Here is a 57,671-nt window from a genome sequence, read left to right as displayed (position 1 = left end):
CGTTGTGCGATGACTGCTTTCACTAAATCGAGAGAACGGTATTCGTTTAGTTTTGCCGGATGAATCCCCAGTAATTCGTGTAGCAGAAGTTTATTTTCAGCCCGGTATGGAGGCAGAAAGTGGATTTTTCGCCCGGCGTTAATTGCCTTGGTGATTTCGTTGAACAGCTCCTTGAAGGGAGCCGTTTGGGTACAGCCAACTTTAGCGGCATTTTCTTTCAGGCTAACTTGTGGCCCCATCCAGATAATATCCTCAATATCGACATCGTCTCCGAACAGCATATCGTTTCCCCGATTAATGTCGATAAGGCCGGCCAAGCCCTGGAAATCGAGGCCGAAATAATACAAGAAGTTACTGTCTTGTCTGAAATGATAGGTATTGTCGGCATAGTTCATCGGGACATCAGTGTTTCCCAATAGCAGAACCAGTCCGTCCGACAGCAGTTCTTTCAGTTTTTGCCGTCTTGCGCTGTATATTTCTGGTTTAAACATGACTTTGTAATTAAAGTTAAAGGGGCTGAAGATAGGCATTGTTGGGCTGTCATTTTATGACTTTTCACAAAACATCGGGATAATTTTGCTTGCGGGCGCCCATTAATATGCGATCAAACATATAACAGGTTTCAAGGAAAAGGCGTATCTTTTAGAGGAGAAACTAAATAATGTAAATCATGCACAATACCTTGCTAAGCTACATGAATAAACGGCTGGGGGAAGATGCCCAAAAATCAGGCCCTCGATTTAAAACTGCCGGACCGGTGATCACCATTTCCCGCGAGGTGGGCTGTGGCGGCATTTTAGTTGCGAAACAACTCGCGGAGGAATTGAATAAGAGTGTATTTTGCAAACAATGGCAGGTAATTAGTAAAGAAGTGTTGAGCCAAAGTGCCAAAGAGTTAAAGGTGAAACAGGAAAAGGTCGATCGTCTGCTTTCGAGTTCCGAGAAATTTACCTTCGACGAAATTCTTTCTGCTTTTTCCGAGAAATATTACAAGAGTAACCGGGTGATTATGAAGACGGTGCGCGAGGTGATTTACAGTTTTGCTTCGGATGGTTGTTGCATCATTGTTGGGCGGGCCGGTCATTTAATTGCTGACGATATTGACAATGCACTGCACGTGCGGCTGACGGCTCCCACCCGCTGGCGGGTCGATTCTATTGCTGCCCGTAAACAGATGAATAAGTCGGGTGCGCTGAAATATATTCAGGATATTGAAAAGGAACGGATTGTGTTTCGCGATTATTTCCGGAAAAACAAAAACGAGGAAGAGCAGTTTGATGTCACGATTGATGTTTCGCGTTTCGATACCGATCAGGTGATTAAACTTATTATGGCAGCTTTTGAGTTGCGCGGCATTCCGGATCGAATGAAGAAGAATGTTCCTTATTTTTAAGTGTGTAAATTTTGTTGTGGATTTCTATGAATAAACAAATCGCCTTCCTGATTTTCGGGAAGGCGATTTACATTTTAGTATTCAGAATTTGGGCCCCTCATGCCGTTGTATTATCGCTACTTACTTGAGGGTTTCGTCAATCAAGTATTTATTTCGGTCGGTGGAATTTCGTGAGAACAATTCGGCTAAAAAGCCGGCCAAAAATAATTGGGTTCCGATAATCATGGCCGCCAGCGACAGAAAGAAATAGGGGCTTTCGACCACCTTGGGAGCCTGAATGTTGTGCGCAACGGCAACCAGTTTTCTGACGCCCAGATAGGCCGATGCCAGCAAGCCAATAAGAAACATTAAAGTGCCCAGGACGCCGAAAAAGTGCATGGGGCGCTTGCTGAATTTGGCAATAAAATTAACCGACAGCAAATCCAGTGGCCCGCGAATAAAGCGTTCGAAACCGAATTTAGTTTCACCGTATTTGCGTTCCTGGTGCTGAACAACTTTTTCCCCGATTTTTTTAAAGCCTGCCCATTTGGCGATAATGGGGATGTAACGGTGCATTTCGCCATACACTTCAATACTTTTAACCACCTGTTTGCGGTAAGCTTTAAGCCCGCAGTTAAAGTCGTGAATTTTGATGCCCGAACTACGGCGTGCAATCCAGTTATAGAATTTACTGGGAATGTTTTTCGACAATACGGGGTCGTATCGTTTTTTCTTCCAGCCCGAAACCAAATCGTATTGCTGGTCGGTAATCATGCGATACAAGTCGGGTATTTCCTCGGGGCTGTCCTGTAAATCGGCATCCATCGTAATGACAACGTCACCCTGTACTTCGCCAAAACCAACGTGCAAGGCCGCAGATTTGCCGTAGTTTCGTTGAAACTTAATGCCTTTTATAGCTGTGTTTTTCTGATGAAGCTTTTCAATAACTTGCCACGACTTATCGCTGCTACCATCATCAATCAATATAATCTCGTACGAAAAATTATGCGAGTCCATCACCCGCTTAATCCATGCGGTCAGTTCGGGTAACGATTCTTCCTCGTTTAATAATGGAATAACTACAGAAATATCCACCTGTTTTGAATTAGTTGCGTAATTTATGCTATAAAGAAACGAATTATTCTTGGGAATCCAGCTCCGACATTGCTTTCTCGTAACCGCTGTCCGACGTATTTTTCTTAACAATCAGCGAGGTGATTAACGAAATGATCGAGCCTAACAGTACTCCGCTTTTCAATGAATCGGTCAGCGCTTGCAGCGGCGTTTGAACCGTCTGGGTATCAAATTTGACCATCGCTTGGTCGATCTGGTCTTCCGGGACGCCGTTGTTTAGCATGAACTGGTAGGTTTTTTCCTGAATGGCGTTGATCATGCGTTGGGCATAGTCGGGGTCGATGTAGCGGTTTAAAATATATTGAAACAAACCGGTAATGATACTGCTGAAGACAACAATCATTAGTCCGTAAATAAAGGCCTGCCCAAAGGTAATTGTTCCGTTTAGCAGGTTGTCGCGGTATTTTTTAGTGCAGAACAGCAGGAAGAAGATTAAGATCCCGAGGTTGAAAAACATGATGAAAAAAGAGCTGAACAAACCGGTCTTTTCAATAATGGCTGTAGCCCAAATTATCAGTTGCACTGAAATCACAATCAGAGCGTAGTAGATCCCGTTGGTTAAGGCGAGTTTTAAAGGCGAATTTTCCGTCTGCATTTGAGTTGAATTAATGTTTCACACAAAGATATTCGATTTTTTAAATGTACTGAAATTAAATAATAGCAGGTAAAACCGGTATTTCATGTTGTGGTCGCTATGGGGGCAGTTTGTTTTTTGAGCCCTTATGCGCCGGATTTCGGTCGGGGGACGTTGTTTTTTGAAAACGCCTGATGTTTTCACTAAAAGCTCGCCCGGCAGAGCCCGTAGCAGTAGGGGAACAATTTCAGTGCAGCTGCCGACATTCACGAAAAAAAATGAAAAAAATATCGCCGAAATATTGCTTTGAGGACTAATTGTTTAGTCGAAATCGGCGCAAAAAAGCCAGCGTCAATTTGAGATTTCGTTTGCAGTGAATGATAAAATTTCTACTTTTGTCGCCGGGTAAGTCCTGTACGACCAGCTCCCTCTGAATCCCCCCAGGGTCGGAAGGCAGCAAGGGTAGGAGGTTGAGCGGTGCGATACAGGTAGCTTACCCACTTTTTTGCCGAATTAGCTCAGTTGGCCAGAGCACGTGATTTGTAATCTCGGGGTCCACAGTTCGAATCTGTGATTCGGCTCAAAATGAAAGTTGAAATATGAGAAGGGTGAAAAATTGAATGTTTATCCGGACGGTTTCAACCAGAGTTCTGAAAATATTGAAGAATAAAGAAGCCGGTTTTTTGAAGATCTTCTGATCTTCGGAAATTCTAATCTTCTGACATTCTATTTGGGGAGATACCAAAGTGGCCAACTGGGGCGGACTGTAACTCCGCTGACTTTCGTCTTCGTAGGTTCGAATCCTGCTCTCCCCACCACTGTTGAAATTCCAAATCTCACGGCTCAAATTCCAAATTTGGCTTTTGAATCTTGTTCTCTGGATTTTTAACTGATTAGCGGGAGTAGCTCAGCTGATAGAGCATTAGCCTTCCAAGCTAAGGGTCGCGGGTTTGATCCCCGTCTCCCGCTCAATAAAGGGGTTGTCATTTTTTTTGACAGCCCCTTATTTATGGAGGGCCATTCGTTCTTGAAGAACAGCAAGTATTGCTGTGTTTACGTTGGGCGGCCTGTTTCGCGATGCCGAATTAGCTCAGTTGGCCAGAGCACGTGATTTGTAATCTCGGGGTCCACAGTTCGAATCTGTGATTCGGCTCAAAAATGAAAGTTGAAATATTTGAAGGGTAAAGAAATTAAATGTTTACCCGGACGGTTTCAACCAAAGTTCTGAGAAATATTGAAGAATAAAGAAGCGGAGTTTTTGAAGATATTTTGATCGTCTAAAATTCTACTCTTCTGACATTCTATTTGGGGAGATACCAAAGTGGCCAACTGGGGCGGACTGTAACTCCGCTGACTTTCGTCTTCGTAGGTTCGAATCCTGCTCTCCCCACCACTGTTGAAATTCCAAATCTCAAGGCTCAAATTCCAAATCTGGCTTTTGAACTTTGTTTCCCGGATTTTTGACTGATTAGCGGGAGTAGCTCAGCTGATAGAGCATTAGCCTTCCAAGCTAAGGGTCGCGGGTTTGATCCCCGTCTCCCGCTCACTAAAAGAGCGATCTATTTTTGATGTTCCTTCATTTACCGGGGGGCTTCGTTCTAAAGAAACTGCAAGAACAGCGGTGCTTAATTTAAGCAATCGATTTGGTAAAGCCGGATTAGCTCAGTTGGCCAGAGCACGTGATTTGTAATCTCGGGGTCCACAGTTCGAATCTGTGATCCGGCTCAAAAAAGAAGGTTGGAATATTGAAAGGGTAGACAATTTGAATGTTTATCCGGAAGGTGTCCGACGAAGTTCATAAAAAATAGTGAAGAATAACGAAGCCGGGTTTTGAAGATCTCCTGATCTTCTGAAATTCTGCTCTTCTGACATTCTATTTGGGGAGATACCAAAGTGGCCAACTGGGGCGGACTGTAACTCCGCTGACTTTCGTCTTCGTAGGTTCGAATCCTGCTCTCCCCACCATTGTTGAAATTCCAACTTTCAAGGCTGAAATTCCAAATCTGGTTTCCGGACTTTGTTCTTTGGATTTTCGACTGATTAGCGGGAGTAGCTCAGCTGATAGAGCATTAGCCTTCCAAGCTAAGGGTCGCGGGTTTGATCCCCGTCTCCCGCTCAATAAAGAGGTCGCCAATTGGTGGCCTTTTTTCGTATAAAATAATCAGCAATTATGCCATCCCAAGTGCTTTTGTTCGCAGCTCAGGCTTCTGTTAAACTCGTTACTGCAGTATGGCCATTCCGAAAAATGTCCCGACGCTTTGGGGCTGTAGTTTCACCTGTTTTCTTGTTGTCGTTCATTTCTTCATTTGATTTAATCGATCGGATATCGGGATTATTGATTAAATAGGATAGAACTATCTTTTAATCGCAATGTTTTTCCTTTATGTGTCGAGCTTTCTTCGAGCCAGGCAGCACGCCGGTGCGGGACTAAACACGCCTTGAAAAACAAAAATGGAGAATGAGAGCAACAAACCGTTTTAAAAATATCATTAAATCAGAGAAACCCGTTGTGGTTGATTTTTATGCCGATTGGTGTCAACCCTGCAAAGAAATACAGCCCGTATTAAGCGAGCTGAAAAGTAATTTCAAACAGCGTATTCGGGTTTTAAAGGTTAATGTCGATTATAACCCGAATATTGCCAACCTGTATCGGGTTAAATCGATCCCGACGGTGATGGTTTTCAAGTCAGGCGACCTGCAGTGGAGCAAGGAGGGCCTGGTTTTACTTCCCGAGTTGAGCGGTGTGCTCAGCCAGTATTTAGTTGATGAAGTCTGAATATTCACTTTTCTTTTTATCTTGCAGCTGCTTGAATTGAACTAAGCTTTTGTGTGGAATGGAAAAACGTGCGAATCCTTTAGGCGATAAGCTGCCTGAAGACAGTCTTCTGTTTGTTAAAGAGCTCTTGTCGGCAACTTCATCTATCGTCTGTATTTTAAATCAAAACAATGAGCTGGTCTTGGCCAACTCGAGCTTGATGGAACGCTTTGGCATTGAGCTCGATCAGGATCTTGCAAGCCTGCGTTTCGGCGAGGTTGCCGGATGTGTAAATGTTACGGTTCATAACAACACCTGCGGAGGTGGCGAGCGTTGCCAGTACTGCGGGGCTAATTATGCCTTTCAGGATTTTTGGAAAAGCAGCAAAACCGTGATTAACGAATGTCGGCTGGTGCGAAACAATAACGGGCTGACCGAACAGTTGGATCTGGAGATTACCGCCAGCCCCTTCAATTGCGGGGAACCTTTCATGCTGGTTTCGCTGGTGGATGTCACGGACAAAAAACGGCGCGAAATTCTGGAGCGGATCTTTTTTCACGATATCATTAATATTGCCGGCAGTCTTAAAGGGGTTTTTGATTTGATAAGCTTAAACCCGCAGGAGGTTGATCCGGAGATGCTGAGCATTGGTTCTTCTTTGGGAACACAGATTCTGGAAGAAATTAAAGCACAACAGCAGTTGATTAAAGCGGAAAAGGGAGAGCTCAATTTACAGATTGAACCGATTGCCATGGGCGATTTTCTGGAGGAGCTCAAACACAAAGTTCAATTTAGCGATGCCGCCTTTGACCGGACGATTGAGGTGCAGGATTTGTCCGGAAATCAGCAGTTCTCAACCGACAGAACCTTGCTGACCCGGGTTGTGTTCAACATGGTAAAAAATGCGCTGGAGGCCGTTAACCGGGGCGAGCATGTGAAAATAACAGCTCGAAAGGCCGGCGAGCTTATTCGCATTGACGTGCACAACGACAGCTACATTCATCCCGACGTGCAGGCCCAGTTGTTCCAACGATCTTTTTCAACCAAGGGAGCCAATCGGGGCTTGGGCACTTACAGCATGAAAATGCTGGGCGAGCGTTATTTAAAAGGACAGGTTGATTTTGAAACATCCAGCGAAAACGGAACGACATTCTATATTCAAATTCCGCCTTCGCTGGTTTAATTCTATTCCGTTTCCGAAACGATCTCTTTGATGCGTTCCAACTGATTTTTCGGATATTGTTCGCCCGGACGTAAATTTACAGCCTGGTTATAGTAAAATCGGGCAACGCTGTAGTTCTTATTTTCAAAGGCTTTGTCGGCTTCGCTGATTGCTTTTTGATATTCGCTTTCGGTCTCGGCAGCCTGAATTTTCTGCATTTCTTCCCGAATCTCCTGGAGCTTAATACCCGGGTAAGGCTCATCTTTCTTCAGGGCCTGTGCTCGTTGGTAGAACGAGCGGGCAATCGCAAAGTCTTTATTCACAAAGGCCTCGTCGGCGGTATTAATCCAATTCAGGTAGTCCTGTTCTTCGCGCTGCGACAGCAGTGAATTGGTTAATTTTCCAATCTCTTTGATCTGATCTTTGGGATATTGTTCCCACGACTTTATTTCCAGCGCTTTGTTGTAATGGAAGCGCGCCAGTGTGTATCCTTTTCGGTTAAATTCCAGGTCGGCTTTGGCAATCGCATCGTTGTAGGCCTTGAGTTGCTCGGCGGTGAGCGACTGATCAATAAGCCGGCTGATCTCGCTCAGCCGCTGCTGCGGATACGGGTTTTGCGGTTGCAGTCCCAAGGCTTTCTGGTAGTAGAAGCGTGCTACCGGATAATCTTGTTTGTCGAAATTCTCGTCCGCAATTTTAATTGCTTCATTATAGGCTTCGTTGGCTTTTTCGGCAGCTCTTGCTTGCTCGGCCAACAGTTCCGCTTCTTTGATCTTCAGATCGATAATTTCAATTTGTTGTTTGGGGTACGATTCATCCGGCTTCAGTGTTAAAGCCTTCTGATAACTGATTTTGGCATCGCTCCAGGCTTCATCGCCGAACAATTGGTCTGCTTCGCGGATCGCCGCCTGATAATCGGCTTCAATTTTCGCCAACCTTGCAATTAAGGCGTTTAGTTCGTCAATTTTGGGTTGAACGAAGGCTGTTTTTTCCGGAAGAATGACAATCGCATCCTGGTAGCTGCTTACGGCATTTTCTAATTCTTGCGCATCGATATAGGCTTCAGCTTCTTTAATTTTTGCATTGAAGGCCATCAGCTTTGCCCCCGCAATGGAATCTTCCCGGGCTTTTTGCCGGCGTTCGGCTTCAGCCTGGGCCAGTTGTTGCAAAAGGCGGTCAATTTCGGCGAGCTGATCTTTCGGATATTGCTCGTTAGGAAGAATAAGAAGGGCTTTGTTGTAGGCTTCGCTTGCCGCTTCATAAGCTTGTTGGGCCATCGCTGTGTCGCCCAGCTTGATGGCCGCCTCATATTGTGCACGAGCGGCTTTTTCGGCAGCCAAACGTTGTGCCTCCGCTTCGGCGGCCAAACGTGCTTCTTCGGCCCGTTGCGCCATGATTTGCCTGATTTCGGCCATGCGCTGGGGGGGCTCGGGCTCGCCGGGTTTCAGCGTGGCGGCCTGTTGGTACAAATTGAGGGCTTCATCCAGTAGGTCCTGGTCAAAGGCTGATTTAGCCGATGCCATGGCGCTGGTGTATTGCGCGTCCAGTTCGGCTTGTCGGGCAAGGTCGGCCAGGATGCGGTCAATTTTTTCGATCTGACTAGCCGGATAAGCCTCATTGGCTTTTAAGGCCAGGGCATCCTGATAAAGCGGTTTGGCGCCGGTATAGTTTTCCACGCTGAAAGCCTGATCAGCAGCGGCGATCTTGGCCGCATAAGCAGCCTCCAGCTTTTGGCGCTCTGCTTCGGCCAGTGCAGCTTCCTGCAGCTTTTGATCAATGATGGCGATCTGGCTGGTTGCGTATTCGTCGTTCGCCTTTATGGACAAGGCATTTTGGTATTCCGGTTTAGCCAAGGCATATTCCGTTTGGTTGAAAAGGCCGTCTGCTGTGGTAATGGCTTTTTGGTAGGCCTGTTCGATGGCGGCGGCCTGTAATCGCTTAATTTCGGACAACTGATTGACCGGGTATTCTTCCTCCGTTTTTAAAAGATGGGCCTCGTTGTAGGCATCGGTAGCCTCGTTATAGTCACGAATTTTGAAGGCCGCATCGCCGCGGGTTATCGCCGCCTGATAGGCGCGGTTGACTTCCGCCAGTACTTCTTGCTGATGTTTCTGTTCCGCCAGTATGACATCAATTTCGGCAATCTTTTCCTTCGGATAGACCTGTTCCGGTTTCAAACGGCTGGCATCCGTGTAACTGTCGCGCGAAGGCAGATAGCTTTCCATGGCAAATAACGAATCGCCTTTGGCGATGTAGGCCCTGTACGAGCGCTCCAGTTGTTCTGCCCGCAGCAGGTCGGCCTGCAGTTGTTTGACTTTTTCAATTTGGTCGGCCGGGTATTTCTCTTGCGGTTTCAGTTTTAATGCCTGTTCGTACTGGTCGATGGCACCGTCGTATTCCCGACTTGCTACCAATTGGTCGCCCTGCTGAATGGCTTGCTGGTAATCGGCGTCCAGTTGCGCCAGGCGGGCCAGCTCGGCATCAATTTTTTGAATTTGCTCTTTTGGATACGCTTCGTCCGGCTTCAGATTTAGCGCTTGCACATAGTTGTTGCGCGCAGGCTCCAGTTGTTGGGCCGAATAGGCTTGATCGGCCATGGCGATCAGGTCGCCATATTGTTTGTCTAAATCTTGTTGCGCCAGAATCCGGTCAATCTCTGCGATTCGGTTTTGTGCCTTTTCGCTGGTTGGCACAAGGGCGAGTGCTTGCTGATAGATCGGTTTGGCGGAAGTGTATTGCTTGCGGTCAAAGGCTGCATCGGCGCGCGTCATCAGTTCTTCAAATTGCGCCTCCAGTGCTAACTGATCGTCAATCTTACGAATTTGCGCTTTGGGGTAGCTTTCGTCCGGCAACAGCTGCAGCGCATTTTGGTACAGGCCTTTTGCCTGGGGCAGCTGTGAGGCGTTAAAAGCCTGGTCGGCCTGGGTAATCAAAGCATCGTATTGACTGCGTGTTTGTTGTTGCGCCAGTCGTTTTTGGCTTTCGGCCAAACGGTTGGTCGCCTCCGGATCGTTGGGTTTAATGCTCAAGGCTCCCTGGTATGCGTTAATGGCCGTGTTGTAATCCGGAAGGTCGAAAGCGGCATTCCCTTGCTGCATAAACGCCAGATATTGTTCTTCGGCAGCAGCCTGATCGGCCAGCTTTTGCAGGGCTGCATCAATCCGGACAATCTGATCCTGCGGGTATTTTTCGGCAGGCTTTAGGCCCAGTGCCTTTTGGTAGTCGCCTTTTGCTGCAATATATTCCCGGGCATTAAAAGCCTCATCGGCCGAAGCGATAGCCGCGGCATACTGCTCGTCCAGCGCTTGGTTGGCCAGGATCTGGTCAATCTCGGCAATTCTTTTTTTCGACAGTTCATGCTCGGCCTGAAGCGATAATACCTGTTGGTATTTCGATTTGGCGTTCACATATTCCTTTTGGTTGAAGCTGGCATTTGCCTCGGCCAGTAGTTGATCGAGCTGTTGGTTCAACTGCATGCGCCGGTCGATCTCAGCAATCCGATCCTTCGGATATTGCTCGGCGGGCTTTAGGTTTGAGGCCTGCTGGTAGCTGCTTCGTGCTGTTGGCAGCAGCTCTTTGCTGTACTGCTCGTCGGCCTGTGTAATCAGCTCCTCGTATTTTGCATTGTTGGCCAAGCGTTGCATGGCGGCCTGGGTAGCCCGGATGCGTTCTTGGGCGGGTTCGTCGCCCGGTTTTAAGCTTAAAGCCTCGTTAAAGGCCGAGAGGGCGTCCGGATAGGCTGCCTTATTAAAGGAAAGATCGCCCCGGCTCATGGCGGCAGCATACTGCTCGTCGATTGCTTTTTGTTCGGCCAGCCGAGCCAGCTCCAGATCGATTTTCTTGATTTGATCGCGGGCGTATTGGGAGTCGCGTGGCCGCATATCCACAGCTTGCTGGTACAATCCTTTGGCCTGAAGATAGACTTGCGTGTTAAAGGCCTGGTCGGCGCGGGCAATAAGCTCGTCGTATTGCATATTCCGAAGCTTGTCGGCCAGTAATTTGCGTGATTCTTCAATCCGGCTGGTGGCATATTTATCCTTGGCTTTATACTCCAGTGCTTTTTGATACGAGGCAATGGCCTCGTTGTATTGGGTGCCCTCGAACTGTTGGTCGCCGGCACGGATTGCTGCCAGGTAGTTTTGTTCGGTTTCTTCGGCCATTTGCAGGGCGGCCAGCAGATCCTGAATCTCAGCAATCCGATCCTTGGGATAGGCACGGTCGCTAAAAATCATCAGGGCATCGCGAAATCGGCCAATGGCTCCTTCATATTGTTTTTTGTGATACAGGGCATCGGCTTCAGCAATGGCTTTGTCGTATTGCCGCTCAAGGGCCGCCATTTCCTGTTCGCTGGCACGGCCAATGCTGCGGCGCTCGCTGGCCAGAGCATCGCGCTCGGCCTCGGCAGCCTGAATTTGTTCGCGCAGCATGGCATCGGAGAGGTAAATCTCCGCATCAAAATTGTCGATTTGTGAATTGTAGAAGACCCGAGCTACCGGTTTCACGGTAAACGAGCGGTCGATGGCGTCGGTTTCTTCAAAAAAGTTCAGCTCGAAAGGGTAGGGCGGAAATTTATTATTACGCTGTAAAACCTCCGTGGGAACGTAAGTTGAAATGATGATGATCTTCTGAAAAAATCCTTCCCGTTTAAAGACCAGCCGATACTCGTGGTTGTATTCAAATTCGTATTGGAAACGACCACCGCGGGGCGGGTTGGTTTGTTCCACTTGATGTTCGTCTTTGAAGAGCGTTATGGTTGCTCCTTCAATTTTACCGTCATCGGACGTTACCCGGCCTTCGACCATAAATTTGACTTCGTCCTGCTGGGCAAAAAGCAGGAAAACCACAACAATGGTCAGGATGGCTAAAAAGACTTTTTTCAGGGACATATCAGGTTTTGTTTGCGAAATATCAGTACTGCGCATCAAGCAATGGTGCTCCATACACAAGTATAATAACTCATAAAGCATAGATATTATTTTTTCAGCCCAAAAACAAGTTTTTATTTTTCTGCTTTTTCGCAACTCGCTAATTATTGCGTTCTTTGCTGTTTCTGTAGGTGAAGTGGTAATCGTGAGGTGTTTGTTTGGGAATTGCATGCGTTCCTCCTTGCTGCTGTATGCAGAAGTATTGAATGACCATCTTTTTTTTATTGCATGAAACGAGAACCCTTATTTCTGGAGGCCCTGTTGCCCATCCTGCTGTTGATTGTTTTACTGACCTTAAACGTTATCTTTTTCGATGACACACTGGCCGGCGCCAATCAGGTGGCGCTGTTGCTGGCCGCAACGATTGGCGGTATTATTGTGCGACGTAATGGCCAAAAGTGGGACGACACCATGGACAATGTGGTTAAAACCATTGGATCGGCCATGCCATCGATGTTGATTTTGTTGTTGATTGGTTCGCTGGCCGGCACCTGGATGCTTTCCGGCATTGTGCCTACGCTCATCTATTACGGGCTCGATATTATTAATCCGCAGGTGTTTTTGGTGACAGCCGTGGTGGTTAGTGCCATTGTCTCGGTGGCTACCGGCAGCTCGTGGTCGACCATTGCAACCATTGGTGTGGCGCTGATCGGCATCGGGAAAGCCATTGGCATTAACGAGGCCATTGTGGCGGGAGCAATTATCTCGGGAGCGTATTTTGGCGATAAGATTTCGCCGCTGAGCGATACCACCAATCTGGCGCCTGCCATGGCCGGAACCGACCTGTTTACGCATATCCGCTACATGTTTTATACCACCACGCCGAGTTTTATCCTGACACTGCTGATTTTTTTGATGATTGGCCTGAACTACGATTTTTGTGGTGCAGTGGTGGATGTAGCCAATGTGAAGTCGGCCATTGACGGGGCTTTTAATACCAGTCCGTGGCTGTTTTTGGTGCCTGTGGTGTTGTTTGTGATTATCGTGAAGAAGGTGCCGCCGGTTCCCTCGCTGATGATCGGAACCTTGCTGGGCGCTTTGTTTGCAATCATCTTTCAACCCCACATTATTCAGGAGTTGGCGGGAAATGTTTCCAGTTATGTCGAGGCTTCGTACATCAGCGGGATGCAGGCCATGTTTGGCGATATTGCCATTCAAACGCCCGATGCCGATGTGAATGAACTGCTGCAAACCTCCGGAATGGGGGGAATGCTCGATACAATATGGTTGATTTTGTCGGCCATGGTCTTTGGCGGAATCATGGAGTCGGGGGGCTTGCTGGCTAGTATTACCCGACCGATTATTCGCTGGGCCAACTCCACCGGATCGCTGGTGGCCTCAACAGTGGTCACCTGTATCTTTTTTAACGCGACGGCTTCCGACCAGTATATTTCGATTGTGGTGCCGGGGCGCATGTACCGCAAAACATTTCGCGATAAAGGCTTAAAGCCCGAAGTGCTGAGCCGTACGCTGGAAGATTCGGGGACGATGACCTCGGTGCTGATTCCCTGGAATACTTGCGGGGCAACCCAGTCGCGGGTGTTGGGGGTGGGAACGTTCGACTATCTGCCCTACGCGTTTTTTAACCTGATTAGTCCGCTGATGTCCATCTTGTTTGCCTATCTGAATTTAAAAATCCGCCGCTACAAAGTGGAGGAGGTGCCCGTAGCAGACGAGTAGTGGCGACCCGGGAACAAGCCCCCTTTTTGCATGAAAAATTGAACTATTTTTGGCAAGCTGAATTTTTCGATTTCGGGTATACTGCCCCAAAGGACTGAAGTAATGAGTGTGATACTGCTGTTAATTGTTTTCTATTTGTGTTTTCCGGCGGCCATCGTCTATGCCACGCATCAATCCACGGTGCTGAATAAGATCGGCGCGGTGGTGCTGGCCTATATCGTTGGGGTGGTTGTGGGCAATGTGGGCTTGCTGCCGGCCATGTCGGAGCAGATGCGCAGTTTGCTCGGTGGACAAGCTTTCTTGCCCGATGCGCAAATGACCGAATACCTGCAACAGGGGAGGCTGACAGCTGCCGACTTGGTGCCCAACCAGATTGCACGCTTGCAGGAAATCCTGATGACCATCACCATTCCGCTGGCCATTCCTTTGCTGTTATTTTCGCTCGATGTAAAGCGTTGGCTAAAACTGGCCCGGCGAGCCATGATCTCGATGGTACTGGGCATTGTTTCGCTCACCATCGTGATTGTCATTGGTTTTTTCAGCCTGAAAAACCTGATCCCCGAGGCCTGGAAAATTGCCGGCATGCTCGTGGGCATCTATACCGGTGGAACACCCAACCTGGCGGCCATTGCAACCGCCCTGGAGGTCGATCCGAACATCTTCATCCTGGTGAATACCTACGAAATTGTGGCCGGATTTTTCTTTTTGGTTCTGATCATGACCGTTGCACAATCCTTGCTCAATCGCTTTATGCACCCGTTTCAGTCGGCATTAACCGAAGAACATCTGGAGCCGGTGCAGGCGGCCAACGAGGAGTTCGAGGGCATGTTAACCCGCAGCGGTATCCTCGAAATGGCCAAGTCGTTCGGCTTGTCGCTGCTCATTTTTGCCTTTGCCGGCGGCCTGAGCTTGCTTGTGCCCAAGTCGGCACAAATGGTTACTGTCATCCTGGGCATAACCACCCTGGGCGTTGCCGGTAGTTTGTTGCCCGCCATTAACCGGCTCAAACAATCGTTCTCGCTGGGTATGTACCTGATTCTGATTTTCTCGTTACTCGTCGCCAGCATGGCCGATCTGACGGCCTTGTTCAATATCGACTTCTTCTACTTGTTTCTGTTTGTGGCACTGGGCGTGTTTGGCACCATGCTCATCCATGTATTTTTGTCGTGGCTGTTTAAAATTGACACGGATACCACCATCATTACCATTTCGGCCTTATCGTTTTCGCCTCCTTTTGTGCCGGTTGTTGTATCGGCACTAAAAAACAAAGAGGTGCTGATCTCGGGCCTGGCTGTTGGTACGCTGGGCTACATCTTCGGAACTTATCTGGGGGTAACACTGGCTTATTTCCTGAACGCTTTTATGTAGACCACCGTTGCCATTTAATAATGGCCTCCCGAAAAATTGTTGCCGTTATTAAATAATGAAGGGCTCCCCGGTCGTTGGGGAACGCGTTATTAAATGATGAAGGGCTCCCCAGCCGTTGGCGACGCCGTCATTAAATAATGATAGCTCCACCGGCCGTTGGGGACGCCGTTATTAAATAATGATAGCTCGACCAGTTGTCGGTGAGCGCGTTATTAAATGATGAAGGGCTCACCAGCCGTTGGGGAACGCATTATTAAATGATGGTGTGTCGGATTCGGTGGCGGCGCAATTTTAAGGAGGACCAACAACCCGAAATCGGCAAGCTCCGTAGATAAAAATAGTGTTGTTGATATTCCGAAACTTAAAAGTAGCATGTTATGGCAAAAGTAAAATTAACACCCGAAGAGCTGGAAACGCTGGAGATTATTAAAGAAGAGCAGGAAATGGAGAAACGACAAATCCTGAAAATTCTGGTGGGCGAGAATTATTGTGAGGATGAAAATGTGTTGCGATTTCTGAAGGATAACTGGTACAGCGAGCTCGAGAAATACTACCAGCACAAAGCTGCCGGTAGCATCAACTACCAAAAGAAGTTCGAAAAGCTCATCAACAAAATGGATAAGCTGATTCAGAAACACAAAATTGAAGATGCCTACTAAGCCGGCGTGGGTTTTGTCACAGAATGGCTCGTTCGAATAGGTCGGGAACGGCGCTTAAAACAGGTAATTCAACTTGATATACAGGCCGGCATCGCCATCGCGCTTGTCGGTTGTACGGCCGTAGTCGCACGATACGATGAAGTTCTCGTTCATCCCGGCTTTCAGGCCCAGCCCATAGCTGGTGTGCCAGCTTTCGGCGCCGTAGTCCAGGTAATTTTTGGTGTCGATGGCTGCAAAACTCGGGTAGAAGTTGAGGGCGCGTTTGCCGGTCACCTTGCCGGTATCCACAAAGCCATTCAAGCCCACAAAAAAGTTATTGTTTTTATATTGAAAGTTGTGGATGCGGCTGCGCAGCTCAAAATTCGCGAAAGCTACATCGTCGCCAATCACGCGGTTGCGCAAAATGCCACGCATTGTGCGGGCTCCCCCCAAACCTTCCATGCTGTTTCCTTTAGCCCCGTCAACAACCCGTTTGGTGAGGTAGTAGAACGGAAGATGGCCCGAAAGTGTGGCTTCGTAGCTGAGGCGGTACGCCAAAACCAGGCGGCGGGGAATTAACCGGAAATACTGCCGGTGCGTCAGTCCCATGCGGGTGAAATGGTCTTCCGATCCCAGGATCTTCGGCACATATTCCAGCACCGCTTCCGACCAGATTCCGCTTTCCGGATTAGCGCGGAAGTTGCGGCTGTCGTAAATCAGGCCGCCGCGCAAAGCCGGGATTGTCCCGCCATCGGCTTCCCGGGGGCCGATAAGTCCCCAGTTGCAGTACCGCTGGTACAGCCCTTCAACATCCGGAAGTTTGTCGGCTTCCTTTTCACCTTTATTCAGCTTGTCGATGTTCACCTTGCCCACCGTAAAACGCTGTAGGTTGATGCCGGCTTCCCATTTCCAGTTTGTGCCGGCTAAAGGGCCCTGAAAATCGAGCTTCAAGCGAAACAACTTCCGGTCGTAGTTGTAGAATAGTCGCGTTTTGTAATCCGCCTGATCGTCGTCGGTCCAATCTTCCAGATAAACAGCATCGTAACCGTTAAAACCATAAAAATGATACGCCTGATCGGTCAGATAGCTCAGGTCGGCAATGGTCTGTATGCCCCGCAGCAAGCGATCCGAGTCGTATTGAAACTGGTAAATTGCACTTCCTTTGGTGAAGCGCGAAACTTCGAGATACAACGAATGATCGTACTCCGGATAACGGCTTCCGTCGCCGTATTGGTAAAGGTTGACCAGCCCGCCGTACTGAAATCCCAGGTCCGAGTCGAAGGTGATGGCCGGCAAGGCGCCAAAGTTCCATCCTTGTTTAACGATTGTTGCTTTGTCGGCCTTTTGCGCCATTGCCGTTCCGCTAATGAGCAGAAGAAGGAAGAGCAGCTTTATTTTCATGAAGTCATGTTTCGGGAAAAACGAATATAGCAGAATTTTCGCTCATCAAGGCGTGACTGCTATTAAACCCGATGGCTTTTGTCGGTTTCGGGGCAACTTAATCTGCTGAACGTTCGATTTTTTTGTATTTTCGGGTCGTTAAAAACGGACTATTTATGGTTACCATCGAAACAAAATATTTGGGCGATTTGCGGACGGAAAACATTCATCTGCAATCGGGGGCTAAAATCATCACCGATGCGCCCTGCGACAATCGCGGAAAGGGCCAGTCCTTTTCGCCAACCGACCTGCTGGCAACAGCACTGGGTAATTGCATCATGACCATTATGGGAATCAAGGCGATGGACAACGGGATCGACATTGTGGGTACCCGTTTGGAAATTACCAAGATTATGGCCTCCGATCCGCGCCGGGTTGCCGAGGTGGTTGTGGCTTTTTTCTTCCCGGCGGATAAAGCGTACACCGAGGAAGAAAAGCAATTAATTGAAAGTGTTGCCGGAATCAGCCCGGTGCCTTTTAGCCTTCACCCCGAATTGAAACAAACCATCCGGTTTAACTGGTAATCGGCCCACATTTATTGAACCACTAAGAAAAGCCTGCCAATAGCGGGATCTGCAATTATGGAGACGACAAAAAAAGAACGCGAAATTATATTACTGAATATTTCAGGGCCCGATCAACCGGGCCAAACAGCATCGCTGACCGCCATTTTAGCTGAATATGATGTGGCTATCCTGGATATCGGCCAGGCGGTTATTCACGAAAACCTGGGACTGGGAATTTTGATCGAGATTTCGGAGAAGGCCGACTCGGCACCCATCCTGAAAGATGTTCTTTTCCGGGCGCACGAGCTGGGCTTGCGGGTGAAGTTTACGCCAATTCCCGAAGCTCGTTACGACGAGTGGGTCTCGCATCAGGGGAAAGACCGTTTTATCATTACGTTGTTGGCCCGTCAGCTAAAAGCCTGCCATCTGGCGCGGGTGACCAAGGTGATTTCCGAACAAGGATTGAATATTGACATCATCTCGCGCTTGTCGGGGCGTATTCCGCTGAACGATCGCGACCGCAAGACCAAGAGCGTTGTGGAATTTTCGGTGCGGGGAACGCCCAGAGACGGAGAGGCCCTGAAACGTGAGTTCATCGGGATTAGCAAAGAAACAGGCGTCGACATTGCCTTTCAGGTCGATAATATGTATCGCCGCAACCGCCGTTTGGTTTGTTTCGATATGGACTCAACGCTCATTCAGGCTGAAGTGATTGACGAATTAGCCCGCAAAGCCGGTGTTTATGACGAAGTAAGCTCGATTACCGAAGCAGCCATGCGCGGCGAGCTGGATTTTCAGGAAAGTTTCAAAAAGCGCATCAGCTTGCTCAAAGGGTTGGATGTATCGGTGATGCAGCAAATCGCCGAAGAGCTTCCCCTAACCGAAGGGGCCGAGCGCCTGTTCCGCACCCTGAAGAAATTTGGCTACAAAACCGCCATTCTTTCCGGTGGTTTCAACTACTTCGGAAACTTTCTGAAATCGAAGTTGGGCGTTGATTATGTTTTTGCCAACGAGCTGGAGGTCGAAAACGGCAAGCTTACCGGTCGCCATGTTGGCGAAATTGTCGACGGTGCCAAAAAAGCTGAGATGTTGAAGCTGCTGGCGTTTAAAGAAGACTTGCACCTGGAGCAGGTGATTGCCGTTGGCGACGGATCGAATGATCTGCCCATGATTCAGCTGGCCGGTTTGGGCATTGCTTTTCATGCCAAGCCCAAGGTGAAGGCCTCGGCTAAGAACTCCATCAGCGAGATCGGCCTGGATGCCATTCTTTATCTGATTGGCTTCCGCGATCGCGAGATTAATGACTAACAATCGGACAACGATAGATATCGAACGAAGGGCTTCAGTTTATTTTGACGCCCTTCGTTGTTGACAGGGGCTGCAATGTGCTGTGATCCCGCTTCAATTATTATTACCTTTCGCTTTCCTTTTTCCAACGAACGACGGCCGCGAAGTGAATATCAGTTATGACATTCCTGCTGGCTGGCGTTTTCTGCGCTTATGGCGAAAACTTCCGTGTCCTTCGCGGTTAAAAACAACAATAAAATGAACAACTTCAAGCCCAACCGACGACATTTTTTAAAGCTGGCAACGATAGCGGGTGTTGGTACTGCCGGACTGGCCACAGCCTGCGCCAACTCAAGCCGAAAACCGGAGAAACCCGAGCGTGAAAACCTGACTTTTCTGTTCCAGGGCGATTCCATCACGGATGGCAACCGTGGACGAACCGACGATCCCAACCACATTCTGGGCCATGGTTATTGCTTTGCGGTATCGAGCCGTATTGGCGCCGATTTTCCGGAAGCCGGTTTTCAGTTTATTAATCGTGGTATTAGCGGCAACACGGTGACCGATCTTTCGAACCGCTGGCAAGCCGATGCCCTCGACCTGAAGCCCGACGTGCTGAGCCTGCTGGTTGGCATTAACGATGTGAATGCGCTGGTTGAAGGCAGTGAGGCGGCAATCGATCTGGAGACTTTTGAAGCAACGTACCGCGCGCTTTTATCGCAATGCCGAGCACAAAATCCTGAGCTTTTGATCGTGTTGGGACTGCCGTTTTTCTTCGCTTCGGGCTGGCGAAAGGATTTTTACGAGCAGTGGCATCCGCTCACCTTGCAACGTGCCGAAGTGGTGAAGCGTATCGCGGCTGATTTTGATGCGGTGCTCGTGGACTACCCCCGCGTATTTGACGAGGCACAACAGCGCGCTCCCATCGATTATTGGATTTGGGATGGCGTGCATCCGACCGTGTTTGGGCACGAACTGATGGCTCGCGAGTGGATCAAACAGGTGAGCGAGAGACTGCAGTTTTTGAACGTGTACAAGCAATAATAGCTTAGGATAATATGCGATATAAGCGACTTCATTCGCGAATTAAGGGCTCATCAAACGATTTCGAGCAGATGGCCAGTGCCTTCGAAGCAGAAGGACAGGCATTGATGCATTCGTTTGCGCCGCAGATCAATCAGCCAACTTCGGATTATGCAGGGGAAATTGAGCGCATCCGGCAGATTGACGAAAAGCTGGGGCGCACCTTTCAGCGCCTGAACCGCCACCAGCGGCACGCGGTTTTTCACCCGGCACAGCGGGCTATTCTTTCGGCCATGGTGGGCAGCGGCAAAACCACGGTGCTGATTGCCAAAATTTTCTACTTGCATTTTGTCGCGCACATCCCGTTTGAGCAAATGGTGGTGCTGACCTTCACTAATAAGGCCGCGCGTGAAATCAAGGAGCGGATCGGTAATTTTCTGGGCGAGCCGGATGCTGCCCGAAACAAGCAATTGCGCTACTTCGGAACCTTCCACGCCATTGCCCGGCAGTTGTTGAACGAACATCCATCGTTGGGCGAACTGGGCTTCAAACCCGATTTTCTGATCATGGATGAGGAGGAAAAGCAGGACTTTCTCGGTCGCCTGGTTACTCAGGAAAACCTCACCATTAAATACCAGAATCAGCTGGCCCGGCGATGGCGCAACTACCGGCACAACGGCGAGACGCTGATGGGGAACATGAAGTCGGAAGATGATTTTGTTCGCCTGGTGGAACTGGCCGAAGCGGAAAAGCGCCGCAGCAATGTCCTGGATTTTGACGACCTGATCACGCTTTGCAATCGGCTGTTGGGAAAAGAAGTTCCAAGGTCTCCGAAGTGGATTATTGTGGACGAGTTTCAGGATTGCAGCGAGGAGCAGTTGCAGCTGATTGAACACCTGCGCGGCACCGACACCCGCCTGTTTGTGGTGGGCGACCAGAACCAGAGTATTTACGGTTGGCGGGGAAGCAAGGAACGTTTGTTCCAGGAAATTCAAGCTGAATGGCAGGCCGATTGGCTGGAGTTGCCGCAGAATTATCGCAGTACGGAGACGATTCTTTCCGCAGCGGGAAACTTGCTGAACGAGCAGCAGGCCTCGCTGGTGGCCACCCGCCAAAGTGGCAAGCCGATTGCGTTGGTCCGCCATTTCGACGACCAGCAGGAAGCTTATTACCTGCGCGAACAAATGCTGAGCCTGCAAAAAGAAGGTCAGTCGCTCGATTCGGTTGCGATTTTGTTCCGGAAGCATCAGCAAATTAAGTTGGTGGAGACGGTGTTCTCGCAGGCCGAAATTCCGTTCCAGTTGGTGGCCCGCAAAGAGCTGCGCGAAAACCCGGCGCAAGCCTTTTTTCTGCGTGTGTTGAAGTTGTGCGCCAACCCCAACGATTTGGATGCCTGCCTGGCCCTGGTTTGTGATGCCACTTTTGGCGCGCTGACCAAAAGCCGGACTTTGATTCAAATACTGCACGAGCGCGCACCGGGCGAAACAGTTTTGCAGGCTTGCGAAACTTATCTGGAACAACGCAAAAAGCAAAGTCCGCACTTGCAGCAACTCATCCGGCAACTTGGACGATTTGAAACGGACTTGCTGCGGAAAGCGGATGCTTCGGCTGACGAATTGCTTGACTTGTTAGCCCTGCGCCCGGTACTGAAACCGACTTCAATTCATCATGCAGACTATTTGGAATCCATCGCCGATGCCTGGGCTCAGCTACAGCGGTATATGAACGAAAAAGGCTGGGGCGACCGCAGTTCCATTTTTCGGGTGGCGCTGGACCAGGTGGTGCTGGAGGGTACTTTCCAGATCAACGAACGGATAAAAGAACAAGGGCAGGGCGTTCATCTGTTGACCATCCACGCTTCCAAGGGGCTGGAGTTCGACCGGGTGTACATTGCCGGCGCCAATACGGGCATCATTCCGCTGGCGCAACACAACAACGGCAGTTTGAATGTGAAAGAAGAAAAGCGCCTGCTGTTTGTGGCCATGACCCGTGGCAAAAATGTGGTGGAAATCGGCTGGCACGCCCAGCCCACTTTGCGCAATGCCGAGCCCAAACCCTCGTATTTCCTGAATGCCATTCCCGATGCCTTACTGGATCGACGCGAATCTGCTGCGGCAGTTGTGGCCGAAGTACCCGAACAAGCTACCGACGAATGGCCGATTGGTTGCCGGGTGAGTCACAAGAAATACGGTTTGGGTGAAATTGTGGCCGTCGATGAAAAAGAACTCCTCTGCCGCTTCGACTCGGTTGGCGAAAAATCCTTCTCAAAAGCCTTTGCCAAAGCGTTGCTGAAAAAGGAAAGCTAAGAGCCTTGCTCGTTCGTCACCCTGAACTTGTTTCAGGGCCTTTGGTCGGTAAGTTGCTGCTCCCGCGATAAAGAGATTATTCGAGCAAAAGCTGGAGGGGACTCTCGTTTGCCAATCGATGAAAATGAGGCAATCCCGATGCTTCAGGATGTCAAAACGAACCCTCGACCGGGCGATTTGACGGCCTGCCCACCGGACTATTTATCCCACTCGTTGCGCTGCGTTATTTTTTATTCTGACCAGTAGTTCCTGTTTACTCTCTCGCTCTTCCTCAATATCGTAGTCATCTTGTAAGCCAAGCCAAAATTTGGCAGTGGTTCCAAAGTAGGAGGCCAATCTCAGAGCGGTATCAGCAGTAATTCTTCTTTTCCCTTTAATTATCTGAGAAATTCGATTTTGTGGAATATCAGTATCTTTTGATAATCTGTATGCAGATATCTTAAGTGGTTTTAGAAATTCTTCCAATAAAATTTCTCCGGGGTGAATATTTGCAAGCTTATCCATCGTTTTTCCTCCAACCTTTAATGATAATCAATTATCTCAACATCGTGTGCATTATTGTCCTTCCAGCGAAATACGATTCGCCATTGGTCATTGATCCGGATGCTGTGAAATTCAGAACCTTGTAATTTTTCAAGGCGATTTGACGGCGGAACTCTTAAATCAGACCAGTTCTGTGAATTGTTAATCATTCTCATTTTTCGTCGTCCGGTTTGTTGAATTTCAATCGGAATATTTTTAACCCGATCGCCATGCCAAATCTTTTCGGTATTCTTAGAGCCAAACGAAACAATCATGTCGTCAACTTAGATTACTGACGTTAAAGGTAAGTGTTTTGTTTCGATTTGAAAAATCCAGAGAAAGGAGAGCTAATCCAATGTAATTCGTTCGTCATCCTGAGTTTATTCCAGGATCTCATGATCAGAACGGCGCAGACCTTGAAACACCCCGAATAATCGGGGCAGGATGACACTTCATTCCGCCTTCGCTTCTTTTCTCACGACTCATTACTCATTACTCACGTCTCACGTCTTCTCCTCTCCATCTTTGCCTCCCATCATCCGGCGAATCTTCAGTTCTTTGCGATGGTCGGTTTCATCGCCGGCGCGGAGCGAAAGGGTGAAAACCTCGGGCGTTTCCAGCAAATGCCCCAGTTCGGCTTTCAGGCCTTTGATGACGGTGTCGTTGTTGGCAATTTTGAGGATGCCCGAAGGAAGGTAGAGCGCCAACAGTTCGGCGGTTTGCTCCACGCGAAGCACTTCTTTCAGGAACTTCGAGCCAAAGCGGTCTTCCTTTTCAAAGCGCTGGAGTAGTTCTTCCCAGTTTGTTTTCACTTCATTCCATTTCAATTTTGGCAGGGCCGATTCTTTGGGGCGATTGACTTGTTCGCCTACGACGCCCGAAAGCGGGGAGGGCAGTTCTTTGTAGAAATTCCGAAGCGCCCAAAGGATCAAACTCTTGTCAATGCGGGCATCGCCCACACAAACCGGACAGCCCCGTTTGCAGGAGCACTCCTTCACCAAAGTGCCCGCATTCTGGATGATTTGACCGATAAAGTCGTACACTTTTTCCGAGAAGCCCAGCCCGCCGGGATAGCCGTCGTACAAAACCACGGCATATTTGGTGCGCTTGCTCTCCACATCCACAAAGGAGAATATGTCGCCGCCCAGGTCGCTGTCGGTGGCCATCACCAGCATCGAGGCAGCCGCTTTCAGGCAGTGCACCAGTCCTTCGCTGTAATCGTAGCGCGGAATTTTGCCATCGGGTGTGTTGGGCTCCAAAGCGGGGGCTTTCCCGGTAGCGACAAAGGTGCGCACCACAATATCCGGGATTTCAATCCAGCAGGCTTCCGTTTCCATCTGCGTTTTCAGGATTTCCGAAAGTTCGGTGTAGCCCAGGTTTTGGTGGGTGCTGAACTCTACCATTTTGAAGCCGGTCACGTTCACCGACACGCGCACATCGCCAAAAAAGCGGTTGATGCGGTGCTCCTTCGCATTTTCGTGCTCCATCAAAATGGCAATGTTGCCGGGCTTGTGCGGCTCGGTGTAATAGTTCGAATTGACTTCCTTCACCAAAGCCGTCTTGCTTTCCAAATCCAGTTGAAGCGATTTGTACTGAACGCTGTCGTGCAGGTAAATGGCGCCGGGGTAAAATTCCTTTTTCGCCTGAATGAGGTCGACCACCGTAATGGTCTCGTGTTTTTCGGTGTCCACCACCTTAATGGTGTCGCCGGTCAGGTTGCGCAGGCTGATTTCGTGCGCCGGCGATAGGTCGCCGCTCCACTGGTAGCTGTTGTTTTGCTCCACCAGCTCGCCCTCTTTTTGCAGCAGGGGAATAATTTCACCCAAATCGGGGAAGCTGGCAATATCGTCAATCGTTAAAGGTAGTTCGGCCGATGCCGCCCGAATGTGTGAGAGTTGAATGTAGAGGTTGTCGCGGTCGATGATGGCATTCTCCGAGTCGGTATTCAGCAGCCAGTCGGGATGGTTACCGACGTAATGGTCCAGCGGCTTTTCCTTCAGCATGACGATGGCATGCGCTTCCGAGCCGTTTCGGCCGGCGCGTCCCAGCTGTTGCCAAAAGCTGGCGCGTGTTCCCGGAAACCCGCCCATGACAACCGCGTCCAAACTGCCAATGTCAATCCCCAGTTCCAGCGCATTGGTGGAGACCACGCCCAGCAAAGCGCCGTCAACCAAATCCTGTTCAATTTTGGCCCGTTCGGCAGGCGAGTAGCCACCGCGATAGGCCGATATTTTGTCCGACATATCGATGCCGTATTCCATGGGGTCGGAGGCCAGCACGTCGCGGGTTTCCTTGGTCACAATCTCGGTTTCGCGCCGCGACTGGCAAAAGGTGATCGAGCGCACACCCGACAAAATCAGTTCGGGAAGGATGCCGCGCAGCTCCTCGGTGACGGCTTTTTTGCGCTTCGCCTTTTCCAAATATTCGGGTTGAAAGAAATGAATGTGCTTGGCCGGTGCCGGCGAACCGTCGCGTTCAACCAAATCGAAGGGCGTGTGGCAAATATTTTCAGCCAGTTCCAGCGGGTTGGCAATGGTGGCCGAGCTGCACAAAAAGCGGGGCCGGTTGCCGTGGTAGTCGCAAATGCGCAGCAGGCGGCGGAACACATTCGATACGTGCGAGCCAAAGGCGCCACGATAAGCGTGCAGCTCGTCAATCACAATGGTGTCGAGGTTGGCAAACAGGTGCGGAAAACCATATTTGTTGTGGTTGGGCAGAAAGCTGGCATTCAGCATATCCGGATTGGTCAGGATGATGTTGGCCTGTTCGCGGATGCGGCTGCGCTCGTTGGGCGAAGTGTCGCCATCGTAAATGCCCGCCTGAATGCGGTTCTCGCCAAAGAAAGCCACAAACTCGCGGATATTCCGGAACTGGTCTTTTGTGAGCGCCTTGGTGGGGTAGATGAACAGCACCCGCCGCGAGGGATTTTCCAGGATGCGCTGCACCACGGGCAGGTAAAACGAGAGCGATTTACCGCTGGCTGTGCCGGTGGTGATGACCACGCTTTTGCCGGCGTAGGCTTTCTCGAACATCTCGGCCTGGTGCGAGTAGAGTTTGCTGTAGCCCTGTTGTTGCATCCATTTTTGCAGTTCGGGGTGCAGCTTTGCCGGCGGCTCAACAAAAACGGCCGGCCGGGCGGGCAGGCTGCGGGTTGCGACAAGGCGTTCATCGTGTTTCAATAGGATACGGGATACGGCGTTATTCATGGCTCACTTTTTTTGGGACTAGCAAAGATAAACTTTTAAGTTGCGATCGGTATAAATTAGAAACACCCGGAAACAGGATCGATCCTGTGCCGGGTGTCGCTCGTTATGGACAACGGGCTGTTATTCTTTCACCGGTTTTTCCGGTGCCCGTTCATATTGGCAACAGCTGTGTAGTTTGTTGTAGGCTTCGTCGCTGGCTTTGTGCATGTCGGTATCATAACCTGCTTTAGCAATGGCCGCATGAACTTTGTGCACATCGGTTTTCGAGTCGTCAAAAGTCACCTCCATTTGTTTGGTTTCCTTGTTCCAATCGGCGGCGCTCACATCTTCAACCGAAAGGGCTGCTTTTTCAATTGTTTGTTCGCACATGCCGCAGTTTCCGTACACTTTAAATTTTTCCGTTTTGCTCGCTGCAAAAACGCTTGCTGTTCCCAGCAGGAACACCGTAATTAAGCTTAATACTTTTGTTTTCATCTTGTTGAATTTTAAATGGTTTACAAATATGTTGTGTTAGAGCACCAGAGTGCAATGTTCAAAAGTCCATAAGGGTGTTTGAATACTCAATACTTATTACTCAATACTCAATATTACTTTACCTATACAAACAGCATCCGGGCAATTCGTTGTACACCGAATCCGGGGCTTGGTATTTCTCGGTATCGTGTCCAACGGCGGAAATCGCTTTTTGAACGGCTTCATCCGAGGTTTTTTTCGGGTCGAAGTTGAGGTGCATCATTTGCTTGTCAGCATCCCATTTGGCAGAAAGAACGCCGTCAATACTTTGGGCGGCGGTTTCAATCCGGTCTTTACACATCTCGCAGTTGCCCGAAACTCTGAACATCGCATGTTCGGTGTTGTGGGTTTCACTTGGAGTGAAGCCATCAGTTTTTGCCACTGATTCGATCTGTGGCTGATTCATCATGCTGGGCAGCCCTTGCAGCTGTGCGGCCGCATCAATTTTGAACACGCCGTTTACGGCAACTTCTTCGCCTTCGTTCAGTCCGCTGGCTACCACGTAGTAGTTTCCGGTTTCCGGTCCCAGTTCAATTTCGCGGAAGCTGAAGGTTGGGTTTTCGGTGTCCGGAACTTTCACGTAGACCACCGATCGTTTGCCGGTCCAGAGCACCGCCGACTTGGGAATCAGCAGCTCGCTGCTTTTTTCGGCTTTCGCAGATTCCGCGATGCCGTTGACAAACATCTCCGGTTTCAGCGTTTGTTGCGGGTTGCTGACAACCACACGAACTTTGGCAACGCGGCTGGTGCCACTCAGAAATGGATCGATGTAGCTGATTTTGCCTTTGAAATCCTTGCCCGGCAGCGCCTGAACGGTGAAGTTGACCGGATCGCCAACTTTCAGCCAGGGAAGATCGCTTTCGTAAGCGTCGAACAAAACCCAAACCTGCGAGAGGTTGATGAGTTGAAACAGTTGCTGGCCGGTTTTCACATAGTCGCCAACGGCAATATTGCGGTTCATCACGGTGCCGGATATGGTCGCAAGAATATCGAAGTACGTTTGTGGCTTACCGCCGTTTTCAATGGCCGAGATTTGCTCATCGGTTAAATCCCAAAGTTTCAGCTTTTCGCGGGAAGCGCGGTAAAGCGATGGGCGAGAGTCTTTCATTTTGACAGCTTCCAGCAGTTCCCGTTGGGCAGTGACCAGTTCCGGCGAATAGATGGTTGCCAGCTTTTCGCCCTTACGAACCTGCTGCCCGGTAAAGTTCACAAAAAGCTTCTCAATCCGTCCGCCAAAGCGTGCGGTCATTTCTGCAATATTGCGTTCGTCGGCTTGTACTTTGCCCTGCAGGTAGATTTGCTTTTCAGCAGCGCCTTTACTTACCGCCATGGTTTGGATGGCTGCCAGTTTCGCAGCCGACTCGGTCATCACGATGTCATTCGGATTCGCGGTTTCCTCGTCCGACTGCATGGAACTGAGCGGGATTAGATCCATGGAGCATATTGGGCATTTCCCTTCGTGATCCATTCGGATTTGCGGGTGCATAGAGCAGGTCCAGATTTCGGCTTCGCTTTCGTGATCGTGATCTTCGTGAACTGCTGTTTCACTTGTCGTCGGAGCACTATCTGAAGGGCTAATGATCCAACCCAGCAGCAAGCCCACAGTCAAAACGACGATCACCAATCCGTAGTTTTCTTTTATTTTTTGAATGAGATTCTTCATTTTCTTTCGATTCTAATATTCAAGATTCTAATCTTCCCTTATTTGCCCATCAAATAATTGATGAACGATACCGCAGCCTGCTTGTCGGAGCGGGCTTTCTCGAGTTCCAGTCGGTACATTAGCAGTTTGCGCTCCATCCGGAGGATTTCTTCGAAGTTCTTGCCCGAGTTGCTGTACTCTGTCTCCAGTAAGTCGATGGACATTCGTGCCAGCTTGGCTTGATTCTGATTGAGCGTGATCCGTCGGTCGGCATCCTGAAAATCTTTCCAGCCGCCTTCGAATACCGTTTCCAGAACATTTGATTTATTGAGCTTCTCGTTTGCCTTCGCTGTTTGCTGGTACACCACTTCGTTGATCATCGATCGGTATTTGTTGCGGTAAAGCGGAATGGTGATACCAACCTGGGGTAATACCAGCGCATCTTTGCCCGACATGTTGTTGGCACCTTTGCCAATGATCGTGTAGTCGAGACCAAGCATAATTTTCGGCATTCCTTCTTTGCGGGCAGCTTCCTGTTTATATTGAAGGGCTTCCTGCTGCATGTCGAGGCTGAGCAACTGGTGGTTTTGAGTCAAAATACTGTCGCGGATAGTTGCTTTGGTGTAGGGCAATCCTTCGTCCCAAAGGGTGTCGGGAAGACTAATCTGCTCTTGACCGCCACGATTCAGCAGTTTGTTGAACATCACTTGTTGGGCGAGCAATTTATCGCGCAACAAGGCCAGCTGGTTCTCCAAATCACCGATTTCCATTTCAATGCGGTATTCGTCAACCAAAGAGCTCATCCCTGCTTCAACCTTGATGAGCGCCAGCCTTTGCAACGACGATAATAGCTCGAGGTTGTCGGTGGTAACGGCAATGGCCGCATTTGTGAAATACAGGTTGAAATAAGTGCTTCGAACTTCGTTAAAGAGTTTGGCTTTCGACTCCAAAAACATCTCGTATTTCGCTTTGGCTGCTTCTGTTGCTACATCGCCTTTGGCCCGCAGGGTGCCAAACCAGGGGAACATTTGCGAAGCCGCAATTTTGAAGTTCATTGGCCCGTTTCTGGTTTCCACGGGGTTGATGAAATAGCCAAACATGACCTGCGGATCGGGCAAACTGCGAACTTGTGGCACGGTTTCCAGGGCCGCCATGTACTCGTTGAATGAGGCTTTCAGCCCAGGATTGTTCTCGGCCGCAACCTGCATGTATTTGTCCAAATCATGCTGAGCGGAAGCCGGAAGCGGAGAAAAAGAGACAAATAGCAATAGCATCCCTTTTAACAGGATGCTCCCCATCCCCTTAATGAGGGCGATGCTTTTGAATGATTTTATATTGATGCGGCAATTAGATTTCATGATCTTTTGTTTTTGAGATGGATGAATCGTCTCCGGATTCCCGTCCGTCGGAGGGCTTAGGGGAGGCTTTTAGTTTTCGTTCCTGCCACATACAAAACAACACCGGAACGACGAACATGGTCATCACCTGGATGATCATTCCACCGAAAGAAGGAATGGCCATCGGAACCATGATGTCGGAACCTTTACCGGTTGAGGTGAGTACCGGAATCAACGCAATGATAGTGGTTGCCGCTGTCATCATGGCCGGGCGTACCCGTTGCGAGCCAGCCTCCAGAACCGATTGGCGGATTTCGGCAACTGTTCCGGGTTTGTTCCGTCCGAACACTTGTTTCAGGTAAGTACCCATAATCACACCATCATCGGTAGCGACGCCAAACAGCGCAATGAAACCGACCCAAACGGCGACGCTCAGGTTAATGGTTCCCATCTGGAACATGTCGCGTATATTTATGCCTCCCAGATCGAAATTCATAAACCAGTCTTGCCCGTAGAGCCAGAGCATGAGGAAGCCGCCGGAGAAGGCAACCAGTATTCCGGAGAAGGTCATGGCCGACATGGTGACTGATTTAAACTGGAAGTAAAGGATTAGGAAGATCACAACCAGCGAAATTGGTACCACAATCAGCAGTCGTTTGGTGGCGCGGATCTGATTCTCATAGTTCCCGGTGAAGACATATTTTACGCCGGAAGGGATGGTGATCTCACCGCTGTCGATCTTTTCCTGTAAATATTGCTGGGCGTTTTCCACCACATCCACTTCGGCAAAGCCTGGTTTTTTGTCGAAAATGACATAGCCAACCAGAAAGGTATCTTCACTTTTAATCATCTGCGGTCCACGGGTATATTGAATGTCGACCAGCTCGCCCAGCGGAACCTGAACGCCGGCAGGGGTGGGGATGAGGACTTTCTTCAGATCATCCGGATTATCGCGAAACTCGCGGGCATAGCGCACCCTGACGGGATAGCGTTCGCGCCCCTCTACGGTGGTTGTATTTTGCATACCGCCAACAGCACTTCCAATTACCGACTGCATCCCCTGAATGGTTAAGCCATAGCGGGCAATCGCCTCCCGGTTTATTTTCAGCTCAATATAGGGCTTGCCCACAACCCGGTCGGCAAAAACTGACATTGGCTCCACACCATCAACCTGTTTCAGCTCATTCTCCAGTTCGTAACCTACTTTTTCAATGGTCTCCAAATCGGGACCGAAAACTTTAATGCCCATTGGCGCGCGCATACCGGTTTGCAACATCACCAAACGTGTTTGGATGGGCTGTAACTTCGGAGCAGATGTCAGTCCGGGAATGGTGGCTTGTTTGATGATCTCCTGCCAGATATCGTCCGGCGAGTGAATATTATCGCGCCATTGGCGGAAGTACTCGCCGTTTTTGTCTTCAACCAGCGTGGCTTTATCAATCAGGCGGAATCCGTCGTTTTTCGGATTGTAAACGGAGCCGTCCTTCAACAGAAATGCATTGTCTTTATTCACTTTAAAACGCATGCGGTGCCCGTCTTCGTTGAGGATGTATTCCGGTTTATAGTTAATGATATTTTCGTACATGGAAACAGGCGCGGGATCCAGTGCCGAATTTACACGTCCCCATTTGCCGACGACATTTTCAACTTCCGGAATGGCATTCACTTTTTTATCCAGCATGGCAATCACATCCAGGTTTTCCTGAATGCCGGAGTGGGGCATCGTTGTTGGCATCAAAAGGAACGAGCCTTCATCGAGCGTTGGCATGAACTCTTTTCCGATTCCCGGGAAGCGCTCGTTCGCAGCCTGCCAGGTCTTCGTGTTTTTGACCAAGTCGGGCATGAAACCAAAGGTCTTGTTGAATCCCTGCCAGATGACAATCCCCAGGATGACGACAAAAATGGGGATGCTCAGGAAAGTCCATTTGTTTGCCAGGCACCATTTCAAAATGGATGCATAAAAATGGACGATGGTCATCAGTGAACCCAAAACCACCCCGATAACAGCAATGGCAAACAGGAAGTTGGCGAGTAGGGAGTTTTGGGCTCCCATGGGCATCCAGGCTTTGGTCATGAAAAATACCACAACGGTGAGTGTAATGCCCACGTTGATAGAATTGGTGAATTGCCGGCGGTTTTCCGGCCAACGGTATTCCAACAGGTTGTTGACGCCAATGGCAATTAATGCCAGGGCAATCCAGTTGCCCGATAGAACGGGGAGCACGATGCCGGCACCAATCAGGATGCTGTTGAAGACAATCTTCAGTTTACGCTTATCGAACCGGATGGAGAAAACCACATTGGCGAAAGCAGGAATGAAGACCAATCCGATGAACAAGGCCGAAAGCATGGCAAATGTTTTAGTGAAGGCCAATGGCTTGAACAATTTCCCTTCGGCCGCTTCCATGGCAAAAACCGGCAAGAAGCTAATGACAGTGGTTGCCAGGGCTGTGATTACAGCTCCCGCCACTTCAATGGTTGCATCGTAGATTACGGTCAGCAGTTTTTTGCCTTTGGCTCCCAGGTTGTCGGGCATATCCAGGTGCCGGATGATATTTTCGGTGAAGACGACCCCGACATCCACCATCACCCCAATGGCAATGGCAATACCCGATAGGGCTACAATGTTGGCATCTACGCCAAAGCGCCGCATGAAGATGAAGGTCATCAATACACCAATGGGAAGCAAACTGGAGATGAGGAACGAAGCGCGTAAATTCAACACCAGCACAATGACGACGATGATGCTGATCAGGATTTCCAGCGAAAGCGCTTCTTCCAAAGTTCCCAGTGTTTCCTTAATCAGGCCGGTGCGATCGTAAAATGGTACGATGGTGACTTTCGAAACGGTGCCGTCGGCTAATGTTTTGGACGGTAGTCCGGGAGCAATCTCTGCAATTTTGGCTTTCAGGTTTTCGATGGTTTGCATCGGGTTGGCTCCATAGCGCGCCACTACAACACCTCCCACTGCTTCAGCCCCGCCTTTGTCGAGCCCTCCGCGACGGGTGGCAGGACCGAAATTCACCTTGGCCACATCTTTAATGCGGATCGGCACATTGTTGTTTACAGCCACAACGCTTTCCTCCAAATCCTGGATGGTTTCAATGTAGCCCAACGCACGAATCAGGTATTCAGCCCGGTTGTATTCCAGCGTACGGGCACCAATGTCGAGGTTGCTGTTTTTTACAGCATTCATAATTTGCATCACATTGACTCCGGCAGCTTTCATGGCATTCGGGTCGATGTCGACCTGGTATTCTTTCACAAACCCTCCGATGGAAGCCACTTCGGCAACTCCCGGGGCCGAAGTCAGCCCGTAGCGTACGTAGTAATCCTGTACGGAGCGTAGTTCCTGCGGATCCCAGCCGCCGGCCGGCTTGCCTTCCTTATCGCGCCCTTCGAGTGTGTACCAGTAAATTTGGCCGAGTGCAGTTGCATCGGGCCCCAGCGAGGGGCTTACGTCCTCCGGTAGTGTGCCGGCGGGTAATGAGTTTAGTTTCTCGAGTATCCGGGTGCGGCTCCAGTAAAATTCCACATTTTCATCAAAAATGATGTAGATGCTGGATAAGCCGAAGATGGAGTTGCTCCGGATGGTTTTCACGCCGGGGATTCCCAGAAGTGAAGTGGTGAGCGGGTACGAAATCTGATCCTCAATGTCCTGCGGACTGCGTCCCGGCCACTCGGTGTAGACAATTTGCTGGTTCTCGCCAATGTCGGGAATGGCATCCACCGGAACCGGGTCGGAGGGCAAAACTCCCGTATTCCACCCGAACGGTGAATTGACAACACCCCAACTGATCAAAACAATCAGAATGAGAAAGGTAACCAGCTTGTTTTCTAAAAAGAAACGAATTATTCTGTTGAGCATGGTTTTAGAATTTATAATTTTTGAATGTCGATTGATTAGTGGTAATAATCAATTGATCCAGTGCTACGTAAAAGCATAGGACGTCCGTGTAATCAGAGGATTCTGAAAACAGAACGATTCAAAAAATCATAAACGATAAACCTGTATGTCGGAGAGTCGCTCGCCCACGAGCTTGGGCGGCGGAGATTCCGCGTAAGCAATTTTTGTAATTTCTTCTGCCAACAGGCTTTCATGGAGCAATTCCAGTGCAAAAGTCGCCAATTCAATGGGGAAGAACGTAATATGATCCAGAACCAATGGAGACGTGTAATCTTCGTCTAACTGGTAAACCTGGTTTTCGTTGTGGCAGCATCCGTCGGCATCGCAGGCCCCCTCATCAGCTGCACAACCATCTGCTGTGCCTGTCATTACAGCTACATCAACCAGTTGTTCTCCGCAAAAATGCTTGGATACAGTGATCCCCGTTGTTAGGATTAACAACAGAAAAATGATCGTGATATGACTGATTTTGCGAACCATGAATTGCGATGTACCTGCAATTATAAACGATAATGCGGAGAATGAGTTCAGTAATCCGTGAAAATTTTGTGGACGTTCAACATTATTAACAAACGCCGAGCGGTTAAAATGGGGTGATTTATCGGCCCGGGGAATTGAAAGACATTGCTTTGCTGTTGGGGCAGGAACTGAACATCACCGTTCATGTCCCGGTCGATTTCTACCTGATGTTTTTAAACAAGATAAAATATCCGGATTCGGATATTAAACAGTTGCCAATTTTAAAAGTATTTTCCACCTTTGTTTTTCAAAGAACAAAATCAACATAAAACGAAATAACTTAATTCATCACTTATGAGAAGACTTCCTCTCTTTGTATTAGCGCTGGCTTTTGCATCCTGTCAACAGCCGGCAAAGAAAGAGCTCATGCCTTATACCAAGGCTGACTTTGAAACGACCGTTGACGGTAAACAAACCGGTTTGTATATTTTGGAGAATACCAACGGCATGAAAGTCGCGATAACCAACTATGGCGGTAAGATTGTTTCAATTTTTGCACCCGATCGCGACGGAAATCTGGCAGATGTTAATTTAGGCTGGAAATCGATTCAGGAATACCTGGATGTAGATAACGAATACGGTGCTATTATCGGGCCGTACGCCAACCGGATTGGCAACGCAACATTCACCATTGATACAGCAACTTACCAGCTGCCGGCCAACGATCATGGCAACTGTTTGCACAATGGACCGATCGGGTTTAAACATCGTGTTTTTGATGCCGAAGAAAAACTGACCGACGAAGGACAGGCCGTAGTGATGAGCATTGCTAGTCCTGACGGCGAGTTTGGTTTCCCCGGGAATAAGCAGGTGAGTGTAACTTACACCTTAACCGACAACAACGAGTTGAAAATCGATTACGAAGCAACAACCGATAAAGCTTGTCCGTTCAACCTGACCAACCACGCGTATTTTAACCTGAAGGGGGAAGGTAACGGCGATATTTTGAGCCATGTCATGTATCTGGATGCCGACTCAACAACGGTGATTGACGAGGAGTTGATTCCAACAGGAGAGATCGCTTCGATTAAGGGCACCGATTTGGATTTCACCAGCCCGACAGTTATTGGCGAGCGGATCAATTCGGATTATGAACCCATGAAACTTGGTTTGGGCTACGATCACAATTATATTCTGAACAAGGATCAGAATGCCGGAGAGATGACTTTGGCCGGTAGCCTTTATGAGCCGGAGTCGGGGCGTTATATGGAGGTTTTCACCACTGAGCCGGCTATTCAGTTTTATTCGGGTAACTTTCAGGATGGTTCGTTAACCGGGAAGTATGGTAAAACATTTGACCACAGAACGGGTTTGTGTCTGGAAACTCAACACTATCCGGATTCACCTAATCACCCGAACTTCCCGAATACAATCCTGATGCCGGGAGATACCTTGCACACCACAACGATTTACAAGTTTTCGGCTAAATAAGATGAGCTAGAAGGCAAATGTTAAAAAAATAAAGTCAAAAGAATAAAGTCAAAAGTCAAAAGTCAAAAGTCAAAAGACCAAAGACGAAAGTAAAAAGGCAAAAGAATACGAGTTCTCTTGCCTTTTTTCGTTATAGCTGTTTCATGCGAAAATGGCTGAATGGTCAGGCATTGTTAACGCTTGGTTGAACGATTTTTGTTCTTTTGCCTTGCCTTTCTTTTTGCCTTTATTCGATGACTTGGATTTCACCATCCGGGGTGTTACAAATCACCCGGGTGGCCATATTGGCGAATAAGCCATTTTCAACCACTCCCGGAATCTGATTGAGTTTGATGGTTAATGTTGCAGGATCTTCAATTTTCTCGAACTTACAATCGATGATGTAGTTCTGATTGTCGGTGATGAAGGGGGTTCCATTGACCGTGCGTAGCACCGGAGTGCATCCCAGCTTGGAGAGCAGGTATGCGGTCAGTTCGCTGGCAAAGGGGGTCACTTCAACAGGCAGGGGGTAGCTGCCCAGCACCGGGGAGCTTTTGCTCAGGTCGGCAATGCAGATAAATTCTTTACTGATTGAGGCTACAATTTTTTCGCGCAGCAAAGCCCCGCCGCCACCTTTAATTAAATTTTTCTGAGGGTCAAATTCATCGGCTCCGTCAATAGCCAGGTCGATGGAGCGAACCTGATCGATATCGAGCAAAGGGATGTTCAGCTCACGGGCTAACTGTTCGGTGGCTTTCGAGGTGGGGACAGCTTGAATTTTCAGGCCATCTTTGACCAGTTGTCCGATCTTTTGAATGGCATAGACGGCTGTCGATCCGGTTCCCAGTCCTACGATCATTCCATCTTTGATGTACTCGGTTGCTTTTTCGCCAACCAGCTGTTTTGGATTCATTTTACTTAAGCTTATTTCTGAATTTATAATTTTTGGATTTCGATATTCCGGAAGTCAATTGGGTAGCCTTCGTATTGCAATAGGATTCGCCCTTTGGTCACGGAAGGATAGCGTCCTTCATTCACCAGTTTGCCGTTTAGCAATTGTTTGATTTCGCCGTTTTCAACGCGGATTTCAATTTGGTTCCATTGGCCGGCTTCTTTTTCAGCATCGTCCGTTCGTTTAACGACTACGCTTGGCCCGGGTTGGTTACGTGTTCCGTTTTGTTCGAGTGTTACATGCTGCAGGAGGATAAAATCGCCGGTTGCTCCTTCTTTAATTTGAAATTGAATGCCCTGTGGCCAAAGGGTGTCTTTTGCCGATTTGGGTACCAGATACATCAGTCCACTGTTTTTCTTTGAGCTTTTGCGGGAGAAGGTGGTGTCGGTATTCCAGCGGAATTCAGCTTTCAGCACAAATTCGCGAAACGATTTTTGGCTCATCAGGTAGCCTGCCTTAGGGCCGTAAAGGTGAATCATCTGGTCCGACACCCGGAACAGATCTTCCGCGTGTTCGAGTTTTCCGTCTTCTTTGGAAAAGGCATACCATCCGGATAAATTTTCCTGGTTAAAAAGAGCTTTGCTTTTTTGTGCTGACAGTGTTCCCAAGCATAGCATAATCAAGCCCGGAATGAAGGCGTATCTTAACATGGTGAATATTTTCGGGTTCGGGCTACAAAAATAGCTAAAACTGGGTGGAACTAGACACAATATACGCATGATTATAGCGCCGGATTGCAAAAAAGGCAGTCTTTCCCAATTTCGGGTAAGGCTGCCTTTTTCTTGCTAATTATTATTGTTAATTGCTGTTTATGGCACTTAAGTCAGTAATGTTGCGCTCGGGTTTAGCGGCTTGTGGCAACTTGTTTTTTTTTATCTCGCGGTTGAGCAGATCAAAGATGGTTTGCACCCAGCGGTCATCGGCATTCAGGCTTTCGGTATAGTTGAAGCGTTGTCCGCCTTTTTCGAGGAAAAGATCCCGGTATTGCTCGCCGATTTCGAGTGTGGTCTCCAAACAGTCGGCAACAAACGAAGGAGATACGACCAATAGGTTTTTTGTTCCCTTTTGAGCCAGTTGTTCCACCGTTGCATCGGTGTATGGCTTAATCCAGGGGTCTTTACCCAGTCGACTCTGAAACGAGGTGGTGTAGCCGTCCGCTGACAGATGCAGCTTTTCAGCAATTAGGCGCGATGTTTCGAAACAGGCCGCGCGATAACAGTAACGCTTTTTGTTGCCTTTATCGCAGTTGTTGGCCGGGCATCGCGAACAAAGCTCCAGCCCGTTTTCATTCATATTGTCCAGCTGTCTTTCGGGTATGCCGTGATAGCTGAACAGAATGTGTTCCGGCTTGTGAGTTTGAATGTCAGCTTTTATTTTATCGGCAAAATTGGCAATGTATTGGTCGTCGTCGTGATAACTGGTGATGACTTTGATGGTGGGAATGACATTCCATTTGGAGACCAGCTCCATGACTTTTTCAGCGACCGACCCCGTTGTTGCCGAGGCATATTGCGGAAATAGCGGGAAGACAATGATCTCTTCAACATTGGCCTGGCGTAATTTTTCGAGGCCTGATTGAATTGAGGGATTCTGGTAACGCATAGCCAGCTCAACCACAACTGAATCGTCGAATTTGCCGTTGAGCTTATCAACCAGCTGCCTCCCGTAAACCATTAGGGGTGAGCCTTCCTTTAGCCATAGCTTTTGGTATTCCCGGGCAACTTTAGGTGCCCGAAAAGGAACGATAATTAAATTGACGAGCATCCAGCGTTTCCAATGGGCAATGTCGATCACACGGCCATCCATTAGAAATTCACGCAGGTAAACAGCGACATCTTTTTTGTTGAAGCTATTGGGCGTTCCCAGGTTAACAACTAATACTCCTGTTTTTTTCATAGCAGCTATTGTAACGAACTTAATAAGATTGTTGCGACTTTGGTTTTTTATAGAACTGGCTTCTCTGCGGAAATCAGCTTGTTGTGTTTGTTTAACAAGTTGGGCACTGTTTAGGTTGACCAATTGTTCAAATTCGTTTGTTTCTTACTTCTCATGAAAAATAGTGCAATTCGCAACAAATACCTAATTCTTATAATTGCGAATACGGCAACCATCCACGAATTGTTTGGGCATCATGCGGGATTAGCACAGAATGCTTTCTGTCGGGATTTCTATTAAACCGGCAACAATGGGATAAAAGAAAAGAATCGTTTTAAGTTCCCGATGTTTTCGTTTTAATGGCAAAATTAGTAGTTTGTGCTGGCTATGAAAATTCGCAGCCAGCGGACTTAACAGTACTGTTTGAATTTGAAAAATACAAATAATTAATCTCCAAAAGTGATGAAACGATTTTTATTGATGGTCGTGTTTGCGGCCCTGGCCACGGGCCTGTGGGCTCAGGAAACGTATAAATATGTGATTATTCCAACAACAATACCGGACATCGGCAAGGGGCTTAACCCTTATGGGGTTAGCTCGGCAATTCAGCAGTCGCTGGCGCAAAAGTCCATTCAATGTATGTTCGAAACGGCCGAGCGTCCAGCCGACTATTGCGACGCGCTGATTGTTTCGGTTGAAAAGGTGAACTCCTTGTTGCGCAATAAGCTATTGCTTCGGTTTAAAGACTGCACGAATCGTGAGGTTTGGGCAGTTGAGGGAACCGGGATGTCGAAAGATTTTCGCCAGGGGTATGCTGAAGCGGTTAAAGATGCCTTGAAAGATCTGGATCATCTGCCGCGAATGAAATATACCTATGCTGCCGTAGCTGCTCAGGCTGCCACTCCAGTACCACAAGCGACTGAAAAGCCGGTCGTGGCGGTGGCTCCAACCAAACCCGAGGTTCAAAAAACGGAAAGTTCATCGGCTTATCAACCCACGAATATTTATTTCAATGAGAAATATTTGGTTGATTACCGTACCGGGGAAGGCGGTGTCGGAAGCCTCATCATCCTGAATGGACAAGGATTAGGTTATGAAAAGCTACAAGAGATTGCTCAGATTAAAGCTTCGGATATCGCCGGTATTTATTCGGTTACATGGACGCAGCCCGATGGTGTCGTTTGGAATGGCGTCGCTCAGCAAAGCGGAACGGAATTGAAAATATCAGTTTCCTCCGGAGACCAGAAAGAAGTGATTAATCTTCAAAAACAATAAACGAAAAGCTACCGCACCGGTAGCTTTTTTTTAGTCCTTTTAATGATGCTTCAGAGCATTTCTTTCGCCTTGAAAATGTGTTTTTAGCGATGGCTTAGCCATCCAATACCGATTCTATTTCAGTGGGTAAGATAGCCTGTAAGACGGTAGAATTTGGGTAGCACATGTGTCAACATAAAGATTCTCCCGTCCCGTACGGGACGGAATTTTACCCACGGAAATGCCAAAGCTACCCAAATTGTATCCCTCCGGGATTGCAGAAAGCTTTCCGTTTGATTCCGGTCTCTTAAGAAACATCACTCTGTTTCTTTTCTTTATAGCATTTTCGAATGTGAACACTTGATAAAACCAGGCCAACCGGTTTCCAACGTTTTGGCATTGATCGAAACGCCTTCTTTCTTGTTGATGGCGTTTTAGGCCGACAACCCGACAACTTGTGACAACAACGACAACGGGAAACCAAGACAACCCGACAACTTGTGACAACCGGAACAACAGCATATTCAAAATCGTCAACTTTCACGATTCTTGCAGATTCTCCGGAACCATGAGATTTTTGATCGGTTGAATCGATCGGAAGGCTATTCAAAACGCGAATACAACCACGATTGCAGCAGCATGGTTCCCAGTTCGTTGTTCACATAAAATACATTGGCCGAGAACTCTTTGTCGCCAAACAGACGGCTATACATATACGAATTGAGCGTAACCCCGTTTGGCAGGGTCATTTTGAGAACAAATTTTTCAAAATCGAGGGTTCCGACCAGTTGGTTACTGCTGGCGGTGTCAATTTGCGCTTCCGGAAATTGATCGGCAAAGGTTTGGTAAAGCTGGTTTGCCACCGATTGGCAATGATCCTGATAATCTCCACGTTCCAATTTGTCGTAATGTTGCCAGTTCGACTCAAAGTAGTTATAGTCGGCGCTTTTGAAAGCCAGAATTGTTTTGGGGTAGCCATGGTCAAGGCTGTCGGTCAGCAGACTGTCGGGTACTCCCTTTTGCAGATCCCAAACAGCAGCTTCAATTTGTTCGAAGCCCGGAGGAAGGTCGATGTGCCAGTTAAATTCGGCACTGTAAAATGTTGAAGTCTCGGTTTCGGTCTGCGCAAAGCTGGCGGTTGCAACAAAAATAGCGGCAAAAAGTAAACTTAGTTTTTTCATGGGCGATTTTCAACTTGGCCGGCAAGGTACAAATTATAGTGGCAGGCGAGTCTTAAAAATGCGGAGCGAACTATAAAGAATGTGAAAATGGCGGTGAGAATCCACCGCCATTTTCACCAGAGCTACAGTTTTTTGTGCGATCCGTCGCAAAATGGTGGATTGTCGGTTTGCTTACACCGGCACCACCAGACTTGTTTCTTTTCTTCAATTTTCACTTCCATCGGGCTAAAGTCGGTGTCTTTGTGCGAGCCGTCACAGAATGGTTGGTTGGCACTTAATCCACATTTGCACCAGTAATAAGTTCCTGGTTCCATTTCGAGCATGACCGGGCTTTTTTCAGCGATTTTTCCTTTTTTCATTTTCGTTTAGTTTTATTCGTGTTTTATTTGATAAGCAACAAGTTGGTTGTCGAAGAAAGTAGGCACCAACAGCAGTTTCAACGCTGTGGCATACCAAATATCGGCCGTGTTGATTTGATTGGCGGTGGAGTCCCACAGTTTGGTTTGTTGGCCATTATGCAGATAAAAGATCCGCCCCGGCCAATTTGAGAACACAAAGTTGCCGAGTTCATCTTTAGCCAGGCCATCGATGCCCTGGCAGTTGTTTTGGATAATCTCAACAGCTTTGGTTTGAATGTCAATGGCTTTCAGCTGCTCCGAACCGGCATACAGGATTCCGTTTTCGATGAACAAGCCATTGGTTTGGATAAAATCATCGCCTTCCAGCCAAATCGAGAACATACCGTTCTTTAATTGGTGGATGCGCCCGGCGCGGTTGTCCGAAACGAAGATCGTTCCGTCCTGACTGGCTGCGACATCGTTCAGGAAGATGGCTCCCGGAGCGGGGTAACGCGCAATTATTTGGGCTTTGCTGATCTCAATCTCGATCAGCTGGTCGATGTCGGATACATAGAGTTTGCCGTTCGAAACAGCCATTCCCTTGGGGGCATTGAGACCCGTTACCCATTGTTTTTGGACAATGGTTCCGTCAGGCTTTAAGAGCGAAATAAATCCGTTTCCGTCTTTGTCGGTGGGATTTCCGTTGATGTTGGCAACGTAGATGTTACCGCTTGTGGCATCGTAAAGCACCGATTCCGGCGTGCTCAGAACTGGGCCGGTGCGCCAAATTTCTACTAAATGTTGGCAACAGGCGTCGACCGAAAGCATCGACGAAAGGATGAGAAGTAAAAAAAGTGTTTTTTTCATACGGCTTTCAGCTTAAGTTTATATTTTAACAAGTTACAAAAAGTCTGGTAAACTATTGGTCTTCGGGTGTGGCAACAGTCGCCCCGCACGATCGCTCCGGGATACCAATTAATCGTTGCTAAAATCTGTTTTTATGAAATTCTATTCGCTGTTGATCAGCGCTTTGTTGATCTTGTTTGTTGCGTGTACACCCGAGAAGAAGATGCTTACGCTTTACGTGGGAACCTATTCGGTTGAAAATAGTGAAGGGATCTATGCGTATTCGTTTGATCCGGAAAACGGTGATTTGCGTTATCAAAGCGTGACATCGAATCGCGAAAATCCGTCGTTTATTTGCCTTTCGCCTGATCGGAAAAAACTGTATGCCGTTGGAGAAACGGACAATTTCGAGAATCAGGACAGCGGTTCGGTTACGGCTTATAAAATTGAAAAGGACGGAACACTTAGCCGGTTAAACCAGCTTGCAACACAGGGGAATCATCCTTGTCATGTTTGCCTTTCGCCGGATGGAGCAACGCTGGTGGCTTCAAACTATACCAGCGGCAGCATCAGCATTTATTCGGTGAATCGAGACGGAAGTCTGGCGGAGATGTCGCAACTGATTCAGCACGAAGGCTCAGGGCCCGATACCATTCGTCAACAAGGGCCACATGCCCACTCATCGCAGTTTTCGGCCGATGGAAGGCTGTTGATGACTGCTGATTTGGGTTTGGATAAATTGTTTTTTTACCGCTCCCTGCCGGACTCCATGACTTACGTTCCAGCCTCCCCGGCTTCCGTACAGATGGAGCCGGGTGCCGGTCCGCGGCATTTTGCCTATACCCGCGATATGCAGTACATCTATGTTATGAATGAGATGGCATCGACGGTTAGTGTGCTGAAAAAGGGGGATGAAGGCTATGAACTCGTCAGCTCGGTATCGAGTTTGCCTGCTGATTTTGAAGGCACCAAAGCCGGGGCCGACATTCATCTGAGTGGTGACGAGCGCTTTGTTTACTGTTCGAACCGAGGGCAGAATACGCTTTCCGTTTTTGCGCGAAACACGGATGATGGATCTCTGTCGATCATTCAAAATGAACCGGTGCAGGGAAACTGGCCGCGTAATTTTGTGTTGTCGCCCGATGGAAAGTTTGTGCTGGTCGCCAATCAGTACAGTAACAATATTGCCGTATTTGCCCGCGATGAGCAAAGCGGTCGGTTGACCTTCACCGGAAAAAATTACCAAATTCCGAGTCCGGTTTGTCTGAAGTTTCGGGAGCAGTAGAAATGAACAGGTTCGTCGGCTAACATTTTTGCCTATTGCTTGTTAGGATTTAAAAATCCTATCGCATGATGAAAAAACGATTTTCCTTTTTGGGAATCCTGTTGGCGACGATGTTCTTGTTTGCCTGTACGGGCGGAAACGGACAGATTAGCGCACAGGAACAGGCCTTAGCTGCAAAGAATTATCAACAGTACTGCGCCGGCTGTCACGGCACGAATCTCGAAAAATTTGAACATAAAGACTGGATGTATGGCGACGACATCGACAATGTTGTCCGGAGCATCCGGTTGGGGCGCGAAGAAATGGGCATGCCCGCTTTCGGGGTCACTTTTTCGGAGGACGAGATCCGAGCTTTGGCCGCTTATGTGAAAGCCGGGGTGTCGGAAAATCCGGATAAGCTGAAGCCTGCCCTTTCCGAAGGTGATTTGGTTGAGTCGGAACAGCAAACGTTTTTGGTCGATACCGTTGTCAGCGGGCTGCACGTCCCCTGGGGGCTGGAGTTTTTGCCCAGCGGCGATTTGTTGATCTCCGAGCGGGCGGGGGAGTTGTTGCGCTTTACCGGTGGCGAATTACAGAAGATTACAGGTCTTCCCGAGATCATGGCTAAAGGACAGGGGGGCTTGCTGGATCTGGAACTTCACCCGGATTATGTCAACAACGGATGGCTGTATTTGGCCTATTCGGCTTTGTCGGATGATGATCCGAGGCAGGGATGCACAAATATTATGCGTGCCCGGCTGGATGGAAATCGACTCGTTGATCAGCAAATCATTTTTCAGGGAACACCATCTTCTGCCAAAGGACATCACTGGGGCTGCAAGCTGGAGTTCGATCGCGAAGGCTATCTCTATTTTGGCGTGGGTGACCGGGGAAACCGCGATGAAAATCCGCAGAGTTTATCGAACCATGCCGGCAAAATACACCGGATTGAGGATGACGGCTCTATTCCTGCCGACAATCCTTTTGTGGGTACGCCGGGAGCGATGGCCTCGATTTATTCTTATGGACACCGCAACCCGCAGGGCACCTGTATGAATCCGGAAACAGGTGAGATTTTTGAATCCGAACATGGTCCGATGGGAGGCGACGAGCTAAATCTGATTCGTCCGGGGCTTAACTATGGATGGCCGGTTATTTCGTATGGCATCAACTATAATGGAACAAAATTTACCGACCTGACAGCGAAAGAAGGCATGGAGCAGCCACTGACCTATTGGGTGCCATCGATCGCGCCCTGCGGGATGACCTTCGTGAAAGGAAACCGCTATCCGAACTGGAAGAATAATATTTTGATCGGGTCGCTGCGGTTTCAATATCTCGAGCGGCTTGTCCTGGATGGATATGAGGTGATTCATCACGAAAAGTTATTGGAAGGGATTGGCCGTGTGCGCAATGTTGAAATGAGTCCCGACGGTTATGTGTATGTGGCCATTGAAAATCCCGGGAAAATATTGCGGCTTATACCCTACGATTCTTCCGGCTTGAAATAGTCAAATCATTCTCTCCTCAGTACCGTATTCAGCAGCTTGCCAGCGTTGAACAGGCTGGTAGGCGCCATGGACTAAGGCGGTGCGTGAATGGCGCTCACAGCCGTCGGGTGTGCACCCATTGGCTGACTAAGCCGGGTGCTCAGCCCGCTGCTTTAGCCGGAGGTAAGCGGGCAGAGCACCGTTTACGATTTGCCAGCCGATGGTTTTTTGACTTGTTTGCGCTTGTGTTCCGGTTTTATAAAGGCCATTGGATTATAGAAAATCCGGTCGCGTAATTGAGCCTGTCTTGTCAACTTCCAGCGGTTCACATAGCTAATCACTTTGCGCAACACATCAAAATAGAGCGAGATCGCCAGAATTGCGGTGAGCAGCCAAAGAAACAATACATTGAATAGTACCGTCGGTATTTTTAGCGAACCGATAAACTTGTAGGGGGCATAAAAATGAGCCCGGCCGTTTCTTTCAAACGGAATCCGGTAAATGGGCTCGTCGCCTTGGTGATAATGGTCATTGGAAATATAGATCTTGTTGGGCGAATATTTATCGCGCACCAGTAGCTCCATCTTCTTGTTGGTGTACTGGCTTTTAAATTCCTGAAGTTTGGCCGCATCACCATCAAAACGGGCCAGCAGTTCATTGTATTTCGTGTTTAGGCGATCGTTAGCTTGATGGTAGTATTCTTCAAAGGACTTTTTGGCTGTTGCCAGGTAATTTTTGAGCAGCTGATAATCGATTGACTCGTTTTGCGTTTCCCTTAGGCGCTGCAGATTCGCCAAAACAGAGTCGTTCGCCGGAACACCGTTTTGGGCAATATCTTCGAACGAGTTCAAAAGCAAGGGGGTAATTAGCTGGGCCTCCTCTGGCTCATTATTGTGCACCAAACGTTCGTGTGCCTGTGTGAGTTTATTCAGCTCCGGCACCAGATAATAGCTGTTGAAACCCCATCGGTTTTTCTCCAGCTCTTCATCGAATAAAAGCTTGCGGTACGAGTTGTTGGTGTATTGGTTCACCGACAATGCTTCGTACGACCAACGGGAGGCCATCAGGTCGCCGATAATGGGGGTGTGGTCGTGGCTGGCAATTGAGTTGTGCATCTTGTTGAAGTCGACGATGACACCACTAAGCAACAGTTGCGGTACCAACAGCAGCGGGATCATCACATAGATGGCGACCGCTGAGTCGAGGCCGGCCGATAAGTTCAGACCCAGTAAGTTGGCAAAGCAGGCTGTGGTAAATAAGATTGCCCAGTTCTCGAAGGTTAAGCTGTGTATCTCGAGCAGGTAGTTTCCAATCAAAACAAACGAAAGCACCTGAATGGCCGAAATGATGAAAAGGATTGTAATTTTTGAAACAAAATAGGCTCCTTTGCTCAGGTTCAGAAACTCTTCGCGTGTTCGGATTTTTCGGTCCTTAAATATCTCTTCGGCGCTGATGCTTAGGCCGATGAATAGTGCAACGACTACGCTCATAAACAGGTAGGCGGGGATGTTGTCGTTTTCGGCAAAAATATATTTCCCCTGGTAGAAAAATTTGGTGAAATAGCCCAGAATGAGTGCCAGTATTGGTGCTTCGAGCAAGGCTATGGCCAGGTATTGTTTATTGGATCGTTTGGATTCAAAATCGCGTTGCAGGAAAAGCTTGAACTGTTGTCCCCAACGAGGTGTCTTAAACAGGTTTTCGGGGAACTTAATTTTTTTTACCGGGTTGGAGTGCATAAAGTCGACTACCCGGGGTTCCACTTTCTCGCGGTAGTTCTGGTACCATTCCTCGGGCGACACTTTCCGGCGGCGGATGCTCTTGCCGAAGGGATCCACCATCCGGGCCTCGATGATCTGCAGGGGTTGTTCGGTTTTCACATTACCGCAGCTCATGCATTCGCTCTCATCGGGGTTTACATAGTTGGCCTGATTTTTAAAGTAGGTGATCGCCTCCATGGGGTTGCCAAAAAATACAACCCGCCCACCTTTATCCATGATGATGATGCGGTCGAAAAGCTTGTAAATTTCGCTCGATGGCTGGTGAATGTTGGCAAACACCAACTTGCCTTTCAGGCATTGCCGTTTCAGCAGGTACATGACCTTCTCGGAGTCCGCGGAACTTAAGCCGGAGGTGGGCTCGTCGACAAACAAAATGGAGGGTTCGCGCATTAGTTCCAGGGCAATGTTGAGGCGTTTACGCTGTCCGCCGCTGAGGATTTTTTTCAGCGGGTTGCCAACAACCAGGTCGCGGGCTTCCACCAAATCAAAATCGGTGAGGGTTTGCTCAATGATGTCGTCGATCTTGTCGTCATCCAGATTGCTGAAACAAAAACGAGCATTGAAGCGAAGGTTTTGATACACCGTTAGTTCTTCGATTAGCAGATCATCTTGCGGCACGTAGCCGATTACACCGTTTAAATAGTCGGCATTCGCGGGTTCGTGCAGGTTGTAACCGTTGATGGTAATTTTGCCGCCACTGGGTTTTAGTTTGCCATTCAGAACATTCAGCAGGGTTGTTTTGCCCACACCACTTCCCCCGATAATGCCCACCAGATCGCCCGAGCGTTCCTGGAAGCTAAAGCCGTGCAGGCCAAGCACGCGGCGGTTAAAGCGGTATTCAATATTTTCGGCATTGAACACAATCATCGGCTTGCCTTTGGCCTGGATAAAGCGCGACATGACACTGCTGTAATAAATCGGGATAATCCGCGATGTTTTCAGCACGCCGCCCGGGGTGAAAATGTAAATGCGCTGTTGGGTGAGGCGGTGTCCGTTCAGGTAAAGGTTTCGGGGGCCGCTGTATTTGAAAAACAGGGTGTTGATACTCGGGATACGAATAAATTCGATGGTTACCTGCTGGTTTTCCCGATAAAGATGCTTAATCTCTTCGTCGGCGTATTTTTCGTCGCCGTTAATCACAAAGAGCCAGCTTTTTTCTTTCACTTTCTGAAATGAATACAGGGCGAAGCGGTAAAAGTGATTGTACTCTTTGGCATCAATGTTAAGCCCCATGGCCACCACATGCACCATCTTCAAATCATCAATATTCAGCCCGGTGGTTTTATTGATGAAGTTGAACAGTTGCGTGACAATCAGAAAGCGGATGTTCAGATCGTAGTTGTAGGCGATGTCGCTGCAAATCTGGTTGAGGTACTTCTTGTTAATAAAGCGCTTGTCCATGTCCTGGCCGGTGTAGAAGAACTCCCGGTGGTTGATGTGGTAGTACCCGACAAAGCTTTGGTACATGTTCAGGTATTTATCGACCAATTCCCGGTTGAAATTCTCTTTCAGGTACGATTCAACCAGGTTCATGTTTTCCGAAGATAACCGTTTGTCGTAGTTGGTTATAATGGCAAACAGCTTGACTAAGGTTTCGATAATGCCTTCGTGCATGGGGTAGGTTATGAAAATAGGGTTTTTGTAACCGACGTTGGCGGATACAAGAACCCTATCAGTTTATTGCTGAGAACTAATTACTGAACGTATGCCGCTCTGATGTCGGTTACGGTTTGGGTCAACTGCTTCACCTGCGTTTCGCTCATGGCAGTTGTTCCTTCTTCCAACGCGTAAATGGCGTTAATGCTCTTAATGGCCTCATAGGCTTCTTTTACGGTTGCCGAATCTTTGTAAGGTTCCATCATCTTTTCCATTTCGGCAATGGCATCTTTTTGGAACAGAATAGCTTTGATGATTTCCGGATTCTGGAAGGTATTTTCCGAGATGTGTGTGGTCAGGTACAGCCCTTCAACCACCGAACCGGTTAACACCAGGTACGACAACTCGGTGCGCCCTTGCTTATTGAGGTACGAATAAGCATTTTGGAACATATTGGTTACAATGTCCACCAGCTGATCTTTATTATCCAGGTTTTCTTCAATCTGATCGGGCAGATTTTCTTCAAAAGCCGAGGTAAAATCAAGGTCTCTGATCAGTCGCTCGCAAGCGGTAAAGTAGGACTGGATCTCTGCTTTTTGATTATAAGTTGTAGCATAAGCCAGGTCAACGGTATAGATTCCCAGGTTTACCGCTCTTGTTTTTTCTTCGAAATAGCTTTCTGCCTTGGTCGGATCGTTCGAGATGTCGATGATGTAGCTTGCCTCGATGGAGTTCAGCATGTTGGTCACTTCGAAAGCAGAGGGAAGCGGATAGGTATATTCTTCGATTTCTTTCGCGATGACATTTTCAGCAACATCTGCTGTTTCTTTTTTGGGTGACTTACCCGTGCAGGATTGCAAGGCGGGGCTTAAAATTCCCGCTAAAAGTGCTAAAGCCAATAATTTGTTTGTCTTCTTCATATCCATTGGTGATAGTTTAAAATCGTTAACTGTGAATTGGTTCCCGGATTTGGGGCAGGGAGATGATTTTCGGGGTCAGTCTATCCGCCGTGTGATCCGGATTTGGAGCTAAAAATAATATAAAAATCGGCCTTTAGAAAAATGAAGTTGATTTTTTATGCAAGATGGAAGGCGATGACAGCACAATCGGATCGCGATTGGGGCATTTCGCTTTCTGAAAGAGCCGAGATGTGGAGCCAGGTGTTGATATTGAGTTGATTGCGTATGGAAGCTACCGAGGCGATGCGAAGCTCCCTGTGTTGATGGAATGTTAACTGTACATCGGCGCATTTTGTTGCCGGAATCGACGGCGAATAAAAACTACATGATTCCGGGGAATCACCAACAGGGAGGAAGGTCAGGGATTTTTTCAACGATGCTGTTGTCTCAAGTTGTCGGGTTGTCGTGGTTGTCATGGGTTCCCGTTGTCGTGGTTGTCTCAGGTTGTCGGGTTGTCATCCAACAGATAGCATCAGAGGCTATTGAACAACCAGCAGCGTGGAGTTCTGGCATTCTTGGATTTCACTGAATAGACCAGTATTTCGCAGTAACTCTCCCCTGAATTGAACCAATCCTGGCGGATTAATTTAATTCTGTCCCCTCTCTGCGCAAAGCGCGGGGGAACCCCGAAGTAGCTGATAGATTGCAAAGAATGCATCAACGCATAAGAATAACGTTCGATCTAAAAGAAAGATTTGGGGACCGGTTGGCCTATTTTTAAGAGGCCGGAATCAAACGAAAAGCTTGCTGCAATCCCGGAGGGAGGCCATTTGGGTAGCTTAACGACGACAGTGGAAATTCCGTCCCGTACGGGACGGGAGAATCTTCGTGTTGCCTTGCGTACTACCCAAATTATACCGTTTTGAAGGCTAATTTATGCGCTGAAATAGGACAGTATAATGCCGATAGACTGAAAAAGGAGCATTGGAACGAAGTGATAGGATGCGACACTTTTGAAGCTAATCGGTATATAATGGCTAAAGCCATTGCTGAAAAATGAAAACCCGTCCGGTAGGACAAAAGATCCTTTCAGAAAAAAGTGCCGGAAATTAGTGTTTTCCGGCATTGTATGCTGTCGGTTTATTTCGAACTAATCAAACGGATGAACTCATCGCGGGTGGCCACGCGTTCAAAGGCTCCGGTAAAATCGGAGGTTGTTGTCACCGAATGTTGTTTCTGAACCCCTCGCATTTGCATGCACAGGTGTTGCGCTTCGATGACGACAGCCACACCAAGCGGGTTCAGGGTTTTCTGGATACAGTCTTTTATTTGGCTGGTCAGGCGTTCCTGCACTTGCAGGCGGCGGGCAAAAGCATCCACCACGCGGGCAATTTTGCTGAGGCCGGTAATGTAGCCATCGGGGATGTAAGCCACATGAGCCTTGCCGATAAAGGGGAGCATGTGGTGCTCGCACATCGAGTAAATCTCGATGTCTTTTACAATAACCATCTGGCTGTAGTCTTCGCGAAACATCGCTCCCCGGAGCATCTCTTCGGGGTTTTGATCGTAGCCTTGCAGCAAAAACTGCATAGCCTTGGCTACGCGGAGTGGTGTTTTTTGCAGCCCTTCGCGGTTCACATCTTCACCCACCAGTTTCAGAATGCGGGAATAGTGTTCGCCAAGTTCGGCTGTGGTTTTTTCGTCAAAGCGGTCAATACGTTGATAGCCGCTCAAATCTCCGTTAAATGAATCTTCCATGTGTATTAATGTCAGTCCTGAAATTCAGGTTTGAACCCGCAAAGATAAAAGTTTCTCGCAACACGAGCCCATTGATGGTCATTCCGTTGTCATTAAGTCGTCATTGGGGGAAATTTCAATCCGGCTAAAATTTCATTAACAGCCATTTATTTAATGGCTATATTCTCGAATAGTACGTCTGGTGTTTGTATTTATTTGTATGATAATGCTTTGTGTCTTTTTATTGTGTGGTATTGCCAATACACGCAAAACGAAGGTATCACAACTATCTGATAATTTAACGATCTATTGGTTGACTGTCAATGACTAATTAACCGCTTCCCTACAAATCGCGGGTGAAAACCCATTTGTTGCCACTGGACAAGTCGTTGTTGAAATAATAACCGCCCAGGTCGAAAGCTTTCAGGTTTTCGGGTTCGGTGATCTTGTTTTCAATTATAAACCGACACATCAACCCCCGGGCCTTTTTGGCATAAAACGAAATAATTTTATACTTCCCTTCTTTGTTGTCCTTAAATTCGGGGGTGATGATAGTGCCCTTTAGTTTTTTAGTATCGATGGCTTTGAAATATTCTGCCGACGCCAGATTGATCAATACCCCGCCGGCAGCCGCCAGCTGCTTGTTTAACTCGTTGGTAAGTGTTGGTTTCCAAAACTGGTATAAGTCTTTTTGGCCATCTACGGCCATTTTGGAACCCATTTCCAATCGGTAGGGCTGTATCAGGTCCAGAGGGTTGAGCAGGCCGTATAAGCCGGATAAAATGCGGAGGTGATCCTGGGCAAAATCAATTTGGTCGGGGCTAAAATTTTCAGCCTGCATCCCTTCGTACACATCGCCGTTAAAGGCATAGATAGCCTGCTTGGCATTTTCGGGGCTAAAGGGCGGCGACCAGCTTTGGTTGCGCTCCAGGTTCAGTGTGGCCAGCTTAGCCGAAATTCCCATCAGCTTAATCAGATCTTTCTCGGTGAGCTGTTTTAACTGGTGGTTTATGCGGCCGGCTTCGTTTAGAAAAGCCGGTTGGCTGTATTTTTGAGTTGGCGGTTGACTTTCAAAGTCCAGTGATTTTGCCGGTGAAATAATCGCGATCATGATGTTGAATATTAATCCTTACTTATGGAACAAACAATCGATAAATTTATACGGTTCAGTTGTTTTTTCGAATAAGTTGTACAACATTCTCAACGTGGTGGGTGTGGGGGAACATATCCACCGGTTGTATTTTACTTACCCGATAGTGCTCGTCCATCAGCGCTAGGTCGCGGGCTTGTGTTGCCGGGTTGCAGCTAACATATACAACGCGCTGGGGCGCTGCATCGAGGATGGTTTTCACCACATCTTCGTGCATCCCGGCACGGGGCGGGTCGGTGATGATCACGTCGGGTTTCCCGTGTTGGCGGATGAAATCGGCGTTCAGCACATCTTTCATATCGCCCGCAAAAAACAGGGTGTTCTCTATTTTGTTGATTGCTGAATTCACCTTGGCATCTTCAATGGCTTCGGGAACATACTCTACGCCAACCACTTTCTGTGCCTTCGCAGCAACAAAGTTGGCAATGGTGCCGGTTCCGGTGTACAGGTCGTAAACCACCTCGTTGCCAGTAAGCTCGGCAAACTCGCGGGCAACTTTATACAGCTCGTAGGCCTGTTTCGAGTTGGTTTGGTAGAAGCTCTTCGGGCCGATCTTAAACTTCAGCCCTTCCATTTCTTCAAAAATATGATCCGGTCCTTTGAAGGCGATGATGTCCTGGTCGCCAATAGTGTCGTTGGCCTTGCTGTTAATTACATACATAATTGAGCTGAGCTCGGGAAACTGATCGGCGATGGCCTGGAGCAAAGCGGTGCGGGCATCAACATCTTCGTGATAGAATGCAACAATCAGCATGTTTTCGCCGGTCGATGAGGTGCGCACAATCATATTGCGCAAAAATCCTTCCTGTTGGCGAATATCGAAGAAGCTCAGATCGTTTTCAAGGGCATACTCGCGAGTGAAGTTACGCAGTTGGTTCGATGGATTGGGTTGCAGCCAGCACTTGTCGATGTTGATGATCTTGTCGAACAATCCCGGAATGTGGAAACCCAGTGCATTCATTTGCTTGGGCGCAAGCTCGGCATCCATCTCCTCGAAGGTCAGCCAACGCTTGTTCGAAAAGCTGAACTCGAGTTTATTGCGGTAAAAGGTGTTTTCGGCCGATCCCAGGATTGGCGATACTTCCGGAAGCTCAATTTTGCCGAGTCGCCGAAGTTGATCGTCAACTTGTTTTTGTTTGTAAAACAGTTGTTTTTCGTAGGGGAGAAACTGCCACTTACAGCCTCCGCAGGTTCCGAAATGTTCGCAGAAGGCTTCCTGGCGGTCTTCCGACTTTTGGTGAATCTGCGTAACACGCGCTTCCATATACTTTTTGCGCTTTTTGGTCACTTGTAAGTCCACAATATCGCCCGGAACAACATGAGTGGTAAACACAACAACGTCGTTCACTCGTGCAATAGCTTTTCCTTCGGCACCGATGTCGGTGATTTCTACCTGCTCAAAAAAAGGTTTGTTTTTTCTGCTTCTTCCCATCTGTTCAAAAAATTTTTGCAAAAATAGCTAAATCAGCGAAATCCGAAACTTCAAAACGACAATATGCACAAAAGCGATGGCCTGTTCTTCGTTGTTGAAAATTTGTTCTGTTCGCAGTGGGAAGTTAGCTCTACTCCGGTTACTTTTGCTACTGTGTTTATCTGCACTAAATAAAATTGTTAAGCCTTTTTAGTTTATGAAGAAACGATACTACGTAGCCGGTGGACTGTTGTTGATTGTTGCAGCCCTTTTATTCTTTTTATCGTCGATGGTGAAAAATTACCTGGTGAAGAACAGCCCCGGGTTAACAGGCCGTAAATTAGCGATTAAGGAACTACATTTCAATTACTGGAAGGCGGCGGTCTCAGCTGAAGGGGTGGTTCTGTACGAGAAAAATCAGGTGGACAGTTTCATCGCTTTTCAATCGTTGACGGTTGATTTCAGCCCCTGGAAGTTGTTGCATCGCGAATATTCGTTTTCGCAAATCAGCCTGGTTGAGCCACAGCTTAGCATTGAACAATACGCCGATGGATATAATTTCAGCGACTTAATTCCGGAAGACGACAGCCTGGCAGTAGCGGAAAACACAAGTGACCAATTGATTCGCTTTAGTTTGTATAATCTTAAAATGACGGGCGGAAAAATACGCTTGTATGATCAGACGGTTGAAAACCGAATTACGGTTAGCAATTTGGATTTTAGTTTGCCGCTGATCGCCTGGGATAATCATCAGTCGACCGTAGGCGCCGGTTTTCATTTGGGAGAGCAGGGAACAGTGCAGGTGAATGCCTTGGTGGATCAGCAAAAGCAATGCTATACGGTTGACCTAAGTACAACCGATGTGCAGATTAAGCCGGTGAGCAACTACCTGACGGACTATTTTGATGTCAGCTCGATTCGTGGTTTGTTGACTTCAGATATTCACATCTCGGGAAGTTTGGCGGATTTAATGAATGTGCAGATTACCGGCTGGGGGAAACTTAGCAATGCTTCGGTGATTGACGGGCAAGGCGAAACACTGTTGTCGGTGCCCGAAATACGGAGCCGGATCAAAGAGCTTGATCTGAAAAATTACGCCTTCAATTTTTCGTCGATAGAGATTGATCAACCAGCATTGGCGGTGACGCGCGGAAAGGAACAGACCAATGTAGAGCAGTTTTTTGCGCCTTTGCTGGCCGAAGATACGACCCAGCTTGTGCAGCTAACCATGGAGAAGGGCGACCAACAAACAACGAGCTACCGGGTTGACACGCTGAAGGTGAACCGCGGATCGCTCCGTTTTGCCGACCACACCTTGAACCGCACCTGTACGATTGACTTGACGGAATTGAATGTGGAATTGCAGAATTTGTCGGACAGTTCAACCCGCATGCCCATCAGCTTTAACACAAAAATTAACAAGTCGGGCCGTTTTTCCGGCCAAACAATGGTGAACATGCAGGATCCCTTCGATTTTTACCTGGATGGAAAGTTGCAGAATGTTGACCTAGTGAGTTTCTCGCCTTATTCCGAATATAACATTGCATCGCCTTTTACCCAAGGCTGGTTCAGCTATGCCATCCGGGTGAAAATGGCCAACGGAAAGCTTCAAAATGAAAACGACATCCATGTTGGTGAGTTGGAGTTTGGAAAGAAAACCGGCGATAAACCTTATGTGAAGGTGCCGGTTCGGCTGGCGCTTTATGTGATGAAGGATGCCAAGGACAATATCGATATCAATATGCCGGTGAGCGGATCGACTGATGATCCGAAATTCAAACTCGGGAAAATAATCTGGGGCGCTTTTGTGAATGTGTTGTCCAAGGCAGCGTTGTCACCCTTTAAAGCGATGGCCGGCCTGGTGGGTACCGACCCCGAGAAGATGGAGTACCTGAACCTGGCCTATTTGCAGGATACGCTCGAAAATGATCAGTTGAAAACGCTGGCCTCGTTGGCTCAAATTATGCAGAAGAAGCCCGATTTGCTGGTGACTTTCATTCAGCGGACCAACGAAGAACTCGAGAAAGAAAAACTGGCGGTGAAACTGGCCAAGGCGAATTATATGGCTGAACAAAATGTGGTGGATTTACCGACTGACGACGATAGCAAATTCAGACAATTCCTGAATGCGAAACTCCCCGCAGCCGATTCGCTGGATGTGGAGGTGGCTTGCTCTAAATATATTCCGGACAACCAGCTTAACCAAGCGTTTGTAGAGCTGCTGCAACAGCGCAACCGGATGATTAGCGACTACTTTGCGGAGCAACAAATCCCGGCCGGGAATATTTATGTGGGTGTTGCCGATCTGGAAAACCTACCGGACGAAATCCGTCGACCCGAGTTTAAAGTGGAGGTTTCGTTGAAGTAGGGGAGACGGAGCCAATAGCAGGCGGCTTCTATCGTCGTGCTTTACGGCGCAGCTGAGCTTGTATGGTGTTTTTTTTTGGGGGGGGGAGTTGTGTTCGGCTGTCAAACCCGCTTGCCGGAAAAGCCCCTTGCTGCCGAAAACAGGGTCAAAGCAGAAGCTATTTGGCCGGCATAGTCGGTTTTGCAGCCAAAACCGGGCTTGAAAGGCCAACAATACCACCCCAAACGCCTTCCGAAAGGGAAACAAAAAACCGATTGAAAACACTATCCGAAAATAGTTAATTAACAGTCGGTTAAGCCAGGGGCAGTGTTTAGTTCAACAAAGCCTCCAATGCCAAGCGTATGCAAGCAACGCTTGATTAGAGGCTAAGTGTTATGCCCAGTTTTTATTCTTTAATCAATTCAGGATTTCCAATTTTCCTATTTTCTATTTTTTGTTTGTACTTATTCCCGTCAATATCTTCAAATAGCAATTCAATTTCATAATCTCTATTTCCATTGTCTTGGTTTCTGCCTGACGGAGTAATATTCGCTTTAATTTCAATATTCTTGCCACTGTCAATTTCTACTTCTGGATTCAATTTTTCAAAGATTATAAATTCTCCACGGATTTTATTTAGTCTTAAATTTCTAGCTGTAAATCCTTTATTTTTAAGATTAATTAAAAAGTTTGATGAGCTACCAGAACCTCCATTATTTGTAAAATGTGGTTTAATTTCACTAAGTCTTTTAATTTCCTGAATTTCAAGTTTCTTTTCTTCAATGCCTTTGTTATGAAGGAAAATGTCATTTTGTAATTCGATTTGTTTACTAATTAAACTGTTCGACTCTTTCATTAATACGGATTGGAATTGATACTCAGATGTTTGTTTTGCCAGTTCATTAATTTGTTCTGTCATTTTTTTTATCATCTCATCTTGAGATATCGCCAGATTTTCTAGTGAATTTATTTTTCTCTCTTGATTTTTATCCTTTTTAAATATTTTAACTATCCCCCAAATAATAATAGGAATACTCAAAAAAGATGATGCCGCGCTTATCCAGTCAGGAATTGTAGGTGTTGACATATTTAATAATTTAAAAATGACTGTCAATTTCTTTAGTTCAAATCTATTTTTTGAATTCTGGGTATGCCTTTAATAATTCTTCTAACCTGTCTTTGTCATATTCATCGAAATCATCAACTGAAAACAATGTTTCGCCATCAGCACCATCAAGTTTTTTTACTTCTACAATTAAAATTGCATCCTTTGGTGCATCAACAGTTCCCCATTCTCCAAAACTATTTGGTGCTAGTCGCCAGGTAACTTCTTCTCCTGGTTCTAAACCTCCAGCAATTTGATAATTAAAATCATCCTTTAACCAAGGAACTGAACGATTTGGACTAGAAAGAATTCCCGTGAAATATGCCCTTGAAACAGCATGTTCGGTTCCGTTAAAAACAGTAAGTTCGATAATTGGTTCTTCTGTTATGAAATATGTGCCTTGTTTTCTTTTATAGAATCTAGAACGTTTTACTTTGAATTTATCAAGTTCATGTTTGGCTTGTTCTGCTTTTTCTTTTTTTGCATACAATTCTATAATTTCATCTTTTGCCTGTTGTTTCTTTTTTAATTCAATTTCAACTTTAATTCGTTCTCCCTCCTTGATTACATCCGAAGCTGTCATTCCATTTAGTTTATTTCTTATATCTCCAACGGTTTCTTTAACCCCATTTTCAGACAGTAAGTTGCTAAAGTCAACTCCATTTAGCATTATTATTTGTAATGCTTCTTCGAATTCTTTTTTGTCTTTATCATCAAGAGATGATTTTACTTTTTCAATTGATTCTTTCATAGCTTCTTCAGATGTACCATCTATTTTCTTTGTACAAGAAGCAAGTAAGAGTGTGATTAGTAATAAAAATATTGTTTTTTTCATAGTGGTATATTTTAGGTTATTTCATCTTTTTCAAATTGGGCATAACGTTCTGTGTATGGACAGTAGGGCAGATTCGAAGCACTTCAGTTTCGGTTTACCACTAAGCCAAAACAAACGTTTTTACTTTTAATTTTCTTTTTTGTTAAACGTCAAAACTTTGTTTTGGCGTTGCCTGCTCAAAGAACAGGACTTTCAATTTATCACTAATTGCCCTATTGGCTATACACCTTGTTGAACTAAACCCGCTTTGCGGGAGCTTATTGCTCAGCTAAAAATAGGAATAGTTGGCGGGATGTTGCGACTTTCGTGCTTTTAAATTTTAAACAAATTGATTATGAGCAGAAAGTCCTACCTGGAGCAGGCCTGCGAGGCTGTTCCCGAGTTCAA

Annotated in this window: 42 protein-coding genes, 9 tRNA genes and 1 other RNA gene (1 of these 52 running past the window's edge); 25 read left to right on the top strand and 27 right to left on the bottom strand. The window is 47.8% G+C overall.

Going from position 1 to position 57,671, the window contains the following annotated elements; all coding sequences use genetic code 11:
• Nucleotides 1-491, bottom strand: partial view of an aminopeptidase P family protein gene (locus C8N47_RS03555; RefSeq protein ID WP_107821357.1) — the beginning only. 901 nt of this gene lie to the left of the window's left edge; only the first 491 of its 1,392 coding nucleotides appear in the window; the start codon lies at nt 489-491; its stop codon lies beyond the left edge, outside the window.
• Between the two features lie 179 nt (nt 492-670).
• Between C8N47_RS03555 and C8N47_RS03550 the strand changes: the two genes are divergently transcribed.
• The gene (locus tag C8N47_RS03550; RefSeq protein ID WP_107821148.1) at nt 671-1,393 is read left to right on the top strand and encodes a cytidylate kinase-like family protein; all 723 of its coding nucleotides are present in this window, start codon (nt 671-673) and stop codon (nt 1,391-1,393) included.
• A 120-nt stretch (nt 1,394-1,513) separates the two neighbouring features.
• Here the strand turns inward: C8N47_RS03550 and C8N47_RS03545 are convergent, their stop codons facing one another.
• Together C8N47_RS03545 and C8N47_RS03540 are read right to left on the bottom strand one after the other, a co-directional pair.
• Complete coding sequence (locus C8N47_RS03545) at nt 1,514-2,467, bottom strand: glycosyltransferase family 2 protein (RefSeq protein ID WP_107821147.1); 954 nt, start codon at nt 2,465-2,467, stop codon at nt 1,514-1,516.
• A 43-nt stretch (nt 2,468-2,510) separates the two neighbouring features.
• Nucleotides 2,511-3,101, bottom strand: coding sequence for a DUF4199 domain-containing protein (locus C8N47_RS03540; protein WP_107821146.1), 591 nt, complete (start codon nt 3,099-3,101; stop codon nt 2,511-2,513).
• Nucleotides 3,102-3,483: 382 nt separating this feature from the next.
• On the opposite strand from C8N47_RS03540, the gene ffs reads away from it, so the two are divergent.
• The 12 genes from ffs (at nt 3,484) to C8N47_RS03475 (ending at nt 7,018) form a co-directional block, all read left to right on the top strand.
• Nucleotides 3,484-3,582, top strand: an RNA gene (ffs, locus tag C8N47_RS03530) — signal recognition particle sRNA small type.
• A gap of 5 nt (nt 3,583-3,587) precedes the next feature.
• Nucleotides 3,588-3,661 (top strand) — tRNA-Thr (locus C8N47_RS03525).
• Between the two features lie 151 nt (nt 3,662-3,812).
• Nucleotides 3,813-3,898 (top strand) — tRNA-Tyr (locus C8N47_RS03520).
• A gap of 78 nt (nt 3,899-3,976) precedes the next feature.
• A tRNA-Gly gene (locus C8N47_RS03515) sits at nt 3,977-4,049 on the top strand.
• 110 nt (nt 4,050-4,159) lie between these two features.
• Nucleotides 4,160-4,233 (top strand) — tRNA-Thr (locus C8N47_RS03510).
• Nucleotides 4,234-4,387: 154 nt separating this feature from the next.
• Nucleotides 4,388-4,473, top strand: a tRNA-Tyr gene (locus C8N47_RS03505).
• Nucleotides 4,474-4,551: 78 nt separating this feature from the next.
• Nucleotides 4,552-4,624 (top strand) — tRNA-Gly (locus C8N47_RS03500).
• A 107-nt stretch (nt 4,625-4,731) separates the two neighbouring features.
• Nucleotides 4,732-4,805 (top strand) — tRNA-Thr (locus C8N47_RS03495).
• A 154-nt stretch (nt 4,806-4,959) separates the two neighbouring features.
• Nucleotides 4,960-5,045 (top strand) — tRNA-Tyr (locus tag C8N47_RS03490).
• 78 nt (nt 5,046-5,123) lie between these two features.
• A tRNA-Gly gene (locus C8N47_RS03485) sits at nt 5,124-5,196 on the top strand.
• 342 nt (nt 5,197-5,538) lie between these two features.
• Nucleotides 5,539-5,856, top strand: a complete 318-nt coding sequence (trxA, locus tag C8N47_RS03480) for a thioredoxin (RefSeq protein ID WP_107821144.1) — start codon at nt 5,539-5,541, stop codon at nt 5,854-5,856.
• A 58-nt stretch (nt 5,857-5,914) separates the two neighbouring features.
• Complete coding sequence (locus C8N47_RS03475; protein ID WP_107821143.1) at nt 5,915-7,018, top strand: sensor histidine kinase; 1,104 nt, start codon at nt 5,915-5,917, stop codon at nt 7,016-7,018.
• Nucleotides 7,019-7,020: 2 nt separating this feature from the next.
• Here the strand turns inward: C8N47_RS03475 and C8N47_RS03470 are convergent, their stop codons facing one another.
• The gene (locus tag C8N47_RS03470) at nt 7,021-11,883 is read right to left on the bottom strand and encodes a hypothetical protein (RefSeq protein ID WP_146161419.1); all 4,863 of its coding nucleotides are present in this window, start codon (nt 11,881-11,883) and stop codon (nt 7,021-7,023) included.
• Between the two features lie 267 nt (nt 11,884-12,150).
• Between C8N47_RS03470 and nhaC the strand changes: the two genes are divergently transcribed.
• From nhaC to C8N47_RS03455, 3 genes are all read left to right on the top strand, one after another.
• A complete protein-coding gene (gene nhaC, locus C8N47_RS03465) occupies nt 12,151-13,602 on the top strand; it encodes a Na+/H+ antiporter NhaC (RefSeq protein ID WP_107821141.1) in 1,452 nt (483 codons plus the stop codon).
• Nucleotides 13,603-13,704: 102 nt separating this feature from the next.
• Nucleotides 13,705-14,970, top strand: coding sequence for a DUF819 family protein (locus tag C8N47_RS03460; RefSeq protein WP_107821140.1), 1,266 nt, complete (start codon nt 13,705-13,707; stop codon nt 14,968-14,970).
• Nucleotides 14,971-15,347: 377 nt separating this feature from the next.
• Nucleotides 15,348-15,629, top strand: a complete 282-nt coding sequence (locus C8N47_RS03455) for a hypothetical protein (RefSeq protein WP_107821139.1) — start codon at nt 15,348-15,350, stop codon at nt 15,627-15,629.
• Nucleotides 15,630-15,683: 54 nt separating this feature from the next.
• Here C8N47_RS03455 and omp85 read toward each other — a convergent pair whose 3' ends face one another.
• Nucleotides 15,684-17,009, bottom strand: coding sequence for an Omp85 family outer membrane protein (gene omp85, locus C8N47_RS03450; RefSeq protein WP_107821138.1), 1,326 nt, complete (start codon nt 17,007-17,009; stop codon nt 15,684-15,686).
• 155 nt (nt 17,010-17,164) lie between these two features.
• Here omp85 and C8N47_RS03445 point away from each other — a divergent pair, with 155 nt between their 5' ends.
• The 4 genes from C8N47_RS03445 to C8N47_RS03430 all read left to right on the top strand — a co-directional run bounded on the left by C8N47_RS03445 (nt 17,165) and on the right by C8N47_RS03430 (nt 22,170).
• Nucleotides 17,165-17,572 carry an OsmC family protein gene (locus C8N47_RS03445; RefSeq protein ID WP_107821137.1) on the top strand — a complete coding sequence of 136 codons (408 nt, stop codon included), beginning with the start codon at nt 17,165-17,167 and terminating at the stop codon, nt 17,570-17,572.
• A gap of 57 nt (nt 17,573-17,629) precedes the next feature.
• Nucleotides 17,630-18,862, top strand: coding sequence for a phosphoserine phosphatase SerB (serB, locus tag C8N47_RS03440; protein ID WP_107821136.1), 1,233 nt, complete (start codon nt 17,630-17,632; stop codon nt 18,860-18,862).
• A gap of 237 nt (nt 18,863-19,099) precedes the next feature.
• On the top strand, nt 19,100-19,885 hold the full coding sequence (locus C8N47_RS03435; protein ID WP_107821356.1) for an SGNH/GDSL hydrolase family protein: 786 nt from the start codon (nt 19,100-19,102) through the stop codon (nt 19,883-19,885).
• A 14-nt stretch (nt 19,886-19,899) separates the two neighbouring features.
• Nucleotides 19,900-22,170, top strand: a complete 2,271-nt coding sequence (locus tag C8N47_RS03430) for an ATP-dependent helicase (protein ID WP_107821135.1) — start codon at nt 19,900-19,902, stop codon at nt 22,168-22,170.
• A 201-nt stretch (nt 22,171-22,371) separates the two neighbouring features.
• Here the strand turns inward: C8N47_RS03430 and C8N47_RS03425 are convergent, their stop codons facing one another.
• From C8N47_RS03425 to C8N47_RS03390, 8 genes are all read right to left on the bottom strand, one after another.
• Nucleotides 22,372-22,674, bottom strand: coding sequence for a HigA family addiction module antitoxin (locus C8N47_RS03425; RefSeq protein ID WP_107821134.1), 303 nt, complete (start codon nt 22,672-22,674; stop codon nt 22,372-22,374).
• Between the two features lie 17 nt (nt 22,675-22,691).
• A complete protein-coding gene (locus C8N47_RS03420; protein WP_107821133.1) occupies nt 22,692-22,967 on the bottom strand; it encodes a type II toxin-antitoxin system RelE/ParE family toxin in 276 nt (91 codons plus the stop codon).
• Nucleotides 22,968-23,195: 228 nt separating this feature from the next.
• The gene (locus C8N47_RS03415) at nt 23,196-25,898 is read right to left on the bottom strand and encodes a DEAD/DEAH box helicase (RefSeq protein WP_107821132.1); all 2,703 of its coding nucleotides are present in this window, start codon (nt 25,896-25,898) and stop codon (nt 23,196-23,198) included.
• 120 nt (nt 25,899-26,018) lie between these two features.
• Nucleotides 26,019-26,372: a heavy-metal-associated domain-containing protein gene (locus C8N47_RS03410; RefSeq protein ID WP_107821131.1), complete on the bottom strand. Its 354-nt coding sequence runs from the start codon at nt 26,370-26,372 to the stop codon at nt 26,019-26,021.
• A gap of 118 nt (nt 26,373-26,490) precedes the next feature.
• On the bottom strand, nt 26,491-28,074 hold the full coding sequence (locus C8N47_RS03405; protein ID WP_107821130.1) for an efflux RND transporter periplasmic adaptor subunit: 1,584 nt from the start codon (nt 28,072-28,074) through the stop codon (nt 26,491-26,493).
• Nucleotides 28,075-28,112: 38 nt separating this feature from the next.
• On the bottom strand, nt 28,113-29,411 hold the full coding sequence (locus tag C8N47_RS03400; RefSeq protein WP_107821129.1) for a TolC family protein: 1,299 nt from the start codon (nt 29,409-29,411) through the stop codon (nt 28,113-28,115).
• Entirely contained in the window at nt 29,401-33,258 is a 3,858-nt protein-coding gene (locus C8N47_RS03395) for an efflux RND transporter permease subunit (RefSeq protein ID WP_107821128.1), read from the bottom strand. Before C8N47_RS03395 ends, C8N47_RS03400 begins: the two co-directional genes overlap by 11 nt.
• Nucleotides 33,259-33,384: 126 nt before the next feature.
• The gene (locus C8N47_RS03390) at nt 33,385-33,777 is read right to left on the bottom strand and encodes an HYC_CC_PP family protein (protein ID WP_107821127.1); all 393 of its coding nucleotides are present in this window, start codon (nt 33,775-33,777) and stop codon (nt 33,385-33,387) included.
• 333 nt (nt 33,778-34,110) lie between these two features.
• On the opposite strand from C8N47_RS03390, the gene C8N47_RS03380 reads away from it, so the two are divergent.
• A complete protein-coding gene (locus tag C8N47_RS03380; protein ID WP_107821125.1) occupies nt 34,111-35,247 on the top strand; it encodes an aldose epimerase family protein in 1,137 nt (378 codons plus the stop codon).
• A gap of 226 nt (nt 35,248-35,473) precedes the next feature.
• Here C8N47_RS03380 and rpiA read toward each other — a convergent pair whose 3' ends face one another.
• From rpiA to hemH, 3 genes are all read right to left on the bottom strand, one after another.
• Nucleotides 35,474-36,139 (bottom strand): ribose-5-phosphate isomerase RpiA, encoded by a 666-nt coding sequence (rpiA, locus tag C8N47_RS03375; RefSeq protein WP_107821124.1) that lies wholly within the window; start codon nt 36,137-36,139, stop codon nt 35,474-35,476.
• Nucleotides 36,140-36,162: 23 nt separating this feature from the next.
• Nucleotides 36,163-36,828: a 3-keto-disaccharide hydrolase gene (locus C8N47_RS03370; protein WP_211316028.1), complete on the bottom strand. Its 666-nt coding sequence runs from the start codon at nt 36,826-36,828 to the stop codon at nt 36,163-36,165.
• 148 nt (nt 36,829-36,976) lie between these two features.
• Nucleotides 36,977-38,074: a ferrochelatase gene (gene hemH / locus C8N47_RS03365; RefSeq protein WP_107821354.1), complete on the bottom strand. Its 1,098-nt coding sequence runs from the start codon at nt 38,072-38,074 to the stop codon at nt 36,977-36,979.
• Between the two features lie 441 nt (nt 38,075-38,515).
• Here hemH and C8N47_RS03360 point away from each other — a divergent pair, with 441 nt between their 5' ends.
• Nucleotides 38,516-39,328 carry a hypothetical protein gene (locus tag C8N47_RS03360; protein ID WP_146161417.1) on the top strand — a complete coding sequence of 271 codons (813 nt, stop codon included), beginning with the start codon at nt 38,516-38,518 and terminating at the stop codon, nt 39,326-39,328.
• 581 nt (nt 39,329-39,909) lie between these two features.
• On the opposite strand, the gene C8N47_RS03350 is transcribed toward C8N47_RS03360, so the two are convergent.
• The 3 genes from C8N47_RS03350 to C8N47_RS03340 all read right to left on the bottom strand — a co-directional run bounded on the left by C8N47_RS03350 (nt 39,910) and on the right by C8N47_RS03340 (nt 41,693).
• Nucleotides 39,910-40,488, bottom strand: a complete 579-nt coding sequence (locus C8N47_RS03350) for a hypothetical protein (protein WP_107821121.1) — start codon at nt 40,486-40,488, stop codon at nt 39,910-39,912.
• A 122-nt stretch (nt 40,489-40,610) separates the two neighbouring features.
• Entirely contained in the window at nt 40,611-40,847 is a 237-nt protein-coding gene (locus C8N47_RS03345) for a CDGSH iron-sulfur domain-containing protein (RefSeq protein WP_107821120.1), read from the bottom strand.
• A gap of 12 nt (nt 40,848-40,859) precedes the next feature.
• Entirely contained in the window at nt 40,860-41,693 is an 834-nt protein-coding gene (locus tag C8N47_RS03340; protein WP_107821119.1) for an NHL repeat-containing protein, read from the bottom strand.
• Nucleotides 41,694-41,826: 133 nt separating this feature from the next.
• On the opposite strand from C8N47_RS03340, the gene C8N47_RS03335 reads away from it, so the two are divergent.
• Nucleotides 41,827-42,957, top strand: coding sequence for a lactonase family protein (locus tag C8N47_RS03335; RefSeq protein WP_107821118.1), 1,131 nt, complete (start codon nt 41,827-41,829; stop codon nt 42,955-42,957).
• A gap of 65 nt (nt 42,958-43,022) precedes the next feature.
• Entirely contained in the window at nt 43,023-44,447 is a 1,425-nt protein-coding gene (locus C8N47_RS03330; protein ID WP_211316027.1) for a PQQ-dependent sugar dehydrogenase, read from the top strand.
• A 182-nt stretch (nt 44,448-44,629) separates the two neighbouring features.
• Here the strand turns inward: C8N47_RS03330 and C8N47_RS03325 are convergent, their stop codons facing one another.
• From C8N47_RS03325 to rlmD, 6 genes are all read right to left on the bottom strand, one after another.
• On the bottom strand, nt 44,630-47,818 hold the full coding sequence (locus C8N47_RS03325; protein ID WP_107821117.1) for an ATP-binding cassette domain-containing protein: 3,189 nt from the start codon (nt 47,816-47,818) through the stop codon (nt 44,630-44,632).
• 80 nt (nt 47,819-47,898) lie between these two features.
• Nucleotides 47,899-48,720 (bottom strand): hypothetical protein, encoded by an 822-nt coding sequence (locus C8N47_RS03320; protein ID WP_146161416.1) that lies wholly within the window; start codon nt 48,718-48,720, stop codon nt 47,899-47,901.
• Nucleotides 48,721-48,875: 155 nt separating this feature from the next.
• Nucleotides 48,876-49,175, bottom strand: a complete 300-nt coding sequence (locus tag C8N47_RS18635; RefSeq protein ID WP_146161415.1) for a hypothetical protein — start codon at nt 49,173-49,175, stop codon at nt 48,876-48,878.
• Nucleotides 49,176-49,839: 664 nt separating this feature from the next.
• Nucleotides 49,840-50,457, bottom strand: coding sequence for a GTP cyclohydrolase I FolE (gene folE / locus C8N47_RS03315; RefSeq protein ID WP_107821115.1), 618 nt, complete (start codon nt 50,455-50,457; stop codon nt 49,840-49,842).
• A gap of 322 nt (nt 50,458-50,779) precedes the next feature.
• Nucleotides 50,780-51,547: a peroxide stress protein YaaA gene (gene yaaA, locus C8N47_RS03310; protein WP_107821114.1), complete on the bottom strand. Its 768-nt coding sequence runs from the start codon at nt 51,545-51,547 to the stop codon at nt 50,780-50,782.
• 55 nt (nt 51,548-51,602) lie between these two features.
• Entirely contained in the window at nt 51,603-53,018 is a 1,416-nt protein-coding gene (gene rlmD, locus C8N47_RS03305; protein WP_107821113.1) for a 23S rRNA (uracil(1939)-C(5))-methyltransferase RlmD, read from the bottom strand.
• Between the two features lie 196 nt (nt 53,019-53,214).
• On the opposite strand from rlmD, the gene C8N47_RS03300 reads away from it, so the two are divergent.
• On the top strand, nt 53,215-55,365 hold the full coding sequence (locus tag C8N47_RS03300; RefSeq protein WP_107821112.1) for an AsmA family protein: 2,151 nt from the start codon (nt 53,215-53,217) through the stop codon (nt 55,363-55,365).
• Nucleotides 55,366-55,750: 385 nt separating this feature from the next.
• Here the strand turns inward: C8N47_RS03300 and C8N47_RS03295 are convergent, their stop codons facing one another.
• Together C8N47_RS03295 and C8N47_RS03290 are read right to left on the bottom strand one after the other, a co-directional pair.
• Nucleotides 55,751-56,431 carry a hypothetical protein gene (locus C8N47_RS03295; RefSeq protein ID WP_107821111.1) on the bottom strand — a complete coding sequence of 227 codons (681 nt, stop codon included), beginning with the start codon at nt 56,429-56,431 and terminating at the stop codon, nt 55,751-55,753.
• A gap of 43 nt (nt 56,432-56,474) precedes the next feature.
• Nucleotides 56,475-57,284 carry a DUF6694 family lipoprotein gene (locus C8N47_RS03290; RefSeq protein WP_211316026.1) on the bottom strand — a complete coding sequence of 270 codons (810 nt, stop codon included), beginning with the start codon at nt 57,282-57,284 and terminating at the stop codon, nt 56,475-56,477.
• Nucleotides 57,285-57,671: the final 387 nt, after the last annotated feature.

Origin of the sequence: Mangrovibacterium marinum (assembly GCF_003046625.1) — a bacterium.
Classification (GTDB): Bacteria; Bacteroidota; Bacteroidia; order Bacteroidales; family Prolixibacteraceae; genus Mangrovibacterium; species Mangrovibacterium marinum.
This window is presented reverse-complemented; position numbering and strand designations above follow the sequence as displayed.

Bases quoted from the DNA above. Each gene is read 5' to 3' on its own strand.
- C8N47_RS03435 (WP_107821356.1), top strand. From the start codon at position 19,100: ATGAACAACTTCAAGCCCAACCGACGACATTTTTTAAAGCTGGCAACG.
- C8N47_RS03320 (WP_146161416.1), bottom strand. From the start codon at position 48,720: ATGAAGAAGACAAACAAATTATTGGCTTTAGCACTTTTAGCGGGAATT.
- trxA (WP_107821144.1), top strand. From the start codon at position 5,539: ATGAGAGCAACAAACCGTTTTAAAAATATCATTAAATCAGAGAAACCC.
- C8N47_RS03455 (WP_107821139.1), top strand. From the start codon at position 15,348: ATGGCAAAAGTAAAATTAACACCCGAAGAGCTGGAAACGCTGGAGATT.
- C8N47_RS03405 (WP_107821130.1), bottom strand. From the start codon at position 28,074: ATGAAGAATCTCATTCAAAAAATAAAAGAAAACTACGGATTGGTGATC.
- C8N47_RS18635 (WP_146161415.1), bottom strand. From the start codon at position 49,175: ATGACAACCACGACAACCCGACAACTTGAGACAACAGCATCGTTGAAA.
- C8N47_RS03470 (WP_146161419.1), bottom strand. From the start codon at position 11,883: ATGTCCCTGAAAAAAGTCTTTTTAGCCATCCTGACCATTGTTGTGGTT.
- C8N47_RS03330 (WP_211316027.1), top strand. From the start codon at position 43,023: ATGATGAAAAAACGATTTTCCTTTTTGGGAATCCTGTTGGCGACGATG.
- nhaC (WP_107821141.1), top strand. From the start codon at position 12,151: ATGAAACGAGAACCCTTATTTCTGGAGGCCCTGTTGCCCATCCTGCTG.
- C8N47_RS03550 (WP_107821148.1), top strand. From the start codon at position 671: ATGCACAATACCTTGCTAAGCTACATGAATAAACGGCTGGGGGAAGAT.
- C8N47_RS03360 (WP_146161417.1), top strand. From the start codon at position 38,516: ATGAAACGATTTTTATTGATGGTCGTGTTTGCGGCCCTGGCCACGGGC.
- rlmD (WP_107821113.1), bottom strand. From the start codon at position 53,018: ATGGGAAGAAGCAGAAAAAACAAACCTTTTTTTGAGCAGGTAGAAATC.
- C8N47_RS03540 (WP_107821146.1), bottom strand. From the start codon at position 3,101: ATGCAGACGGAAAATTCGCCTTTAAAACTCGCCTTAACCAACGGGATC.
- C8N47_RS03430 (WP_107821135.1), top strand. From the start codon at position 19,900: ATGCGATATAAGCGACTTCATTCGCGAATTAAGGGCTCATCAAACGAT.
- C8N47_RS03345 (WP_107821120.1), bottom strand. From the start codon at position 40,847: ATGAAAAAAGGAAAAATCGCTGAAAAAAGCCCGGTCATGCTCGAAATG.
- C8N47_RS03415 (WP_107821132.1), bottom strand. From the start codon at position 25,898: ATGAATAACGCCGTATCCCGTATCCTATTGAAACACGATGAACGCCTT.
- C8N47_RS03425 (WP_107821134.1), bottom strand. From the start codon at position 22,674: ATGGATAAGCTTGCAAATATTCACCCCGGAGAAATTTTATTGGAAGAA.
- C8N47_RS03295 (WP_107821111.1), bottom strand. From the start codon at position 56,431: ATGTCAACACCTACAATTCCTGACTGGATAAGCGCGGCATCATCTTTT.
- C8N47_RS03335 (WP_107821118.1), top strand. From the start codon at position 41,827: ATGAAATTCTATTCGCTGTTGATCAGCGCTTTGTTGATCTTGTTTGTT.
- C8N47_RS03410 (WP_107821131.1), bottom strand. From the start codon at position 26,372: ATGAAAACAAAAGTATTAAGCTTAATTACGGTGTTCCTGCTGGGAACA.
- C8N47_RS03325 (WP_107821117.1), bottom strand. From the start codon at position 47,818: ATGCACGAAGGCATTATCGAAACCTTAGTCAAGCTGTTTGCCATTATA.
- hemH (WP_107821354.1), bottom strand. From the start codon at position 38,074: ATGAAAAAAACAGGAGTATTAGTTGTTAACCTGGGAACGCCCAATAGC.
- yaaA (WP_107821114.1), bottom strand. From the start codon at position 51,547: ATGATCGCGATTATTTCACCGGCAAAATCACTGGACTTTGAAAGTCAA.
- C8N47_RS03390 (WP_107821127.1), bottom strand. From the start codon at position 33,777: ATGGTTCGCAAAATCAGTCATATCACGATCATTTTTCTGTTGTTAATC.
- C8N47_RS03300 (WP_107821112.1), top strand. From the start codon at position 53,215: ATGAAGAAACGATACTACGTAGCCGGTGGACTGTTGTTGATTGTTGCA.
- C8N47_RS03445 (WP_107821137.1), top strand. From the start codon at position 17,165: ATGGTTACCATCGAAACAAAATATTTGGGCGATTTGCGGACGGAAAAC.
- C8N47_RS03475 (WP_107821143.1), top strand. From the start codon at position 5,915: ATGGAAAAACGTGCGAATCCTTTAGGCGATAAGCTGCCTGAAGACAGT.
- omp85 (WP_107821138.1), bottom strand. From the start codon at position 17,009: ATGAAAATAAAGCTGCTCTTCCTTCTTCTGCTCATTAGCGGAACGGCA.
- C8N47_RS03350 (WP_107821121.1), bottom strand. From the start codon at position 40,488: ATGAAAAAACTAAGTTTACTTTTTGCCGCTATTTTTGTTGCAACCGCC.
- C8N47_RS03370 (WP_211316028.1), bottom strand. From the start codon at position 36,828: ATGTTAAGATACGCCTTCATTCCGGGCTTGATTATGCTATGCTTGGGA.
- C8N47_RS03380 (WP_107821125.1), top strand. From the start codon at position 34,111: ATGAGAAGACTTCCTCTCTTTGTATTAGCGCTGGCTTTTGCATCCTGT.
- C8N47_RS03395 (WP_107821128.1), bottom strand. From the start codon at position 33,258: ATGCTCAACAGAATAATTCGTTTCTTTTTAGAAAACAAGCTGGTTACC.
- C8N47_RS03290 (WP_211316026.1), bottom strand. From the start codon at position 57,284: ATGAAAAAAACAATATTTTTATTACTAATCACACTCTTACTTGCTTCT.
- serB (WP_107821136.1), top strand. From the start codon at position 17,630: ATGGAGACGACAAAAAAAGAACGCGAAATTATATTACTGAATATTTCA.
- rpiA (WP_107821124.1), bottom strand. From the start codon at position 36,139: ATGAATCCAAAACAGCTGGTTGGCGAAAAAGCAACCGAGTACATCAAA.
- C8N47_RS03340 (WP_107821119.1), bottom strand. From the start codon at position 41,693: ATGAAAAAAACACTTTTTTTACTTCTCATCCTTTCGTCGATGCTTTCG.
- folE (WP_107821115.1), bottom strand. From the start codon at position 50,457: ATGGAAGATTCATTTAACGGAGATTTGAGCGGCTATCAACGTATTGAC.
- C8N47_RS03460 (WP_107821140.1), top strand. From the start codon at position 13,705: ATGAGTGTGATACTGCTGTTAATTGTTTTCTATTTGTGTTTTCCGGCG.
- C8N47_RS03420 (WP_107821133.1), bottom strand. From the start codon at position 22,967: ATGATTGTTTCGTTTGGCTCTAAGAATACCGAAAAGATTTGGCATGGC.
- C8N47_RS03400 (WP_107821129.1), bottom strand. From the start codon at position 29,411: ATGAAATCTAATTGCCGCATCAATATAAAATCATTCAAAAGCATCGCC.